The organism is Streptomyces sp. GSL17-111 (genome assembly GCF_037911585.1).
GTDB lineage: Bacteria > Actinomycetota > Actinomycetes > Streptomycetales > Streptomycetaceae > Streptomyces.
Genome location: NZ_JBAJNS010000001.1, coordinates 2,884,907 through 2,941,377, shown reverse-complemented (window position 1 = coordinate 2,941,377; position 56,471 = coordinate 2,884,907). Strand labels below are relative to the sequence as shown.

General features: G+C 72.0%; 51 protein-coding genes, 3 tRNA genes and 1 pseudogene. 28 read left to right on the top strand and 27 right to left on the bottom strand.

Annotated features, from left to right (window positions below; all coding sequences use genetic code 11):
* Nucleotides 1–41: 41 nt before the first annotated feature.
* The 4 genes from meaB to V6D49_RS13045 all read right to left on the bottom strand — a co-directional run bounded on the left by meaB (nt 42) and on the right by V6D49_RS13045 (nt 5,479).
* On the bottom strand, nt 42–1,061 hold the full coding sequence (gene meaB, locus V6D49_RS13060; protein ID WP_340559716.1) for a methylmalonyl Co-A mutase-associated GTPase MeaB: 1,020 nt from the start codon (nt 1,059–1,061) through the stop codon (nt 42–44).
* A 30-nt stretch (nt 1,062–1,091) separates the two neighbouring features.
* On the bottom strand, nt 1,092–3,320 hold the full coding sequence (scpA, locus tag V6D49_RS13055; protein ID WP_340559714.1) for a methylmalonyl-CoA mutase: 2,229 nt from the start codon (nt 3,318–3,320) through the stop codon (nt 1,092–1,094).
* Nucleotides 3,320–5,212 carry a methylmalonyl-CoA mutase subunit beta gene (locus V6D49_RS13050; protein WP_340559713.1) on the bottom strand — a complete coding sequence of 631 codons (1,893 nt, stop codon included), beginning with the start codon at nt 5,210–5,212 and terminating at the stop codon, nt 3,320–3,322. The genes scpA and V6D49_RS13050 overlap by 1 nt, the downstream gene beginning before the upstream one ends.
* A gap of 183 nt (nt 5,213–5,395) precedes the next feature.
* Nucleotides 5,396–5,479 (bottom strand) — tRNA-Leu (locus tag V6D49_RS13045).
* Nucleotides 5,480–5,811: 332 nt separating this feature from the next.
* Between V6D49_RS13045 and V6D49_RS13040 the strand changes: the two genes are divergently transcribed.
* From V6D49_RS13040 to pknB, 6 genes are all read left to right on the top strand, one after another.
* Nucleotides 5,812–6,591, top strand: coding sequence for a DUF3662 and FHA domain-containing protein (locus V6D49_RS13040; protein WP_340559712.1), 780 nt, complete (start codon nt 5,812–5,814; stop codon nt 6,589–6,591).
* A 10-nt stretch (nt 6,592–6,601) separates the two neighbouring features.
* A complete protein-coding gene (locus tag V6D49_RS13035; RefSeq protein WP_340559711.1) occupies nt 6,602–7,111 on the top strand; it encodes an FHA domain-containing protein FhaB/FipA in 510 nt (169 codons plus the stop codon).
* A gap of 35 nt (nt 7,112–7,146) precedes the next feature.
* Entirely contained in the window at nt 7,147–8,658 is a 1,512-nt protein-coding gene (locus tag V6D49_RS13030) for a Stp1/IreP family PP2C-type Ser/Thr phosphatase (protein ID WP_445330639.1), read from the top strand.
* Nucleotides 8,659–8,674: 16 nt separating this feature from the next.
* Nucleotides 8,675–10,072 carry an FtsW/RodA/SpoVE family cell cycle protein gene (locus V6D49_RS13025; RefSeq protein WP_340559709.1) on the top strand — a complete coding sequence of 466 codons (1,398 nt, stop codon included), beginning with the start codon at nt 8,675–8,677 and terminating at the stop codon, nt 10,070–10,072.
* Nucleotides 10,069–11,517, top strand: coding sequence for a peptidoglycan D,D-transpeptidase FtsI family protein (locus V6D49_RS13020; protein ID WP_340559708.1), 1,449 nt, complete (start codon nt 10,069–10,071; stop codon nt 11,515–11,517). The genes V6D49_RS13025 and V6D49_RS13020 overlap by 4 nt, the downstream gene beginning before the upstream one ends.
* A 130-nt stretch (nt 11,518–11,647) precedes the next feature.
* Entirely contained in the window at nt 11,648–13,663 is a 2,016-nt protein-coding gene (pknB, locus tag V6D49_RS13015; protein WP_340559707.1) for a Stk1 family PASTA domain-containing Ser/Thr kinase, read from the top strand.
* Nucleotides 13,664–13,745: 82 nt separating this feature from the next.
* On the opposite strand, the gene V6D49_RS13010 is transcribed toward pknB, so the two are convergent.
* On the bottom strand, nt 13,746–14,414 hold the full coding sequence (locus V6D49_RS13010; RefSeq protein ID WP_340559706.1) for a DUF5324 family protein: 669 nt from the start codon (nt 14,412–14,414) through the stop codon (nt 13,746–13,748).
* A 349-nt stretch (nt 14,415–14,763) separates the two neighbouring features.
* On the opposite strand from V6D49_RS13010, the gene V6D49_RS13005 reads away from it, so the two are divergent.
* A complete protein-coding gene (locus V6D49_RS13005) occupies nt 14,764–15,291 on the top strand; it encodes a peptidylprolyl isomerase (protein WP_340559705.1) in 528 nt (175 codons plus the stop codon).
* Between the two features lie 131 nt (nt 15,292–15,422).
* Nucleotides 15,423–16,322 carry a rhomboid family intramembrane serine protease gene (locus V6D49_RS13000; protein ID WP_340559704.1) on the top strand — a complete coding sequence of 300 codons (900 nt, stop codon included), beginning with the start codon at nt 15,423–15,425 and terminating at the stop codon, nt 16,320–16,322.
* A 347-nt stretch (nt 16,323–16,669) separates the two neighbouring features.
* Here V6D49_RS13000 and crgA read toward each other — a convergent pair whose 3' ends face one another.
* Nucleotides 16,670–16,930, bottom strand: a complete 261-nt coding sequence (gene crgA, locus V6D49_RS12995; protein ID WP_191211600.1) for a cell division protein CrgA — start codon at nt 16,928–16,930, stop codon at nt 16,670–16,672.
* 99 nt (nt 16,931–17,029) lie between these two features.
* On the opposite strand from crgA, the gene V6D49_RS12990 reads away from it, so the two are divergent.
* The 5 genes from V6D49_RS12990 (at nt 17,030) to V6D49_RS12970 (ending at nt 20,671) form a co-directional block, all read left to right on the top strand.
* Nucleotides 17,030–17,812, top strand: a complete 783-nt coding sequence (locus V6D49_RS12990; RefSeq protein WP_445330517.1) for a DUF881 domain-containing protein — start codon at nt 17,030–17,032, stop codon at nt 17,810–17,812.
* Nucleotides 17,813–17,919: 107 nt separating this feature from the next.
* Nucleotides 17,920–18,081, top strand: coding sequence for a hypothetical protein (locus tag V6D49_RS12985; protein WP_340559703.1), 162 nt, complete (start codon nt 17,920–17,922; stop codon nt 18,079–18,081).
* A 31-nt stretch (nt 18,082–18,112) separates the two neighbouring features.
* Nucleotides 18,113–18,742, top strand: a complete 630-nt coding sequence (locus V6D49_RS12980) for an aminodeoxychorismate/anthranilate synthase component II (protein WP_340559702.1) — start codon at nt 18,113–18,115, stop codon at nt 18,740–18,742.
* Nucleotides 18,739–19,863 (top strand): class E sortase, encoded by a 1,125-nt coding sequence (locus tag V6D49_RS12975; protein ID WP_340559701.1) that lies wholly within the window; start codon nt 18,739–18,741, stop codon nt 19,861–19,863. Before V6D49_RS12980 ends, V6D49_RS12975 begins: the two co-directional genes overlap by 4 nt.
* Before the next feature lie 40 nt (nt 19,864–19,903).
* A complete protein-coding gene (locus V6D49_RS12970) occupies nt 19,904–20,671 on the top strand; it encodes a class E sortase (RefSeq protein ID WP_445330516.1) in 768 nt (255 codons plus the stop codon).
* A 7-nt stretch (nt 20,672–20,678) separates the two neighbouring features.
* On the opposite strand, the gene V6D49_RS12965 is transcribed toward V6D49_RS12970, so the two are convergent.
* Together V6D49_RS12965 and V6D49_RS12960 are read right to left on the bottom strand one after the other, a co-directional pair.
* The gene (locus tag V6D49_RS12965) at nt 20,679–21,038 is read right to left on the bottom strand and encodes a DUF4873 domain-containing protein (RefSeq protein ID WP_340559700.1); all 360 of its coding nucleotides are present in this window, start codon (nt 21,036–21,038) and stop codon (nt 20,679–20,681) included.
* A 9-nt stretch (nt 21,039–21,047) separates the two neighbouring features.
* Nucleotides 21,048–21,749 (bottom strand): TetR/AcrR family transcriptional regulator, encoded by a 702-nt coding sequence (locus V6D49_RS12960; protein WP_340559698.1) that lies wholly within the window; start codon nt 21,747–21,749, stop codon nt 21,048–21,050.
* A 142-nt stretch (nt 21,750–21,891) separates the two neighbouring features.
* On the opposite strand from V6D49_RS12960, the gene V6D49_RS12955 reads away from it, so the two are divergent.
* A complete protein-coding gene (locus V6D49_RS12955) occupies nt 21,892–22,803 on the top strand; it encodes an AurF N-oxygenase family protein (RefSeq protein WP_340559697.1) in 912 nt (303 codons plus the stop codon).
* 56 nt (nt 22,804–22,859) lie between these two features.
* On the opposite strand, the gene V6D49_RS12950 is transcribed toward V6D49_RS12955, so the two are convergent.
* Nucleotides 22,860–24,002, bottom strand: a complete 1,143-nt coding sequence (locus V6D49_RS12950; RefSeq protein ID WP_340559696.1) for an acyl-CoA dehydrogenase family protein — start codon at nt 24,000–24,002, stop codon at nt 22,860–22,862.
* A gap of 167 nt (nt 24,003–24,169) precedes the next feature.
* Between V6D49_RS12950 and V6D49_RS12945 the strand changes: the two genes are divergently transcribed.
* The 8 genes from V6D49_RS12945 to V6D49_RS12910 all read left to right on the top strand — a co-directional run bounded on the left by V6D49_RS12945 (nt 24,170) and on the right by V6D49_RS12910 (nt 30,006).
* A complete protein-coding gene (locus tag V6D49_RS12945; protein WP_340559694.1) occupies nt 24,170–25,204 on the top strand; it encodes an AraC family transcriptional regulator in 1,035 nt (344 codons plus the stop codon).
* Nucleotides 25,205–25,304: 100 nt separating this feature from the next.
* On the top strand, nt 25,305–25,913 hold the full coding sequence (gene lepB / locus V6D49_RS12940) for a signal peptidase I (protein ID WP_340559693.1): 609 nt from the start codon (nt 25,305–25,307) through the stop codon (nt 25,911–25,913).
* Nucleotides 25,914–26,012: 99 nt separating this feature from the next.
* Nucleotides 26,013–26,699, top strand: coding sequence for a DUF6230 family protein (locus tag V6D49_RS12935; protein WP_340559691.1), 687 nt, complete (start codon nt 26,013–26,015; stop codon nt 26,697–26,699).
* Between the two features lie 110 nt (nt 26,700–26,809).
* Nucleotides 26,810–27,319, top strand: a complete 510-nt coding sequence (locus V6D49_RS12930; protein WP_340559689.1) for a DUF6114 domain-containing protein — start codon at nt 26,810–26,812, stop codon at nt 27,317–27,319.
* 38 nt (nt 27,320–27,357) lie between these two features.
* Nucleotides 27,358–28,182 (top strand): DUF6230 family protein, encoded by an 825-nt coding sequence (locus V6D49_RS12925; RefSeq protein WP_340559688.1) that lies wholly within the window; start codon nt 27,358–27,360, stop codon nt 28,180–28,182.
* Nucleotides 28,176–28,679, top strand: a complete 504-nt coding sequence (locus V6D49_RS12920; protein WP_340559686.1) for a DUF6114 domain-containing protein — start codon at nt 28,176–28,178, stop codon at nt 28,677–28,679. Before V6D49_RS12925 ends, V6D49_RS12920 begins: the two co-directional genes overlap by 7 nt.
* Nucleotides 28,679–29,320: a hypothetical protein gene (locus V6D49_RS12915; RefSeq protein ID WP_340559684.1), complete on the top strand. Its 642-nt coding sequence runs from the start codon at nt 28,679–28,681 to the stop codon at nt 29,318–29,320. Before V6D49_RS12920 ends, V6D49_RS12915 begins: the two co-directional genes overlap by 1 nt.
* Entirely contained in the window at nt 29,317–30,006 is a 690-nt protein-coding gene (locus V6D49_RS12910; RefSeq protein ID WP_340559682.1) for a DUF6230 family protein, read from the top strand. The genes V6D49_RS12915 and V6D49_RS12910 overlap by 4 nt, the downstream gene beginning before the upstream one ends.
* A gap of 64 nt (nt 30,007–30,070) precedes the next feature.
* Here the strand turns inward: V6D49_RS12910 and V6D49_RS12905 are convergent, their stop codons facing one another.
* The 4 genes from V6D49_RS12905 to V6D49_RS12890 all read right to left on the bottom strand — a co-directional run bounded on the left by V6D49_RS12905 (nt 30,071) and on the right by V6D49_RS12890 (nt 34,150).
* Nucleotides 30,071–32,452 (bottom strand): SpoIIE family protein phosphatase, encoded by a 2,382-nt coding sequence (locus tag V6D49_RS12905; RefSeq protein WP_340559681.1) that lies wholly within the window; start codon nt 32,450–32,452, stop codon nt 30,071–30,073.
* A gap of 329 nt (nt 32,453–32,781) precedes the next feature.
* Nucleotides 32,782–33,243, bottom strand: a complete 462-nt coding sequence (locus V6D49_RS12900) for a hypothetical protein (RefSeq protein WP_340559679.1) — start codon at nt 33,241–33,243, stop codon at nt 32,782–32,784.
* Between the two features lie 119 nt (nt 33,244–33,362).
* Nucleotides 33,363–33,947 (bottom strand): TerD family protein, encoded by a 585-nt coding sequence (locus tag V6D49_RS12895; protein ID WP_340559677.1) that lies wholly within the window; start codon nt 33,945–33,947, stop codon nt 33,363–33,365.
* Nucleotides 33,948–34,077: 130 nt separating this feature from the next.
* Nucleotides 34,078–34,150: transfer RNA gene (locus tag V6D49_RS12890), tRNA-Ala, on the bottom strand.
* 128 nt (nt 34,151–34,278) lie between these two features.
* Between V6D49_RS12890 and V6D49_RS12885 the strand changes: the two genes are divergently transcribed.
* Together V6D49_RS12885 and V6D49_RS12880 are read left to right on the top strand one after the other, a co-directional pair.
* Nucleotides 34,279–34,827, top strand: a complete 549-nt coding sequence (locus V6D49_RS12885) for a helix-turn-helix domain-containing protein (protein WP_191211613.1) — start codon at nt 34,279–34,281, stop codon at nt 34,825–34,827.
* Nucleotides 34,828–34,857: 30 nt separating this feature from the next.
* On the top strand, nt 34,858–36,144 hold the full coding sequence (locus V6D49_RS12880) for a serine/threonine-protein kinase (RefSeq protein ID WP_340559676.1): 1,287 nt from the start codon (nt 34,858–34,860) through the stop codon (nt 36,142–36,144).
* A gap of 44 nt (nt 36,145–36,188) precedes the next feature.
* Here the strand turns inward: V6D49_RS12880 and V6D49_RS12875 are convergent, their stop codons facing one another.
* Together V6D49_RS12875 and V6D49_RS12870 are read right to left on the bottom strand one after the other, a co-directional pair.
* Nucleotides 36,189–37,580 (bottom strand): hypothetical protein, encoded by a 1,392-nt coding sequence (locus V6D49_RS12875; protein ID WP_340559675.1) that lies wholly within the window; start codon nt 37,578–37,580, stop codon nt 36,189–36,191.
* A 273-nt stretch (nt 37,581–37,853) separates the two neighbouring features.
* Nucleotides 37,854–37,988, bottom strand: coding sequence for a DLW-39 family protein (locus V6D49_RS12870; protein WP_219092078.1), 135 nt, complete (start codon nt 37,986–37,988; stop codon nt 37,854–37,856).
* 269 nt (nt 37,989–38,257) lie between these two features.
* Between V6D49_RS12870 and V6D49_RS12865 the strand changes: the two genes are divergently transcribed.
* Nucleotides 38,258–38,911: a hypothetical protein gene (locus tag V6D49_RS12865; protein WP_340559674.1), complete on the top strand. Its 654-nt coding sequence runs from the start codon at nt 38,258–38,260 to the stop codon at nt 38,909–38,911.
* Nucleotides 38,912–39,116: 205 nt separating this feature from the next.
* Here the strand turns inward: V6D49_RS12865 and V6D49_RS12860 are convergent, their stop codons facing one another.
* Both V6D49_RS12860 and V6D49_RS12855 read right to left on the bottom strand, forming a co-directional pair.
* On the bottom strand, nt 39,117–39,605 hold the full coding sequence (locus tag V6D49_RS12860; protein WP_340563943.1) for a hypothetical protein: 489 nt from the start codon (nt 39,603–39,605) through the stop codon (nt 39,117–39,119).
* A 14-nt stretch (nt 39,606–39,619) separates the two neighbouring features.
* Nucleotides 39,620–41,071, bottom strand: a complete 1,452-nt coding sequence (locus V6D49_RS12855; RefSeq protein ID WP_340559672.1) for a helix-turn-helix transcriptional regulator — start codon at nt 41,069–41,071, stop codon at nt 39,620–39,622.
* A gap of 236 nt (nt 41,072–41,307) precedes the next feature.
* Here V6D49_RS12855 and V6D49_RS12850 point away from each other — a divergent pair, with 236 nt between their 5' ends.
* Genes V6D49_RS12850 through V6D49_RS12840 form a run of 3 tightly spaced genes read left to right on the top strand, consistent with a single transcriptional unit; the run spans nt 41,308 to nt 42,879 of the window.
* Nucleotides 41,308–41,796, top strand: coding sequence for a hypothetical protein (locus tag V6D49_RS12850; protein ID WP_340559670.1), 489 nt, complete (start codon nt 41,308–41,310; stop codon nt 41,794–41,796).
* Nucleotides 41,793–42,653, top strand: a complete 861-nt coding sequence (locus V6D49_RS12845) for a hypothetical protein (RefSeq protein WP_340559669.1) — start codon at nt 41,793–41,795, stop codon at nt 42,651–42,653. The genes V6D49_RS12850 and V6D49_RS12845 overlap by 4 nt, the downstream gene beginning before the upstream one ends.
* A gap of 10 nt (nt 42,654–42,663) precedes the next feature.
* Nucleotides 42,664–42,879 carry a hypothetical protein gene (locus tag V6D49_RS12840; protein WP_340559668.1) on the top strand — a complete coding sequence of 72 codons (216 nt, stop codon included), beginning with the start codon at nt 42,664–42,666 and terminating at the stop codon, nt 42,877–42,879.
* Nucleotides 42,880–42,945: 66 nt separating this feature from the next.
* Here the strand turns inward: V6D49_RS12840 and V6D49_RS12835 are convergent, their stop codons facing one another.
* The 10 genes and pseudogenes from V6D49_RS12835 to dnaA form a co-directional block, all read right to left on the bottom strand.
* Complete coding sequence (locus tag V6D49_RS12835; RefSeq protein WP_340559666.1) at nt 42,946–43,218, bottom strand: helix-turn-helix transcriptional regulator; 273 nt, start codon at nt 43,216–43,218, stop codon at nt 42,946–42,948.
* A 554-nt stretch (nt 43,219–43,772) separates the two neighbouring features.
* A tRNA-Ile gene (locus V6D49_RS12830) sits at nt 43,773–43,846 on the bottom strand.
* A gap of 93 nt (nt 43,847–43,939) precedes the next feature.
* On the bottom strand, nt 43,940–44,566 hold the full coding sequence (locus V6D49_RS12825; protein WP_340559664.1) for a DUF3566 domain-containing protein: 627 nt from the start codon (nt 44,564–44,566) through the stop codon (nt 43,940–43,942).
* A gap of 3 nt (nt 44,567–44,569) precedes the next feature.
* Nucleotides 44,570–47,242 (bottom strand): DNA gyrase subunit A, encoded by a 2,673-nt coding sequence (gyrA, locus tag V6D49_RS12820; RefSeq protein ID WP_340559662.1) that lies wholly within the window; start codon nt 47,240–47,242, stop codon nt 44,570–44,572.
* Between the two features lie 54 nt (nt 47,243–47,296).
* Nucleotides 47,297–49,372: a DNA topoisomerase (ATP-hydrolyzing) subunit B gene (gyrB, locus tag V6D49_RS12815; protein ID WP_340559661.1), complete on the bottom strand. Its 2,076-nt coding sequence runs from the start codon at nt 49,370–49,372 to the stop codon at nt 47,297–47,299.
* 307 nt (nt 49,373–49,679) lie between these two features.
* Nucleotides 49,680–50,243: a DUF721 domain-containing protein gene (locus tag V6D49_RS12810; RefSeq protein ID WP_340559660.1), complete on the bottom strand. Its 564-nt coding sequence runs from the start codon at nt 50,241–50,243 to the stop codon at nt 49,680–49,682.
* Nucleotides 50,240–51,355, bottom strand: coding sequence for a DNA replication/repair protein RecF (recF, locus tag V6D49_RS12805; RefSeq protein WP_340559659.1), 1,116 nt, complete (start codon nt 51,353–51,355; stop codon nt 50,240–50,242). Before recF ends, V6D49_RS12810 begins: the two co-directional genes overlap by 4 nt.
* 15 nt (nt 51,356–51,370) lie before the next feature.
* Nucleotides 51,371–52,345 carry a phosphogluconate dehydrogenase (NAD(+)-dependent, decarboxylating) gene (gene gnd / locus V6D49_RS12800; RefSeq protein WP_340559658.1) on the bottom strand — a complete coding sequence of 325 codons (975 nt, stop codon included), beginning with the start codon at nt 52,343–52,345 and terminating at the stop codon, nt 51,371–51,373.
* A gap of 106 nt (nt 52,346–52,451) precedes the next feature.
* Entirely contained in the window at nt 52,452–53,582 is a 1,131-nt protein-coding gene (gene dnaN, locus V6D49_RS12795; protein WP_340559657.1) for a DNA polymerase III subunit beta, read from the bottom strand.
* Nucleotides 53,583–54,457: 875 nt separating this feature from the next.
* Nucleotides 54,458–56,014, bottom strand: a pseudogene (gene dnaA / locus V6D49_RS12790) (chromosomal replication initiator protein DnaA); the annotation flags it as partial.
* Nucleotides 56,015–56,471 lie beyond the last annotated feature (457 nt).

Here is a 56,471-nt window from a genome sequence, read left to right as displayed (position 1 = left end):
CGGCGGTCGACCCTCAGGCGTCAAACGTCAGACGTCAGACGTCAGGCGTCGCGTTCCCCGGCGGGCCCGAGGGCGGTGAAGGCGGCCAGCAGTCGGTCGGCCGCCAGCGATGCGGTCAGCTTCCCCGCCCGCACGTCGGCCTCCAGCCCCGGCGCCAGCTCCCGCACCGCCGGGTCGTGGGTCAGCCGGTCCAGCAGCTGGTCCCGGACCATGGACCACACCCACTCCACCTGCTGCTCGCTGCGCTTCGCGGCCAGCGCACCGGTGCCGACGAGGAGCGAGCGGTGCTGCTCGATCCGCTCCCACAGCTCCTCCAGGCCCGTGCCCTCCCGCGCGCTGCAGGTGAGGACCGGAGGGTTCCACTCCGCGTTCGGCGGCTGCAACAGCCGCAGCGCGCCCGCCAGTTCGCGGGCCGCCGCCTTCGCGTCCCGGGCGTGCGGACCGTCCGCCTTGTTGATGGCGACGACGTCCGCCAGCTCCAGGACGCCCTTCTTGATGCCCTGCAACTGGTCCCCGGTCCGGGCCAGCGAGAGCAGCAGGAAGGTGTCCGTCATCGCGGCGACCGTCGTCTCCGACTGCCCCACCCCGACCGTCTCCACCAGCACCACGTCGTACCCGGCGGCCTCCATGACGGCCATCGACTCCCGCGTCGCGCGCGCCACCCCGCCGAGCGTCCCCGACGTCGGCGAGGGCCGCACGAACGCGTTCGGGTCCACGGCGAGCCGGGCCATCCGCGTCTTGTCCCCGAGGATCGAGCCCCCGGTCCGGCCCGACGACGGGTCGACGGCCAGCACCGCCACCTTGTGGCCGAGCCCCGTCAGCAGCGTGCCCAGTGCGTCGATGAACGTCGACTTGCCCACCCCGGGCACCCCGCTGATGCCCACCCGCCGCGCCTTGCCGGCGTGCGGCAGCAGCTCCGTGAGGAGCTGCTGCGCGAGGCGCCGGTGATCGGGGCGGGTGGACTCCACGAGCGTGATCGCCCGCGCGATCCACGCCCGTGAGCCGTCCAGGACGCCCTGCACGTACGTGTCGAGGTCGGGCTTACCCTTCCTGGCAGCCATGCCCACCCGTCTACAGCTCCCCACCGGTCCTCAGAGTTCGTGGCCGAGCCCGGACGCCAGGGCGCGCACCAGGTCGTGCGCGGCCTCCGGGATGACCGTGCCCGGCAGGAACACCGCGGCGGCCCCCATCTCCCGCAGCGGCTCCACGTCGGCGGGCGGAATGACGCCGCCCACGACGATCATGATGTCCTCGCGGTCCTGCGCCGCCAGCTCCTCCCGCAGCGCGGGCACGAGCGTGAGGTGCCCGGCGGCCAGCGAGGAGACGCCGATGATGTGGACGTCGGCCTCCACGGCCTGCCGCGCCACCTCCTCCGGCGTCTGGAACAGCGGGCCGACGTCGACGTCGAAGCCGAGGTCGGCGAAGGCCGTCGCGATGACCTTCTGCCCCCGGTCGTGCCCGTCCTGACCCATCTTGGCGACGAGGATGCGCGGACGGCGGCCCTCGGCCTCCTCGAAGTCGCTCACCAGCGTGCGGGTGCCCTCCAGCGCGGAGGACTGCCCGGCCTCTTCCCGGTACACACCGGAGATGGTACGGATCTGACCCGCGTGCCGTCCGTACACCTTCTCCAACGCGTCCGAGATCTCCCCGACGGTCGCCTTCGCGCGGGCCGCGTTCACGGCCAGGTGCAGCAGGTTGCCGTCCAGGGAGCCGCCGTCCTGGTGGCCCTTCTCGGCGGCGTGCGTCAGCGCCCGCAGCGCGTCCTGCGTGACGGCCTCGTCCCGCTCCGCACGCAGCCGGCGCAGCTTGTCGATCTGCTGCGCCCGCACCGAGGAGTTGTCGACCTTCAGCACCTCGATCTGCTCGTCGCTCGCCACGCGGTACTTGTTGACGCCGATGACCGGCTGGCGGCCGGAGTCGATGCGCGCCTGGGTGCGGGCGGCGGCCTCCTCCACCCGGAGCTTGGGGATGCCCGCGTCGATGGCCTTCGCCATGCCGCCGGCCTCCTCGACCTCCTGGATGTGCTGCCAGGCCCGCCGCGCCAGGTCGTACGTCAGCCGCTCCACGTAGGCGCTGCCGCCCCACGGGTCGATGACCCGGCCGGTCCCCGACTCCTGCTGGAGCATCAGCTGGGTGTTGCGGGCGATGCGGGCGGAGAAGTCCGTCGGCAGCGCCAGCGCCTCGTCGAGCGCGTTGGTGTGCAGCGACTGGGTGTGCCCCTGGGTGGCCGCCATCGCCTCCACGCACGTGCGCGTGACGTTGTTGAAGACGTCCTGCGCCGTCAGCGACCAGCCCGAGGTCTGCGAGTGCGTGCGCAGCGACAGGGACTTGGGGTTCTTCGGGTCGAAGCCCCGGACCAGCTTCGCCCACAGCAGCCGCGCGGCGCGCAGCTTGGCGACCTCCATGAAGAAGTTCATGCCGATCGCCCAGAAGAACGACAGCCGGGGCGCGAAGGCGTCCACGTCCAGGCCCGCGCCGAGCCCCGCGCGCAGGTACTCGACGCCGTCCGCCAGCGTGTAGGCCAGCTCCAGGTCGGCCGTGGCCCCGGCCTCCTGGATGTGGTAGCCGGAGATGGAGATCGAGTTGTAGCGCGGCATCTTCTGCGAGGTGTACGCGAAGATGTCCGAGATGATCCGCATCGAGGGCTGCGGCGGGTAGATGTAGGTGTTGCGGACCATGAACTCCTTCAGAATGTCGTTCTGAATGGTTCCGGCCAGCTTCTCGGGCGGGACGCCCTGCTCCCCGGCGGCGACGATGTACAGCGCCAGGACGGGCAGGACCGCGCCGTTCATCGTCATCGACACGCTCATGCGGTCCAGCGGGATGCCGTCGAACAGCTGTCGCATGTCGTAGATCGAGTCGATCGCCACGCCCGCCATGCCGACGTCACCCGTGACACGCGGGTGGTCCGAGTCGTACCCCCGGTGCGTGGGCAGGTCGAAGGCGACGGACAGGCCCTTCTGCCCGGCCGCCAGGTTGCGCCGGTAGAAGGCGTTCGACTCCTCGGCCGTGGAGAAGCCCGCGTACTGGCGGATCGTCCACGGCTGGTTGACGTACATCGTCGGGTACGGGCCGCGCAGGTACGGCGCCGTGCCCGGATAGGTGGACAGGAAGTCCAGCCCCGCGAGGTCCTCGGCCGTGTACAGCGGCTTGACGCCGATGCCCTCCGGCGTCTCCCACACCGCGTCCTCCGGGCCCGGACCGGCCTCGCCGTCCCGCCCGGCCCGCGCCTCGGTGTACGCGGCGCGCCAGGCGTCGGCGTCCCCCTCGGGGGCCGGGGTGCCCAGCTCGATCCCGGTGAAGTCGGGGATGCTGCTCATCACTTCACTCCCAGCTCGTCCAGGACGCCGGCCAGCAGGCCCACCGCGTCCCCGCCGACGGCGACGTACCCGCCCACACCGGCTGCCTCCAGGCTCTCGCGCAGCTCACCGGGGCGCCCGGCGAGGAACACCGAGCGCGCGCCCGCCGACCGCACCGCCTGCGCGGCCGGAACGGCCTCCTCGGCGTAGACCGCGTCGCTGGAGCACAGACACACGACGGCGGCCCCGGCCTCCCGGACCGCCTCGGCGGCCCCGGCGGGGTCCGCGGCGTCCACGGGGACGAGCACCGGCTCGATGCCGCCCGCCTGGAACAGGTTGGCCGCGAACGTCGCCCGGCCGGTGTACGCGGCGGCCTTGCCCAGCGCCGCCAGCAGCACCCTCGGCCGCTCACCGGTCGCGGCGAGGTGCGCGTCCGAACGGGACCGCAGCGCCTCGTACGCCTCGTCCCTGCGCACCTGCGGCAGCCCTCCGGACAGCGGCTCCGGCGCCGGGTCGCGGCGCACCGGCTCCTCGTCCAGCAGCGGGAACTCGCTCACCCCCGTCACCGGCTCCCGGCGGTGCGCCAGCGCCTCCCGGCGGCGTTCCCAGGTGGCCGCGATCCGCTCGCCCACGACGCCGTCGCGCAGCGCCGCCTCCTGGCCGCCCGCGCCCTCGATCTCCTGGAACCACGCCCAGGCCGCCCGTGCCAGCTCCTCCGTGAGCCGCTCGACGTACCAGGAGCCGCCCGCCGGGTCGATCACCCGGGCGCAGTGCGACTCCTCGATGAGGATGGTGGAGGTGTTCCGGGCGATCCGGCGCGCGAAGGCGTCCGGCAGCCCGGCCGCGTGGTCGAAGGGCAGCACCGTGACGGAGTCGGCGCCGCCCACGCCCGCCGCGAGCGTCGCCACGGTGGTGCGGAGCATGTTCACCCACGGGTCGCGGCGCGTCACCATCACCGAGGACGTCACCGCGTGTTGCCGCTGCGCCGCCGCGCCGGTGGTGACGCCGCACGCCTCGGCCACCCGCGCCCACAGCCGGCGCGCGGCCCGCAGCTTGGCGATCGTCGTGAACTGGTCGGCCGTCGCCGCGTAGCGGAACTCCAGCTGACGGCAGGCGTCCTCGGCGCTCAGCCCGGACTCCGTCAGCGTGCGCAGGTAGGCCACCGCCGTCGCCAGCGAACAGCCCAGCTCCTGCGCCGGGGAGGCGCCGGCCTCGTGGTACGGCAGCGCGTCGACGGTCAGCGTGCGCACGCCCGGGTGGTCGCCGCCGAGACGGCCCGCCCACGCGGCGGCGGCGCCGAGCAGGGCGGCCGTCGGACCGGCGTCCCCGGTGCGGGCCAGCAGTCCCAGCGGGTCGGCGCCCAACTGGGCCCGCACCTGCGCGGCGGGCACGTCGCGCTGCGCGTACACGTCGAGGAGGACGCGGGCGGCCTCGTCGAACTCCTCTCCGGCCTCCAGCACCACGGGCGCGAGGTCGAGGTAGACGCCCTCCAACGCGGCGGGCAGAGCGCTCACCGGCAGTCCGGCCCGGCCCAGCACCAGCCACAGGGAGCTGACGCCGTTCTCCAGGTCGGCCAGCACCGCCTCGTTGGTGCGGGCGACGTCGGCGCTCCGGTGCTGCTGGCGCACGTCCCACCCGGCGGGCGAACCGCCACGGGGCGTGCCGCCGCGCACGAAGGGCGCGAAGCCCGGATACCCGGCGCCGCCCCCGGGGGCGTCGTCGGCGGTGTACAGCGGGCGGGTGCTGAGCCCGTCCTCAAGTGGGGTGGAGAGCGCCTCTTCGGCTCCTGCCCCGGTGGCCTCACTCGCGCCGGACTTCCGCAGCACACCCTCGACGAGGTGCTGCCACTGCGCGCGTGTGACTTCCGGGAACTCGGCGGCCAGAGAGAGCCCGTCATCAGGCAGGACCGTCATAGCGGCAGGCTAGGGCTTAGCACTGACGAGCGCACCGGCGATCACCTGTGACCTTGGACTCTCACCGGACGTGGGGCGCGGCACGCGGGGCGTGACGGAGCGATGCCTCCGGCACTCCGACGGGCCGGGCCGGGAAACGCGCAACGGTCGGCACCGTGAACGATGCCGACCGTTGCGTCGATGTGCGCGAGGGGGGAGTTGAACCCCCACGCCCTTTCGGGCACTGGAACCTGAATCCAGCGCGTCTGCCTATTCCGCCACCCGCGCATGGGTGTGTCGTGAGGAACCTTCCTCCGCCGTCCGGATGACTCCGTTCCGCTTCGGGCCGCTCCCTGGCGACGTCCAAAACACTAGCACGGTGCCGGGAGTGCTCTCACATCCATAACGGCCGCCCCGCGTCCACCGCCGGGTGGGGGACACTGGGAGCCGGACGCCTCTACGATCCCGTGTGAGAGGTGACACCCGCGACGTCGGGGAACGAAGCGGAACCAGCCGTTTTCCCGGCGCGTGGATACGATCAGTAAGCAGTATCGGCAGCTGCGCCCTGCCCGCCCGGCGCAGGCGTACTAGGACACCGGAAGTTGGGAAGGAGGTGCACCGTGGGAGTTCTCAAGCGCTTCGAGCAGCGTCTCGAAGGCCTCGTCAACGGCACCTTCGCCAAGGTGTTCAAGTCCGAAGTCCAGCCGGTGGAGATCGCCGGCGCGCTCCAGCGCGAGTGCGACAACAACGCCACGATCTGGAACCGGGACCGCACGGTCGTCCCGAACGACTTCATCGTGGAACTGAGCGCGCCCGACTACGAGCGGCTCGCCCCCTACGCGGGCCAGCTCAGTGACGAGCTGGCCGGCATGGTGCGCGACTACGCCAAGCAGCAGCGCTACACCTTCATGGGCTCGGTCAAGGTCCACCTGGAGAAGGCCGACGATCTCGACACCGGCCTCTACCGCGTGCGCAGCCGCACGATGGCCGCCAGCACCTCCCAGCCCGGAGCCCCGGGCGACCACGGCGGCGGCCTGCCCCCGATGCCCCAGGGCGCGCCGCGCATGCCGTCCGCCCCACCGCCCGGCGGTCCGGCGGCGGGGCCCGGAGCGCCCGGCCCGGTCCGGCGCTGGGTGGAGATCAACGGCAGCCGGCACCAGATCTCCCGCACCACCCTCGTCCTCGGGCGTTCCACCGAGGCCGACGTCCGGATCGACGATCCCGGCGTCTCCCGCAAGCACTGCGAGATCCGCACCGGCCCCACCGTCGTCGTGCAGGACCTCGGTTCGACCAACGGCATCGTGGTGGACGGACAGCGGACGACACACGCTACGCTCCGCGACGGCTCACGGATCGTCGTGGGCAGCACCACGATCATTTACCGGCAAGCCGAAGGGTGAAGCGGGGGCAATGTCAGAGCTGACCCTGACGGTCATGCGGCTGGGTTTTCTCGCCGTACTGTGGCTGTTCGTCATCGTGGCCGTACAGGTCATCCGCAGCGACCTGTTCGGCACCCGGGTCACTCAGCGGTCCGGAGCGCAGGCCCGCCGCGCCCCGGACCGTCCGCAGGCCCGTCCGCAGCAGTCCACCGGCGGCGGACGCGGCGGCGGCCGGGGCCGCCGGGGCGCGCCCACGAAGCTGGTCGTGACCGAGGGCTCCCTCACCGGCACGACCGTCGCCCTCCAGGGCCAGACGATCACCCTCGGCCGCGCCCACGACTCGACGATCGTGCTGGACGACGACTACGCGTCGAGCCGGCATGCCAGGATCTACCCGGACCGCGACGGCCAGTGGATCGTTGAGGACCTCGGCTCCACCAACGGCACGTACCTGGACCGGAGCCGACTCACCACTCCGACGCCGATCCCGCCCGGTGCGCCGTTGCGCATCGGCAAGACGGTCATCGAGCTGCGGAAGTAGACGAACATGACGACCGGAGGGTGGGCAGCGTGCGGATGTACCCGGAGCCGACGGGCGAGGTGCGCATGAGTCTGTCACTGCGTTTCGCCGCCGGATCACACGACGGCATGATCCGCGATCACAACGAGGACTCGGGTTACGCCGGGCCCCGGCTGCTGGCGGTCGCCGACGGCATGGGCGGCCAGGCCGCCGGTGAGGTCGCCAGCTCCGAGGTGATCTCCACCATCGTCGAGCTGGACGAGGACGTCCCCGGCTCGGACGTCCTCACCTCACTCGGCGACGCCGTGCAGCGGGCCAACGAACAGCTGCGCGTGATGGTCGAGGACGACCCGCAGCTGGAGGGCATGGGCACCACCCTCACCGCCCTGCTGTGGACGGGTCAGCGCCTCGGCCTCGTCCACGTCGGCGACTCCCGCGCCTACCTGCTGCGCGACGGCGTGCTCACCCAGATCACACAGGACCACACCTGGGTGCAGCGGCTCGTCGACGAGGGCCGCATCACCGAGGAGGAGGCCACCACCCACCCGCAGCGCTCCCTGCTCATGCGCGCGCTGGGCAGCGGCGACCGGGTGGAACCGGACCTCTCGATCCGCGAGGTCCGCGCCGGCGACCGCTACCTCATCTGCTCCGACGGCCTCTCCGGCGTGGTCAGCCACCAGACGATGGAGGAGACCCTCGGCAGCTACCAGGGGCCGCACGAGACGGTCGAGGAGCTGATCCAGCTCGCCCTGCGCGGTGGCGGCCCCGACAACATCACGGTGATCATCGCCGATGTCCTCGACGTCGACGGCAACGACACCCCCGCCGCCCAGCTCAACGACACACCGGTCGTCGTCGGCGCCGTCGCGGAGACGCAGAACCCGCTCGGCGGCCCCGGCGCGCAGGCCACCCCGGCCTCCCGCGCCGCCGAGCTGAGCCGTTCCGTGCCCCAGCAGCAGCCCGGCTCCGCGGACGGGCAGGAGGGCTTCGGCCCGCCCGGCAGCGGCGCGGCCCCCGGCACGTTCGGGGAGTGGGCGGACGGGGACGGCCCGGTCGAGGAGTCCGGCCGACGGCGCAAGGCCCGCAAGGGCGGCTGGGTGAAGCGGAGCCTGCTCATCGTGCTGGCCCTCGCCCTGCTCGGCGGCGGCCTGTACGCGGCCTGGAAGTGGTCGAGAGGGCAGTACTACATCGGTGCGGAGGGCGACCGGGTCGCCCTCTACCAGGGTCTGAACCAGAAGCTCGGCCCCCTGGACCTCGGCGAGGTCAGGGAGGACACCGGCATCGAACTCAAGTACCTGCCCGTCTACCAGCGCAACCAGGTCAAGGACACCATCTCCATGGGCACGCTGGCCCAGGCCGAGGACAAGATCCAGAAGCTGGGGGCCCAGGCCGAGGTCTGCGAGATCGTGGCCGACCAGAAGGCGTCCGCCGAGGAGGCCAAGGAGGACGCCGACAGCTCCCAGCCCGGCGGTGAGGACGGTCGCGAACCGGTGGCGGACGACCCCGCGCCCGGTCCCCGGCTGACCGACGAGCAGCAGCGGCTCGCGAAGCAGTGCCGGACGCCGTGAGGGGCAGCGAGTTCATATGAGCAGCAACAGCACCACCGGGAGTACCAGCACGGTCTCGGCGGGCGGACTCCCCAGCCGCCGCAACACCGAGCTCGGCCTCCTCGTCTTCGCCGTCGTCATCCCCGTCTTCGCCTACGCCAACGTGGGCCTGGCCAAGAACGGCACCCTCCCGGCGGGGATGATCGGCTACGGCCTGGGCCTCGGCCTGCTCGCCGGCGTCGCCCACCTGCTGGTGCGGAAGTTCGCCCCGTACGCCGACCCGCTGATCCTGCCGATCTGCACCCTGCTCAACGGGCTCGGCCTCGTGCTGATCTGGCGGCTCGACCAGGAGCCGGGCGTGCGACCGGAGAACGCCGCACCCGGCCAGCTGATGTGGTCGGCGCTGGGCGTCGCGCTGTTCCTCGCGGTGCTGGTCTTCCTCAAGGACCACCGCATCCTCCAGCGCTACACCTACATCTCCATGGCCGTCGCGCTCGTGCTGCTGGCGCTGCCGATGTTCTTCCCGCCCGTCAACGGCGCGAAGATCTGGGTGACGATCCCCGGCGTCGGCTCCCTCCAGCCCGGCGAGTTCGCGAAGATCGTCATCACGGTCTTCTTCGCCGGGTACCTCATGGTCAAGCGCGACGCCCTCGCCCTGGCCAGCCGCCGCTTCATGGGGCTCTACCTGCCGCGCGGCCGCGACCTCGGACCGATCCTGGCGATCTGGGCCCTGAGCCTGATGATCCTCGTCTTCGAGACCGACCTCGGCACCTCGCTGCTGTTCTTCGGCATGTTCGTCGTGATGCTCTACGTCGCCACCGAGCGCACGAGCTGGGTCCTCTTCGGCCTGCTGCTCTCCGCCGCCGGCGCGGTGGTCGTGGCGTCGACGACCACACACGTGCAGGACCGCGTCGACAACTGGCTCAACCCGCTGCAGCTGGGCGCCAACGGCGGCGTCACGGAGACCGCCCAGGTGATGTACTCCTTCGGCTCCGGCGGCCTCTTCGGCTCCGGGCTCGGTGAGGGCTTCACCCGGCTCATCGGCGGCATCGCCGTCAAGAGCGACTACATCCTCGCCACCGTCGGCGAGGAGCTGGGCCTGACCGGCATGATGGCCATCCTCGTCCTGTACGGCCTGCTCATCGAACGCGGCATCCGGACGGCGCTGGCCGCGCGCGACCCGTTCGGCAAACTGCTCGCCGTGGGTCTGTCCGGCGCCTTCGCGATCCAGGTGTTCGTCGTCGCGGGCGGCGTCACCGCGCTCATCCCGCTCACCGGTATGACGATGCCCTTCCTCGCGCAGGGCGGCTCGTCCGTCATCGCCAACTGGGCCCTGTTCGCCATCCTGCTGCGGATCAGCGACACCGCGCGCCGCCCGGCGCCGGCGCCCGCCCCGAATCCCGACGTCGAGATGACCCAGGTGGTGCGGTCGTGAACAAGCCCATCCGCAAGATCGCCGTTTTCTGCGGCATCCTGGTGATCGCCCTGCTGGTCAGGGTCAACTGGGTGCAGTTCGTCCAGGCCGAGGAGCTCAGCTCCTCCGACAAGAACCGCCGGGTGCTGATCGAGCGCTACGCCCACCCGCGCGGCGACATCATCGTCGAGGGCAAGGCCGTCACCGGCTCCACCGAGACCGACAGCCGCGACTTCCAGTACCAGCGCACCTACAAGGACGGCGCCATGTGGGCGCCGGTGACCGGCCACGCGTCGGTGTTCAACGCCACGATGCTGGAAGGCGTCCACGACAAGATCCTCACCGGCAACGACGACCGGCTGTTCTTCAACCGCACCATCGACATGATCACCGGTAAGCCGATGGAGGGCGGGAACGTCGTCACCACCCTGAACGCCGCCGCCCAGCGGGCGGCGTTCGAGGGCCTCGGGAACAAGAAGGGCGCCGTCGCCGCCATCGACCCGCGCACCGGCGCGATCCTCGCCCTGGCCAGCACCCCGTCCTACGACCCGGGCTCCATCGTCGGCAACGACGCGGAGGCCAGCGACAACTGGGTCGCCCTCAACGAGGACCCGGACAAGCCCATGCTCAACCGGGCACTGCGCGAGACGTACCCGCCCGGCTCCACCTTCAAGGTGCTCACCGCGGCCGCGGCGCTGGAGAGCGGCAAGTACGACATCGACGAGAAGTCGGGCATCGAGGACCCGTACGAGCTCCCGCAGACCGACAAGGAGCTCAGCAACTTCGGCAACCCTCCGTGCGACGACGCCACCCTGCGCGTCGCCCTCCAGTTCTCCTGCAACGCCACCTTCGCCGGCATCAGCGCCGACCTCGGCAACGAGGAGATGAAGGAGATGGCGGAGAAGTTCGGCTACAACGAGGAACTCTTCGTCCCCGTCCGCACGGCCGAGAGCGTCTACCCCGAGGACAACGCCCCGCAGAACGCGATGGCCGGCATCGGGCAGGCGTCCAACCGGGCCACGCCGCTCCAGATCGCCATGATCACCGCGGCGATCGCCAACGACGGCAAGCTGATGCAGCCCTACATGGTCGACCGGCTGGAGGGCCCGCGCAGCGTCGTCGAGCAGAACGAGCCGCAGGAGATGGGGCAGCCGATCTCCGCGTCCAACGCCAAGAAGATCCAGCAGATGATGGAGACCGTGGTCGAGGACGGCACGGGAACCAACGGCCAGATCGAGGGCGTCACAGTGGGCGGCAAGACGGGCACCGCCCAGCGTGGTGTGGACAACAGTGAGACGCCCTACGCGTGGTTCATCTCCTACGCCATGACGGACAACGGCTCACCGGTCGCCGTCGCGGTGGTGGTCGAGGACAGCGACGCCGAACGGAACGAAGTGTCCGGTGGCGGCCTGGCCGCGCCCATCGCGAAGGACGTCATGCGGGCCGTGCTGGAGGGCCGTCAGTGACCTTGCGCACAGACGTCGAGGCGTCGGTCGGCGTTCCGGTCGCCCACCCGCGTCCGGGTACCGTATGCCGAGCAGCACGCCGCCGGACCCCACGCCGGTGCGGTCCGGACGAACGGAGAGGGCTGGAGATATGGACGAGCCGCGTCGCCTAGGCGGGCGGTACGAGCTGGGCCAGGTGCTCGGCCGCGGCGGCATGGCCGAGGTCTACCTGGCCCACGACACCCGTCTGGGCCGCACCGTCGCCGTCAAGACGCTCCGCGTCGACCTCGCCCGCGACCCCACGTTCCAGGCCCGGTTCCGCCGCGAGGCCCAGTCGGCCGCCTCGCTGAACCACCCCGCGATCGTCGCCGTGTACGACACCGGCGAGGACTACGTGGACGGCATCTCGATCCCGTACATCGTCATGGAGTACGTCGACGGCTCCACGCTCCGCGAGCTGCTGCACTCCGGGCGCAAACTGCTGCCCGAGCGGGCCATGGAGATGACCGCCGGCATCCTCCAAGCGCTGGAGTACAGCCACCGCAACGGCATCGTCCACCGCGACATCAAGCCGGCCAACGTCATGCTCACGCGCGGCGGCCAGGTCAAGGTGATGGACTTCGGCATCGCCCGCGCCATGGGCGACTCCGGTATGACGATGACGCAGACCGCCGCCGTCATCGGCACCGCCCAGTACCTCTCCCCGGAGCAGGCCAAGGGCGAGACCGTCGACGCGCGCAGCGACCTCTACTCGACCGGCTGTCTGCTCTACGAGCTGCTGACGGTCCGGCCCCCCTTCGTCGGGGACTCCCCGGTCGCCGTCGCCTACCAGCACGTGCGCGAGGAGCCGCAGCCGCCGAGCGTCTTCGACCCGGAGATCACCCCGGAGCAGGACGCCATCGTCCTCAAGGCGCTCGCCAAGGACCCCGACTACCGCTACCAGAGCGCGGACGAGATGCGCGCCGACCTGGAGGCGTCCCTCGACGGGCAGCCGGTCGGTGCCGCCGCCGCGCTCGGCGCCGCCGGGTACGGTGCGGGCTACGGCGCCGCCCACGCGCACGCCGAGGACCGGCCCACCCAGGCCCTGCGCACGGCGGGCGCCGGGCAGACGTCGATGCTGCCCCCGATGCGCGACGACGACGGCGGATACGGCTACGACGAGCCGCGCGGGCGCCGTCGCGAGCGGAAGAACAGCCAGCTCTCCACGATCCTCCTCGTCGCCGCGGGCATCCTCGTGCTGATCGGCGCCATCTTCATCGGCAAGGCCCTGTCCGGCGGCGGCGGCTCGGACACGGTCGCCGTGCCCAAGCTCACCGGGCTCACGCTGAAGGAGGCGACCCAGCGGGCGCAGAACACCGGCCTGGAGGTCTCCGAGGGGCCGCGGGAGCACTGCGAGGAGGAGAAGGACACCGTCTGCCGCACGGACCCGGAGCCCGACACCGAGGTCGAGCGGAACGACACGATCACCCTGGTCATGTCCGACGGCCCGGCCCCGATCGAGGTGCCGGACGTGGTGGGCGACTCCTACGACGACGCCCGCAGCGAGCTCCAGGAGGCCGGCTTCGAGGTGACGGAGGAGGCCGCGTCCTCCTCCAGCGAGCCCGAGGGAACGGTCATCGAGCAGGACCCGGCCCGGGGGGAGAAGGTCCAGGCGGGCACCCAGATCACGCTCTCCGTCGTGCGCACCGAGACCCGTACGGTCCCGCCGGTGACGAACAAGGACGTCGAGCAGGCCCGCCAGCAGCTGGAGGGCGCCGGCTTCGTGGTCGAGGTCACGGAGAAGGAGGACGGCTCCAAGCCCCCGAACACCGTCATCAGCCAGAGCCCGTCCGGCAACGAGCAGGCGGCCAAGGGCAGCACGGTGACGCTGGAGGTCGCCAAGGCGCCCGAGCAGGAGAACGTGAAGGTGCCGAAGGTCGTGGGCGAGCGCGTGCAGCCCGCGGTCAAGAAGCTCCAGGACGCGGGCTTCCAGGTCCAGATCCAGGGACCGGACAAGAACGCCTTCGTCCAGGCGGTCGCCCCGCAGGAGGAGCAGGAGGCGCCCAAGGGCTCCGTCGTCACGATCCAGACCGTCCCGGACGGGAACGGTGACGGCGGGAACGGCGACGACAACCCGATCGGTGGCTTCTTCGAGGGCCAGTGGGGCCGCGACGGCGACGGGGACTGACCCCGGCCCGGTGGAGTAACGCACGTGGGAGGAGCCGGACCCGTTGCGGGTCCGGCTCCTCCCACGTGGTGCTCCGGGCGCGTCAGCCCTTCTTCTCGCCGCCCTCGGACCGCGCCGCCTCCCCGGACTCCTCGGCCTGCTTGGCCTCCACCTCCGGGTCGAGGGACGACGCGTCCGCCGGCACCCCGCCCTCCGAGACGTCGGTCGCGGCGGGCGGCTCGACCAGCCAGTCCGGGTTGGCCTGCTGGTCCCACCAGCGCCAGGCGGCGTAGACGGCGCCGCCGACGAGGCCCAGCACCGTCAGCCGCTTCAGACCCCGTCCGTAGGCCGCGCGGCGGGCGCGCTTGCGGGTGATCTTCCGCACCTCCTTCGCCGTGACCTCGCCGCGCAGGGCCGCCATGGCGGCGGCGGAACGGGCCATGGCCTCCTCACGGGCGGGTGCCGCGGCGGCCCGTGCGGCCTCGACGCGCGGCGCGGCGTAGGCTGCGGCCTCCTTCGCGTAACACCGGGCCTCCTTGGCGGCCTTGCGGCTGTGCTTGGCCGCGCGCTTGGCGGCGTCGTCGACGGCCGGGGGCAGTGCGGTGCGGGCGTGCGCGAGGCGTGGCGCCACCATGCCTTCGTACTGTTCGCGTGCGGTGTGCTGGGCCTGGCGCGCGGCCAGGCCCACCCTGGGCCCCACCACCTCGGCGGCATGCCGCACGTTCTCCTTCGCGGTGCCGGTCGCGGCGCGCACGCTGTCCTTGCGGGTCACGGTGTCCTCCTCCTCGGTGGCACGTGGTCCGGGGACTCGTACCCCGGCGATCCTCGTCCTTCTTCGCCTTTACACCCGAATCGAGATCATGCCCCCCGTCGGCGGATTCGGCATGCGTCGACGGGCGTTCGGGTCACGCGTTCGGCTGCGGGTACCCCCGTTCGGGCACTTCGTGCAGCCGGGCGGCCCGTGATCCGACGATGCCACGCCCCGGTGCCGACTCCGTCGTTCCGGACACCGGCGACGCCCGACGTCGCCCGATCGTCACTCCGATGCGAGCCTCGGGCCCGGCGGCGGGCGGTCCATGGGAGGATCGGGGACCGTCAGTAAGGACTATGGAAGGTAGATCGTGGCCGAGCAGCTCTACGCCACCCTGAAGACGAACCGCGGCGACATCGAGGTCCAGCTCTTCCCGAACCACGCGCCCGAGACCGTCAAGAACTTCGTCGAGCTCGCCGAGGGCTCCCGGGAGTGGACGCACCCGAAGACGGGCGCGAAGACGACCGACAAGCTCTACGACGGGACCGTCTTCCACCGCGTCATCAGCGGCTTCATGATCCAGGGCGGTGACCCGCTGGGCAACGGCACCGGCGGCCCCGGGTACGAGTTCCGCGACGAGATCCACCCGGACCTGGGCTTCACCAAGCCCTACCTGCTCGCCATGGCGAACGCGGGCCCGGGGACGAACGGCTCGCAGTTCTTCATCACCGTCTCGCCCACGACGTGGCTGACCGGCAAGCACACCATCTTCGGTGAGGTGACGAGCGAGGCCGGGAAGAAGATCGTCGACGAGATCGCCACCACCGACACCAACCCGCGCACGGACCGCCCCGTCAACGACGTGGTGATCGAGTCGGTGGTCATCGAGCGCCGCTGAGCGCGCGCTCCCCGTCCGCGACGGCGCTGCGGCGCGGCGGCCGGGGAACGGTCCGCCCCACCTGTCCGTCGATACAGGTGGGGCCGCGACCGTGTGGGGGCGGCCACGCCGAGAGGGCGAAGGGGAAGACGATGGAGCACCAGCAGGGCGGGCTGGGGCCCGGCCACACCCTGCCGGGGTGTTACCGGCACCCGGGCCGGGAGACGGGCATCAGCTGTACCCGGTGCGACCGGCCGATCTGCCCCGACTGCATGATCGACGCCGCTGTGGGCTACCAGTGCCCCGAGTGCGTGCGCGGAGCGTCGGGAGCGGCCGGCCGGGCCGTGCGGCCGCGCACGCTGGCGGGCGGCGCGGTGGTGCAGGACACCCGGCTGGTGACGAAGATCCTGCTCGGGCTGAACGTCGCGGTGTTCGTCGCCGGGCTGGCGCTCGGGCGGCAGTTCATCGACGACCTCCAGCTCATCGGCCTCGCTCTGTCGGGGCAGGTCGAGGCCGGTGGGCTGCAGATCGTCGGGGTGGCCGACGGCGAGTGGTACCGGCTGCTGAGCTCGGCCTTCCTGCACTCGGAGTTCTGGCACATCGGCGTCAACATGATGGCGCTGTGGTTCCTCGGCCCGCCCCTGGAGGCGGCGCTGGGCCGACTGCGCTTCGTCGCCCTGTACCTGCTGTCCGCACTGGGCGGCAGCGTCGTGTCCTACGTGCTCGTCGCGCAGAACCAGCCGTCGCTGGGCGCGTCCGGCGCCATCTTCGGCCTGTTCGGGGCGACGGCCGTCCTGATGCGGCGGCTCAACTACGATCTGCGGCCGATCTTCGTCCTGCTCGCGATCAACCTCGTCATCGGCTTCATTCCGGGCCTGCGGGTGGCCTGGCAGGCCCACCTCGGCGGTCTGATCATCGGCGCGGTGTTCGCCTTCGCCCTCATCCACGCACCGCGCAAGGGCCGGGCGCTGGTGCAGTGGGGGACGTGCGGGGTGCTCCTCGGAGCCCTCGTCCTCGCCGCCGTCATCCGGACATCGGCCCTGCTCGGCTGAGGCCGACGGGCAGCGGACGAGCAGTTATCCACAGGTGGTAGCGGATCTTGTGCATGACGCGCAGGCGTTCGCACACAGGTCCGTTTCCCTTGGGGAACAAGGGAGAACGCTTGTCCGGACGCGTCGGCCGGCGTCAACCCGATGTGCGTTATCCACAGATCGTCTGAACTTTTCCCAGCCCTGTGGACAACCTGTGGACAACCGGTTCGACCGGGCTCGGAGCCCGACCCCGGCCACCCCGCTGACCAGCCCGAGGAAGCAGGCGCACAGCAGACGTCCGCGTCAGCGCCGGGTGCGGGTGAGCCGTCCGGCGCTGACGCGGTCACGGGGGAAACGGGAGGGACGCGCTACTTCCACTGCGTGGAGACGACGAAGCCCACCGCGATGAAGCCGAAGCCGACCACGATGTTCCAGTTGCCCAGCGCGTCGACGGGCAGGGAACCCTCGGTCAGGTAGAAGACGACGATCCAGGCCAACCCGATCGCGAACATGGCCAGCATCAGCGGCGCGACCCAACTGCGACCGGAGGAGAGGTCGATCTTGTTGGACCGCTTCGCCTCGGGCTGGGTGTAACCGTCCTTCTTCTTGCGAATCCGGGACTTCGGCACGAGAGGGTCTCCTGTCGATGCGCTTGACCGCGCGCTGAACGGATGTGCTGTGGTCCGTTAGCGTAGTGGTTCCAGGCGGTGGAAGGAGACAAGGGTACGGTGACCTCTTCGTCGACGTCTCCCCCGGGCGCGGACCGGTCCCGGCGCGGGCTGCGCTCCGGCCTCGCGCGCACCGCCAGCGCCGGTGTCTTCGCCCTGGCCGGCCTCATCTTCTGGGTGAGCTTCAACACGGCGCAGGGCACCGACCTGCGCAGTGATGACCCGATGCTCCGTCTGCCCGACCTGATCGCCGAGCGCAGCCGCGAGAACGGCACGCTGGAGTCCTCCACCGCGGAGCTGCGCGAGGAGGTCGAGGCGCTGGCCGAGGAGCGGGACGAGGGCCGCAGCGCCGCCGAGCGCCGCCGGGCCGAGCAGCTGGCGGACACCGCCCAGACGGAGGAGGTCAGCGGCGCCGGCCTGACGGTGACGCTCACCGACGCCCCCTCCGACGCGACCGCCCGCCTCCCCGGCTGGCCCGAGCCGGAGCCGGACTACCTGGTCATCCACCAGCAGGACCTGCAGGCCGTCGTCAACGCGCTGTGGGCCGGCGGCGCCGAGGGCATCCGGGTCATGGACCAGCGGCTGATCTCCACCAGCGCCGTGCGGTGCGTCGGCAACACCCTGATCCTCCAGGGCCGGCTCTACTCGCCGCCCTACGAGGTCACGGCCGTCGGCGACCCGGAGCGGCTGCGCGAGGCGCTGGACCGCTCACCCGCCATCAGCACGTACAAGCAGTACGTGGAGGCGTACGGCCTCGGCTGGGAGGTCGAGGGGCACGACGACACGACGCTCCCCGGCTACTCCGGCCCCGTCGACCTCCAGTACGCCGAGCCGCTGGACTGACGCCGCGGGCGCGCCCCGGCGACGTACTCTGGTGACCGCACGGAGCGCCGCACCCGGCGCGCCGCGCCGCGCGACACGGGCGGGGACCGAAGGGACGGCACCACGGCATGTACGGCTGGATCTGGCGGCATCTGCCGGGCAACGCACTCGTGCGGGCGCTGATCTCGCTCGTCCTCGTCCTCGCGGTGGTGTTCGTGCTGTTCCAGTACGTGTTCCCGTGGGCCGAACCGCTGCTGCCGTTCGGCGACGTGACGGTGGACGACAACTGACCCGGGCGACGAGTAAGGGCTGAGCGGACCGATGAGCGCACGCATCCTCGTGGTGGACAACTACGACAGCTTCGTCTTCAACCTCGTCCAGTACCTCTACCAGCTCGGTGCCGAGTGCGAGGTCCTGCGCAACGACGAGGTGCGCACGGGGCACGCCCAGGACGGCTTCGACGGCGTCCTGCTCTCCCCGGGGCCCGGCACGCCCGAGGAGGCCGGGGTGTGCGTGGACATGGTGCGGCACTGCGCGGACACCGGGGTGCCGGTGTTCGGCGTGTGCCTGGGCATGCAGTCCATGGTCGTCGCCTACGGCGGCGTCGTGGGCCGCGCCCCGGAGCTGCTGCACGGCAAGACGTCGGCCGTGGTGCACGAGGGCGCGGGCGTCTTCGCCGGGCTCCCCTCGCCGTTCACGGCCACCCGCTACCACTCGCTGGCCGCCGAGCCCGCCACCGTCCCGGAGACCCTGCGGGTCACGGCCCGCACCGACTCCGGCGTCATCATGGGCCTGCGGCACCGGGAGCTGCCGGTGGAGGGCGTGCAGTTCCACCCCGAGTCCGTGCTCACCGAGTGGGGCCACCTGATGCTGGCGAACTGGCTCACCGAGTGCGGTGACACCGGAGCCGTCGAGCGCTCCCGGGGCCTGGCCCCGGTCGTCGGCAGGTGACGACGCCCGAGGACCCGTACGCCGATCCGCAGGATCTGCTGGCGGCGATCGGGCGCCTCGACGACCCGTTGAACGACCCCCTGCCCGGTCGGCGGCCTCCCTCGGCGCAGCCGGACGGCACGGCGCAGCCGGACGGGCGGGCGGAGGGCCGGGCGGGGCCCGGGCGCCGCCGGCGCCCCGCGCAGGCCGCCGGGGGTTCCCCCTGGTTCCGCCCGCACACCCCGGGCGGCCCCCCGCCGCCGCCCGCGCCCCGGCCCGCTCCCGTCCCGGCCCCGGCACCCGCCGCCCCGGCCGTCCCGCCGCCCGGCGAGGAGCCGGACCCGGAGACCGTCGCGCTGCGGCGGGCCCGCCCCCCGGCGCGCCGGGACGACGAGGAGCCCTTCGAGGGACGCGCCGCGCGGCGTCGGGCCGCCGCCCGGGCCGCCCGCGCCCGCAAGGAGAACGCCGCCGTCATGGCCAGCCGTGGCGTGGGCGAGCTGTTCATCACCTGCGGCGTGCTGCTGCTCCTCTTCGTGGCCTACCAGCTGTGGTGGACGAACGTGCAGGCCGGGTTCGAGACCCAGCAGGCCACCAGTCGGCTGGAGGAGAGGTGGGACGCGCAGGAGGCGGCCGAGCGGCGGCCCGACGCCTTCGAGCCCGGTGAGGGCTTCGCCCTCATGTACCTGCCGACGCTGGACGTCGCCGTCCCGGTGGCCGAGGGCATCGACAAGGACAGCGTCCTCGACAAGGGGCTCGTCGGCCACTACGACGAGGCGTCCGGCCTGGAGACGGCGATGCCCTGGGACGAGGAGGGCAACTTCGCGGTGGCGGGGCACCGCAACACCCATGGCGAGCCGTTCCGTTACATCAACCGGCTCCGGGCGGGCGACCCCATCGTCGTCGAGACGGCGGACGCCTACTACGTCTACGAGATGACGAGCGTCCTGCCGCAGACCTCGCCGTCGGACGTGGAGGTCATCGCCCCCGTCCCGCCCAAGTCGGGCTTCACCGAGCCGGGTCGCTACGTGACCCTGACCACCTGTACCCCCGAGTTCACCTCGAAGTACCGTCTCATCGTCTGGGGCAAAATGGTCGAGGAGCGCCCGCGCAGCGAGGGGAAGCCGGACGCGCTCGTCGGATAGCCGGCCGGGCCGGCGGAGCGATCGAAACGGTGGAACCCACGTGGCAGTGACCGAGCGGGACGACGACGCGGAGACCGAAGAGCGTCCGCGGCCGCCCCGGCCCACCCGCGGACGCGTCGCCGCGACGGTCAGCGTCCTGGGTGAACTCCTCATCACGGCGGGCCTCGTGCTGGCCCTCTTCGTCGCCTACTCCCTGTGGTGGACGAACGTCCTCGCCGACCGCCAGGCCGGCAAGGAGAGCAGCGAGCTGCGCGACCAGTGGGCCGAGCAGGAGGAGGGCGACGGCGGAGGCGAGGACCGGGCTCCGGCCGACTTCGACCCCAAGGACGGCATCGGTTTCCTGCACGTGCCCGCGATGAGCGACGACGACGTGCTCGTCCTCCCCGGCACGGACCCGGAGAAGCTCAACGGCGGCATCGCCGGGTACTACGAGAAGCCGAAGAAGTCCGCGATGCCGTGGGACGAATCGGGGAACTTCACCCTCGCCGCGCACCGGGACGGGCACGGCGCCAAGTTCCACAACATCCACAAGATCGACGAGGGCGATCCGGTCGTCTTCGAGACCAAGGACACCTGGTACGTGTACACGGTCTACGCGAAGCTGCCGGAGACCTCGAAGTACAACGTCGGCGTGCTCGCCGACGTCCCCGAGGGGTCCGGGAAGACGGAGGAGGGCCGCTACCTCACCCTGACGACGTGCACGCCGATGTTCAGCTCCGCCTACCGCTACATCGTGTGGGCGGAGCTGGAGCGCACGGAACCGGTGGACGAGGAGCGGACGCCGCCGGAGGAACTGCGCGCGGGCTGAGCGGCCCTCACATCCCCGGCGGCCGGGTGCCGGCGGTGCGGAACGGCGGCGTGCCCGTGCCCGTCACGCGGTAGCGGCCCCACGGATCGGGGTCGGCGGCCTCGGCGGGCGCCTGGCCGTGCGGGGTGCGCAGCGTCACGGAGGCGCGGCGTCCGCCGCACAGGCGCGTCACCTCCGGATCGGCGGCCAGCCGCCCGTACCACCGGTAGCGGCCGTCGATCGGCTGGAAGTGACCGCGCAGCTCGACGGTGACGGCGAGCTCGGCGCCGTCGGTGACGAGCGTGGCCGCCCCGCTGTACCCGTCGTCGTGCGGGGCGTGCTGCTCGTGCTGCTCGTCCGGGGCGTGCTGCTGGCGGGGATCGGACACGGCGGCTCCTCAGTCGGGGGTGCGGGTGTGCTCGGCGCGGGCGACGAGCACGTCGTCGGGGCTGGTGGGGGTGTCGGGGTCCAACCGGGCGCCACGGCGCCGGAGGTAGCCGTCGAGGCAGTCCCAGACGGTCTCGCTCAGGTGGTCCACGACCTCCTGACGGCTCATCGCCCGCTTCTCCAGCCACCACTCGGCCGTGCTGTGGACCATGCCGACGACGGAGTGCGCCATCGGCGCGGCACCGCGCGTGTCGAGCCCGTAGGCGTGCAGGTAGTCGTCGAAGAGGTGCGTGAGCGCCTGGGCGGCCAGCTCCTTGCCGGCCCGCACGCCCTCGCCCTCGTTCGTCGCGCCGGCGGGCACGGTGCGGCTCACCAGCAGGTAGAGGTTGGGGTGCTCCTCCAGGAGCGAGAGGAACGCGTCCACGCCGGTCCTGATCCGGACGTGCGGCGGGTCGTCCGGATCGAGGGCGGGCTCCAGCCGTTCCATCAGCAGGGCGGCCACCCGGTCGTGGAGCGCGGCGAGCAGGTGGGCCTTGTCGGTGAAGTGGCGGTAGAGCACGGGCTTGCTGACCCCGGCCTCCGCCGCGACCTGCTCGACGCGCAGCTCGGGACCGTGCCGGGCGAGGGCGCGCAGCGCCGCCTCGACGAACTCCTCGCGGCGCGCGGCGCGGTGCGAGCTCCACCGCTCCCTGCGTCCGTCCACGGGCCTCACGCCCACTTCCGCTCTTGACTCCCACGCGTGCGCCGCTCATGCTACCCCAAGTAACCGCTACCTGAGGTAACAGATACTGCGGCGGACGCCGCGCCCTGTTCCCGGGCAGCGGACCGGTCCCGTCCCGAGGGAGTTGAGTGGCATGGCACGCGTACGGACCGATGCGAAGGTGGGCGACCGCGAGAAGACCGCCGCGCGCCTGCTCGCCTCGTCGGCGAAGAAGTCCTACGACCCGGACATCGACATCGACTGGGACGCGCCCCTGGACCCGGACAAGCACTACATCCTGCCGCACCGCGTCTCCCTCTACGGGACGCCGCTGTGGGAGCGCATGGCCGAGGAGCAGCGGCGCGAGCTGGGCAAGCACGAGATGGCCACCATCGCGAGCGTCGGCCTCTGGTTCGAGCTGCTGCTCATGAAGATGCTCGTCAAGGCCGCCTACAACGGGGACGCCACCACCGCGCACGTCCAGTACGCCCTCACCGAGGTCGCCGACGAGTGCCGGCACGTCACCATGTTCGCCCGCCTCGTGGAGCGCATCGGCTGCCCCAACTACGGCCCGCCCCGCTTCCTCCACCAGGTCGCCAAGATCCTGCCCGCCATCTCCTACGGGCCCGCGCTGTACGGCTCCATCCTCGTCGCCGAGGAGATCACCGACCGGCTGCAGCGCGAGATGGTCGGCGACGACTCGATCCAGCCCCTGCTGCGGATGGTCAACCACATCCACATCGTCGAGGAGGCCCGGCACGTCACCTTCGCCCGCGAGGAGGTCGTCCGCGGCACCGGGCGCGGCATCGGTCGGGCGGAGATGACCTACCAGCAGACGCTGATCGCCACCGTGTCGTTCGCCATCTCCCGCAGCCTGCTCAACCCCCGCGCCTACGCCGCCGTCGGGCTCGACCCGAAGGCCGCGACACGGGCCGCCCACGCCAACCCGCACTACCGGGCGTCCGTCCGGTACGCCGGGGAGAAGATCATGCCCTTCCTCCAGGACGCCGGACTCGTCGGAGGACCGGCCAGGAGCCTGTGGCGCAAGGCGTACCTCCTGCCCTGACCCGCGACGCCGTGCTGCGCGCCGTGGACGCGACGCCCCGGGCGGGCGGGCGTCCCTCACAGACCGAGGAAGCGCCCGATGATCTCCTTCATGACCTCCGTCGTGCCCCCGTAGATGGTCTGCACCCGGCTGTCCAGGAACGCCTTCGCGACGGGGTACTCGGACATGAAGCCGTAGCCGCCGTGCAACTGGAGGCAGGTGTCGACGGTCCGCTTCTGCAGCTCCGTCGTCCACCACTTGGCCATCGCGGCGTCCGGGACGCTCAGCCCGCCCGCGTTGTGCAGCGTGACGCAGCGGTCCAGGAAGGTGCGCGCGATCGTGATCTCGGTGGCCAGTTCGGCCAGCGTGAAGCGGTTCGCCTGGAAGGAGCCGATGGGCCGGTTGAAGGCCGTCCGCTCCTTGCAGTAGGCGAGCGTCGCCTCCAGGACCTGCTCGCACACCGCCACGGCGACGACGGCGATCGACAGCCGCTCCTGCGGCAGGGCGTCCATGAGGTGGACGAAGCCCTTGTTCTCCTCGCCGATCAGGTTCGCCACCGGCACCCGGACGTCGTCGAAGAACAGCTCGGCGGTGTCCTGCGCCTTCAGGCCGATCTTGTCCAGGTTGCGGCCCCGCTCGAAGCCGGGCATGCCCCGCTCGACGGCGAGGAGGCTGGTGCCGTGCGCGCCCTGCTCCGGGTCCGTCTTCACCACGACGAGCACGAGGTCGGCGTTGATCCCGTTGGTGATGAACGTCTTCGACCCGCTCACGACGTAGTGGTCGCCGTCGCGCACGGCCGTGGTGCGGATGTTCTGCAGGTCGCTGCCCGCGCCGGGCTCCGTCATGGCGATGGCCGTGATCAGCTCCCCCGAGCAGAAGCCCGGCAGCCAGCGGCGCTTCTGCTCCTCCGTCGTCAGCCGCAGCAGGTACGGCGCGACGACGTCGTTGTGCAACGTGAAGCCGACGCCCGAGGCGCCCGCCCGCACGATCTCCTCGCTGACGACCGCGTTGTACCGGAAGTCCGCGACCCCGCCGCCACCGTGGGCCTCCGGCACGTCGGTACCCAGCAGCCCGAGCTTCCCGGCCGCCACCCACACCTCGCGCGGGACGATGCCCTCCGTCTCCCACGTGTCGTGGAACGGGACGACGTGCCGCTCCATGAAGGCGCGGACGGTCTCGCGGAAGCTGTCGTGGTCGGCGGTGTACAGCTCGCTGTCCATGGTGGGGCTCTTCCTGTCGGAGGGGGGCACGGGCGTGGGCGCGGGCGCGGACGGCCGGCGGGCGCGCCCACCGGTGCTCCCCAGCATCACCGCGGCACCCCGGCCCCGGCCATGACCCCACCGCTCGCCCCGCGTGACCCGGGCGCCACCGTGCCGGGGAGGCCGCGGTGGTGACGCGCTCGGTGAGCGTCCACCACGTCCGCGCCGTCCTGCACGGCGCCGAGCGGCGGAACCTCTCCACGGAACCCGTCCTGCGCCGGGCCGGCATCGCGCCGGAGCTGCTCGACGACGACCGCGCGCGGGTGTCGCCCGCCCAGTTCGCCCTGCTCGTCAAGGCACTGTGGACCGCCCTCGACGACGAACTGCTGGGCTTCGGGCCGATCCCCTTCAAGGTGGGGACGTTCGCCATGATGTGCCGGGTCGTCGTGTACGACGGCGTGCACGGCAGCCGCGACCTGCGGGCCGCCCTGCGCCGCTGCCAGGAGTTCTACGACCTCTTCCCGGCCGGCCCCCGGCTGCGGCTGGTCGAACCCGGAGGCGCGCGGGACGAGGCGGCCGTGGAGTTCGACGTGGCCGACTGCGACGGCCCGGCACACTTCGGCTCGGAGGGCACCACGGTCGTCGGGCACCGCTTCGCCGGCTGGCTGCTCCGGCGCCGGATCGTGCTCCGCCGTGCCGAGTTCTCCTACCCCGCGCCCGCCCACGCGCTGGAGTACGACCTGCTCTTCGGTGCCCCCTGCGTCTTCGGCACGCCGCGCACCGCCATCGTCTTCGACCGCGCTCTCCTGGACGAGCCGGTGCTCCAGGACGCGGAGGGGTTGCGGACGTTCCTGCGCCGCGCGCCCGTGGACGTCCTCGCCCGCCTCGACTACGCCGCGACCGTGTCCGCCCGCGTCCGCCGCCTCCTCGGGCACGCCCTGCCCGGGCCGCTGCCCACCCCCGAGCAGATCGCCGCCCGGCTGTCCGTCAGCCCGCAGACGCTGCGCCGTCAACTGGCCGCCGAGGGGACGTCGTTCCAGCAGGTCCGGGACCGGCTCCGGCGGGACCACGCGATCGCCGTCCTCGCCTCCGGTCGCGTCTCCATCGAGGCGCTCTCCCAGCAGCTCGGCTTCTCCGAACCCAGCGCCTTCCACCGGGCCTTCCGCCGCTGGACGGGCGCCACGCCCCGCAGCTACCGACTCGGGCACGGTCAACGAAACTGAGCGGTACGGTCACAGAAGCCGCGTGGATCGCTCCCTACGGTCCCGTCATGACCACAGCACCGATGTCCGACCCCCGGTCCGCACCGGACGGAACGGCCGGATGAGACCGCGCCGGTTCCTCGTCGCGCTGCTCGCCGTGCTCACGGTCCTGAGCGGCGGCACGGCCGTCGGCGTCACCGCGCTGAGCGTGCGCGTCGAGGGCGCCAGCATGGCACCGACCCTGCACGACGGCGAGCGGCTGCTCGCCGCCCCCGGCTCGGCCGACGACGTCCGCCGGTTCGACCTCGTCCTGATGCACCGGCCCCGCACGGACGTGCTCATCGTCAAGCGCGTCATCGCGCTGCCGGGCGATCGCGTCGGCATCGTCTCCACCCCGCAGGACCCCTTCGAGGTGCTGCTCAGGACGGCGGGCGACGACCGCCTCCACCGGGTGGCGTCGGACGCCTGGAGCGACCGCGCCGGGCGCACCGGCAACTGCTGCCGGGCGGACGGCACCCGCTCGGCCGCGCCCCGCATGCGGACCGTCCCGCCGGGCCGGTTCTTCTTCCTGGGCGACAACCCCGACGTCTCCGACGACTCCCGCGTCTACGGGTGGGGACGCCTGGAGGACGTCGCCGGACGGGTCGGCGCGCGCGTCTGGCCGCCGTCCGCCCCGCACGGCATCGGCAACCGCCCGCACCTGACGGAGGTGCCGGGCGACGGCCCCTGAACATCCGCCCCGCACCGGGGCGGTCCCCACCCGGAGCCCCACGGCCGGACCCACTCCCCCCCTGCGCACCGAGCGCGGGGACGACGGTTGGAGAACCCCATGAAGGAATCGGTCAGAGGAGTCACCCGCTGGCGCAGATCGGCCGCGCTCGCCCTGCCGGCCGGCATCGCCGTCGGCGCCATGACGGCCGCCATGGTGCAGGGCGCCCTCGCGGCGAACCTGTCGCTCACGAGCGTCCCGTTCACCCTCAGCTCCAAGACCGTGGCCGCCCCCGACGGCATCGGCGCGATCATGAACTCCGTCGACGCGGGCGGCGAGAAGGCCGTGGCCCAGGTCGGCATCCCCCGGGCCGGGCTGGACGGCATCTGCGTCCACGCGACCCAGTCGGTGAACCTGCCGGTCATCGGCGACCTCGGCACCTGGTCGCTGAACATCCACTCCCCGGCGGCACAGACCCCCCTGACGCCCGAACAGCTGGCCGGCGGTGACGGCCTCCAGGCCAACAAGCTCGTCCTGGACGCCCAGGCCGTGGGCGCCGCCACCGCCACGCTGAACGCCAGCGATGTCACGCCCAACACCATCGGCGCCGCCGCTGACAGCGAGAACATCAAGGACACCGGTCTCACCGGCGGCACCCCCGGCCAGTTCGGCCTGGACGCCACCGGCGGCCGGACCGACCTGGCCGACCTGGCCGCCGACGCGAACGGCGCCACCATCTCCGGCGCGATCACGCTGCCGGACCTCTCCATCGGCATCAAGCACGGCGACCAGGGCTGCGAAGGCTGACGCGGGTGGCGTGCGGGGTGGGGCCAGGCCGACCGGGCCCCACCCCGCACGTCGCACGTCGCACGTCGCACGTCGCACCGACGACCCTCCCGCTCTCCTGCGAGGCCGCCATGACGACCGACCCGGCTCCCACCCCCTCCCCCGACGCGCCCGGCCCGGGCGCCCGCGGGGCCGCACGCCCCCGGACGTCCCGCTCGCCGCTGCGCCGGGCCCGCACGGCCTTCCGCCGGTGGCGCCGCGTCCGCCCCTTCTGGGGCGCGCTGTGGACGGGGCTCGGCGGCTTCGTCATCTTCTTCCTGCCCATGGCGCCGCTCGGGAAGATCCTCCAGGTCGGTGTCGGCGGCATCGCCGGCATGGCCGGTGGCGTGCTCCTCATGGCCATGGCCCTGCTCATCCTCCTGATGCCCGGCCAGCGGCACACCGCGGGAGTCATCGCGGTGATCGCCGGGGTCGCGTCCTTCCCGCTGTCCAACCTCGGCGGCTTCGTCGTCGGCATGGTCCTCGCGGTCCTCGGGGGGTCGATGGCCTTCGGCTGGCTGCCCGAGCGGCCCGCCCGCCGGTGGCGCCGCCTCCGGCGCCTCCCGGCGGCGGAGCCCGCCGAAGCGCCGGGCACGCCGTGACCGCCCCCGCCCACCGCCCACCCACGGAGCAGACGGCCATGACCCTTCCCCCGCCCTCCCTCACCGCTCCGCGCCGACGCGGAGCCCACCGGCGTGTCGCCCTCGGAACCCTCGGCGCCCTCCGCAGGCTGCCCGCCACCGGCGCCGAGGGCGTGGCGTCCTGGAACCGGCGCATGCTGGCCGAGGCCGAGGACGGCACCCGGCGCGGCACCCGGTGGGGACGCGGCGCGCTCGCCTTCGTCCCGGCGGCCCTCGCCGTCGGCGCGCTGGCCACCGCCCTGACCCAGGGCGCCCTCGCCGCCACGTTCAACGTCACCGATCAGCCCTTCTCCCTGACCTCCAACGGCGTCTCCGGGCTGGGCTTCGGCGCGATCGTCAACACCCCGCCGGTCGGCCACCCCGACGGCACCACCTCCACGGACACCGGCATGACCCGCGTCGGCTTCGCGAGCGCCGGTCTCGCCGGGCTGTGCGCGATCGTCCACCAGGAGATCGCGGGCGTCCCGTACTCGCTGCTGCTGACGGCCGGCCAGGACGTCCAGGACGGCGCGCCGGCCGAGTTCACCCCCGACATCGACGCGTCGAACCTCTACCTCCAGGCCGTCGAGCTCAACTCCTCGGGCGTCACCACCCTGGAGAACGCGGTCATCGGGCAGTCGGCGGACCAGGTGCTCGTGGACGGCAAGCCGCTGACCGGGGCCCGGCCCGGCGCGTTCGGCCTCGGCTCCACGGGCGAGGACGGCGGCAGCTCCGTCGAACTCCACGGCCTCGACGCCACCGCCTACGACGCCGAGATCGCGGGCTCCCTCGCCCTGCCGCAGCTGACGCTGAAGGTCGTCGGCGGGAAGGCGACGACATGCTGACCGGTGCCACGGCCGCGACCGACCCCACCACCGACCCCGGTACCGACCCCGCCGCGCGCCCCGGCGCTCGGCGTCGGGCCCGCGCGGCCGGTCACGCCCTGCGCGCCCTGTGGGTCTGGTTCGGCGCCTTCCGCCGCACCCGCCCGTTCTGGGGCTGTGTGTGGCTCGTCGCCGGGGGCTGGACGGTCCTGAAGTTCTCCCTCAGCTCCCTCCAGCTCATCGTCACCACCGGCTTCGGCGGCGTGGCGGGGTACCTCGTCGGGGGCGGCATGATCCTCTCCGGGCTCATCCCGCTCGCCCTGCCCGCGCAGCGCTGGACCTTCGGCCTCATCGGGGCCGTGCTCGCCGTCGTCTCGCTGGTGACGTCCAACCTCGGCGGCTTCGTCGTCGGCATGGCCCTCGGCGTGCTGGGCGGCTCGATGATGGTCGGCTGGGGCCCCAAGCGGCCGCCTCGGCACCGCCGTCGGCCCGCCCCGGACCCGGCGGACGGTGCGTGATGGGCGCGCGCACGTACGGGCCCGGCCCCGGGCGCCGCGCCCGACGCGCCCTGGCCGTCGCGCTCGCCCTGCTCGTCGCCGTGGCCACGGCGGTCCTGCCCGGACGGGAGGGTGCGGCGGCCGGTCCCGTCGCGGCCGAACACCCTCCGCTGGGCGTCCCGTTCCTCCCCTCGCCCGACCCACTCGACGTCCGCATCGACCGGCTGCTCGCCCAGTCCCTGAGCGTGCGGACCGGCGTCCGCATCCGGCTCTCGGACGGAACGGAGGTGACCACGACGCAGTACACGTTCAAGAAGCTGACGATCCGCCACCACATGAACGTCACGCAGCGCGCCGACGGCCACACCGTCGTCATCGACGTGCCCGAGGAGGGCTCGCTCGGCGGTGCCGACGACCAGGGCAACCCGCAGACCACCGTCATGTGGGGCGACATCACCGACATCTGCGTCCGCGTGCTGGTCAGGATCTGCGGCGTCCAGGGGCTGCTGAACCTCTTCGGCTCCCTCATCCCGCTGACCGCCGGCGCCGAGGACTTCGAGGGCCGGATCTACGCCATCCGGACCATCGACGAACAGGCCGGGATCAGCAACACCGACAACCCGATCCACCTCCCCGGAACGATCACGGTGACGGCCCCATGACCCTCCGCGCACTGCCCGAAGGGCGCACCCACTGGCGGCGCGGCGCGCTCGTCGCCCTCCCCGCCCTGCTGACGGCCGGCGGCCTCGGCGGCGCCATGACGTCCGGCGCGCTGGCGCTCGACCTGAAGATCCAGGACCGGCCCCTGCGCCTGGCGACCAGCAGCGTCTACGGCACGCAGTACGGCGCCGCCGTCGTCGACGTGCCCCACACCCGGCCGGACGGCACGACCGGCACCGTCCGCGTCCTGCGCATGGGCTTCGCCGACGGCGTCATCAACGGCCTGTGTCTGAGCCAGCAGCAGGAGATCATGGGGGCGACCTACACGCTCCTGTTCACCCTCGGCGACGACGACCCCGCCTCGTGGGAGATCACCACGCAGAACACCGTGCTGGACGTCCGCGAGGCCACGGGCGTCCTGGACATGGACGGCGTCGTCGACCTCAACGTCGACGGCGCCGATGTCACCACCGTCGACGACGAGGCGGGGAACCCCGTGGACAACCCGCTGGGCGCCCCCGAGCACCGCTTCGGCATCCAGGCCGGCTACGCGAAGTTCGACGGCATCACCGGAACCGTCCAGGACATCCAGATCCCCGGCCTCCTCACCACACCGCACCTCAACCTCAGCGTGCGCCCCGGCGACGTCGCCTGCCCCGCACCGGCGCCGCCCGTCGGCACCCCCTGACGCCGGGCCGGGCCTGACGCCGGGCCTGACGCCGGAGGGGGCCCGGCGTCAGGCGGGGGCCGCGTCAGAGGGCCTCCTCCGCCCAGATGACCTTCCCGCGCGGCCCGTAGCGCGTCCCCCACAACTCGGCGAGCTGGGCGACCATGAACAGCCCGCGCCCGCCCTCGTCCGTGTCGAGGGCCCGCCGCACGTGGGGGGCGGTGCTGCTGCCGTCCCACACCTCGCAGACCAGCGTCCGCCCCCAGATCAGCTGCAGGCGCAGCGGCGGGGCGCCGTACCGGACGGCGTTGGTCACCAGCTCGCTGACCAGCAGCTCCGTGGTCGGGACGAGCTCCTCCATCGACCACCGGGTCAGCTGCTGTGCCGTCAGTTCGCGGGCACGCCCCACCGAACGCGGGTCGACGGGCAGCTCCCAGGCGGCGTGGCGGTCCTCGGGCAGCGGGTGCGCGCGCACGGACAGCAGGGCCAGGTCCGTCCCGAGCTCCGTCGGCCCGAGGCGGGCCAGCACGGCGTCGCACAGGGCGTCGAGGGTGGGCTCCGGGCCGTCGTCCCCGGGCCCCGCCGACGTCCGGAGCCCGTCGAGAAACGCGCCGACCGCGTCGGCCCACGCGTCCGGAGCCGCCCGCTCCGGGGCCGGGCCGGTGTGCAGCAGCAGGACGTCGCCCTCGTCCAGCGGCAGCGTCCGGCTCTCGAACAGCGGGGCACCGGTTCCGAGGGCCGGGGCCGACGGCACGTCGACCCGTCCGGGCGCCCCGCCTCGCGGCACCAGGACGGGGGCCGGGTGCCCCGCGGTGGCCAGCGTGCAACTCCTGGCCACCGGGTCGATCACCGCGTACACGCAGGTCGTCCCCGCCGCACTGCTGGCGCCCTCGGCCAGCTCCTCCTGCTGCCGCCGCACCTGGTCGTCCAGCTGCGAGAGCAGTTCGTCCGGCGGCAGGTCGAGGTCCGCGAGGGTGCGGACGGCCGTACGGACCCGGCCCATGGTGACGGCCGAGGCCAGGCCCGTGCCGGGCGCGCTGCCCACGACCAGGCCGATGCGGGCGCTGGAGAGCCGCAGCACGTCGAACCACGCACCCCCCGGCATCGGCTGCCCCGAGGACGGCAGGTAGCGCGAGGCCGACTCCAGCGTCAGCACGTCCGGGAAGCGCTGGGGGAGCAGGCTGCGCTGCAACGCCAGCGCCGTGGCCCGCTCCTGCGAGTACCGCACGGCGTTGTCCACACTGGCCCCCGCCCGGGCCGCCAGCTCCTCCGCGAGCAGGACGTCGTCGGGCTCGAAGAGCGGCGACCAGCGCGACCGGGCGAAGCCCACGACGCCCAGCGACTCGCCCCGCGCCCGCATCGGCACCAGCAGCCACGAGTGCGGCCCGTCCTCCCCCGCGGCGCGGCCCGTCGGGGCGAGCTCGGCGGCGAGGCGCTCCCCGGTCAGGAGCAGCGGCCCACCGTCGTGCAGGGCCCGCAGGGCCAGCGGGAGCGGGGGGAGCGGCAGCGACGCACCGGGCTCCCCGGCGTTTCCGGCGGCCCCGGCGGTCGCCCGCCGGGTCAGTGCGGCCTCCCCGGTCCCGTCCCCGGGCTCCAGCAGGTCGACGCAGGCGAGATCGGCGAAGCCCGGCACGACGGCCTCGGCGATCTCCCGCGCGGTCCGCGTCACGTCGAGGGTCGTGCCCATCTTCCCGCTGGCCTCGTTCACCAGCGCGAGGCGCTCGCGGGCATGGACCCGGTCCGTGGTGTCCAGCACCAGGTGGAGCAGCGCGATCACCGCACCCGACGCGTCACGCAGCGGGGCGATCGTCTCCGAGTAGACGACCTCACGATCGTGCTCGCCCGGCAGCCGCCCCCGGATCTCCCCCGCGATCTGCGGCTCCCCGGTCTCCAGCACGCGCCGCTGACGCTCCTCGAACGCGTCGTAGTCCAGGTGGCCCCCCGGAGCGGCCTCCCGCATGGTGAGGCCCACCACCCGGGACGCCGAGCCGTGCGGGCGGATCTGCGAGTGGTTCTGGGCGAGGAAGCGGAGCCGGTCGTCGAAGACGTCGATGATGAACGGCGACCTGGCGAACAGGCCGCGGAGCACGGCGTCGCGGAAGTAGCGCCGGCGCACCAGCTCCGGATCCTCCAGCTCCACCAGCGACTGCCAGGCGTCCGCCCCGACCCGGACGCGGTGCGGTCGCAGCACCAGCTCGACGCGGCCCCCGTCCGCACACCGGACGGGGACGGGCACGGCTGCCGGGTCGGGCTCACCGTCCCCGTGCGTGAGCAGCCGCGCCGCCACGGCGTCGTCGACGAGATCCCGGACCCGCAGCGTCCGCAGCCGCGCCGTGGGGTACCCGAGCAGCGGGCCGACCGGCGGGCTCCACCCGGTGACGACCCCCTCCTCGTCGAACACCAGGTACGCGTTCTCGCGCGGCTCCGCCGACTCCGGTGAGGAGAGGAACGAGCTGTCACCATCCATACCACTGCGCTCCGGCGAGGCGGGTCCAGGCGCCTCCGCCCCGAGGGGGACGGGAACGGGAGGCGGCCATCGCTTCCGTTCGAGGCTCCCACGGGCCCCGGGGCCCCGCCTCCCGGACGGCCCGCGCGAGTGACCGGCGATACCGCACGCCCCCTCCCGACGACGTCGCTTCGGGCGCACCGTCGCGCTGCCCGATCTCGTCGGCGTGCCGAGCCGGTTCTTCGCCCACCACGGGAACGCGGCGGCGTGCCTGCCGTCCGGGCGTGCGCCGGTGGCGGCCCGGCCGCCGGGAGGCGCGTTCTCCCGTCCCGGGCGCAGGGCCCCGGCGGTCAGACGTGGGCGGTGCCGTCCCGCTCACCGTCCCGGCCGGGGGCCAGGATCGCCTCCAGCGCCGCCAGGTCGGCCGCCTCGTCGCGGCGCAGGCGCCCCCGGCCGTCCGCCACCAGGTCCGCCGGACGGACGATGACCAGCCGCAGCCCGTGCGCGGGGATCAGCTCCTCGCGCCGGGCGTCGTACAGGGCCCGCTGCTCGCCCCGGTGCACGCCGCTCACGGTGAGCCGGTCCGGCTTGTCGAAGTGCGGCATCGGCCGGTCATGCTGCAGCTCGCGGTACTCGACCACGAGCCGTCGGCCCGGCCAGTAGGCGTCGACCGGCAGCCTGACCCGTCGGCCCCCGGCGCCCGGGTCGCCCAGCAGCCAGTCGAAGCGGTGCTGCGTCAGTGCGCTCTCGCCGAGGATCCGGTCGCACAGCCCGACGACGTAGGACTCGTCGCTGTCCTCTCTGCTCGCCATGCTCCGGCATCCTGCCATCCCGACACACCCGGTGGACGGCTGCGGGGAGTTGTGGGAACCCCACCTCGCGCTCCTCCCCGCAGCACCCGCCACTGCTCACCGACGTGACGGCACCGCTGTCACTTGCTGGTCGCGAAGCGCATCAGGTCGTGCTCGTCGCCCTGCTTGATCTTGCCCGTCTCGTTGATGACCTGAAGCTTCCAACCGTCGCCGATGCGCACCGCCTTGGCCACCGCGCAGCCGTTGTCCTTGCTGAGCAGGCTCGGCCAGATGTCGGCGACCTGCTGCGAGCTGCCCCCGGTCCCGTCGTAGACCTTGAAGCTGACGTTGCGCGCCTTCTGGAAGGCGCTGCCCTTCTTGTACGCGGCGGCGACGAACACGATCGACGTGATGTGGTGCGGGATCCGGGCGAACTCGACGGTCACCGTCTCGTCGTCCCCGTCCCCGTGCCCGCTCTGGTTGTCACCGCTGTGCACGAGGGAGCCGTTGCCCATCGGGTCGAGCGAGTCGAGGCCCGCAAGACGCACCGGGTCCCCGCCGTGCATCGCGATGGCGATCAGGTCCAGGTCGGTCCCGGTCTTGCGGCGGAGCTTGCCCAGCACGCCACCGCTGCTTCCCGCGGTGAAGTCCCAGGACACTCCAAGGGACAGGTGGGTCACCCCGGTCATGTCTGCCGGGCCGTCTTCCTTCGTGAGCGTCATCATCCCTGGATCATCCTCTTGGCGACGGAACCGAGACGCACCGAGGGTGCCTAAGCCGCGCAGCGGCGTTACCCGCGCCCACGACAAAGCCCTCCGCAACCGCGTTCCCGCAGCTCGGAGGGCATCGACCGAGTGGAGCCTAGGGGAGTCGAACCCCTGACATCTGCCATGCAAAGACAGCGCTCTACCAACTGAGCTAAGGCCCCGTCGGCCACCAGAGTACCCGCTCCGGCCGTCCGATTCCGACCGGGTATCGCCCCGGAGGGCACGGCTCCGTAGGATGCACCGCAAGTTCGCTGGCGCGAAGCGGACAGGGGAGACACAGGGGAGACTCATGGAAGCAGCACAGCAGGACCCCACGGCCAAGGCCCGGGAGCTGCAGAGCGCTTGGTACGGCGAACCGCTGGGCACGCTGTTCCGACGGCTGATCGACGACCTGGGCCTCAACCAGGCGCGGCTGGCCACCGTGCTGGGCCTGTCGGCCCCGATGCTCTCGCAGCTCATGAGTGGACAGCGGGCCAAGATCGGCAATCCGGCCGTCGTCCAGCGCGTCCAGGCGCTGCAGGAGCTGGCCGGGGAGGTGGCGAGCGGGCAGGTCAGCGCCGCCGACGCCACCCGCCGCATGGAGGAGGTCCGCCGCTCCGCCGGGCAGAGCGTGCTGGGCGGAGCGGCCGGCACCACCACGTCGGGTCAGCAGAACACCGTCAAGCGCGCCGTCCGCGAGATCCAGTCCCTGCTGCGGGCCATCTCGGACGCCCAGGAGATCCTGGAGGCCTCCCAGACCCTCGCCGGAACCCACCCCGAGCTGGCAGAGTTCCTCAAGGTGTACGGGGCGGGCAAGACCTCGGACGCGGTCAGGCACTACGAGGCCCACCAGGGCTGAGCGCGGGAGCTGAGAGGGCGGCACGGCACGATGGGCGAGGTCTTCGCTGGCCGGTACGAACTGGTGGACCCGATCGGCCGGGGCGGCGCCGGTGCCGTCTGGCGGGCGTGGGACCACCGCAGGAAGCGGTATGTGGCGGCGAAGGTCCTTCAGCAGAGCGACGCCCACGCCCTGTTGCGCTTCGTGCGGGAACAGGCCCTGCGCATCGACCACCCGCACGTGCTCGCCCCCACGAGCTGGGCCGCCGACGACGACCAGGTCATGTTCGCCATGGACCTCGTGCGCGGCGGCTCCCTCGCCCATCTCATCGGCGACTACGGCGCGTTGCCGCCCCGCCTGGTGTGCGGCCTGCTGGACCAGCTGCTCGCCGGCCTCACCGCCGTCCACGCCGAGGACGTCGTCCACCGCGACATCAAGCCCGCCAACATCCTCCTCGACGCCACCGGCACCGGCCGCCCGCACCTGCGGCTGTCCGACTTCGGCATCGCCATGCGCAAGGGCGAGCCCCGGCTCACCGACACCGCCTACGTCGTCGGCACCCCCGGCTACTTCGCCCCCGAGCAGATGCTGGGCGCCGAGCCGGACTTCCCCGCCGACCTCTACGCCGTCGGGCTCGTCGGCCTCTACCTGCTGACCGGCCGCAAACCGGACGCCCAGGCCCTGCTCACGGCCTACGAGCACGGGATGCCCGACGCCCCCGACGGGGTGCCCGAGCCGCTGTGGCAGGTCCTCGGCGGGCTCCTCCAGCCCGACCCGCACGCCCGCTTCCGCACCGCCACCGGAGCCCGCAAGGCCCTCGCCGGGGCACTGGAGCTGCTGGACGCGGGGGTCACCCTGCCGCTCGGCAGGACCACCGACACCGTGGAGATCTTCGACCAGATCGGCCCCCTGCCGCAGGGGTACGGTGCCGACGGCCCCCACGCCGCCCACGCCTCGGCCGCCCACGCCTCGCCGGGGGCCGCGCACGAGCCACCGGCACCGCCCCTTCCGCAGGCCGACGCGTCGACGACCGGCAGCTTCCACCTGGCCCCGCCGACGCCCGTCCGGCCCCCGACCGCGCACCCGGCCGCGCACCCGGAGCCGAGGCAGTCCGCCCCCGTCCCCGTCCCCGTCCCCGTCACCCCCAGCCCGACGCCGCTGCTCCCCGCCTCCGCCTTCCCGGCGCCCGGCGCCCACCCGGCGGAGGCCTTCGGCCCAGCGGTGCCGAGCGCGCCCCTCGCGCGCCGCCCGGGACCGCCCGCCACGGTGGCGGTCCCCGTCCTGGCCCTCGCGCTGCTGTGCTTCGCCGTGGGCGTCTGGGCACTCACCCAGTCCTGAGCCGGTCCTGAGCCAGCCACGAGCCGGTTCCGGGGTCGCGCCGCTCAGCGCGTACCGGGCGGACCGTAACCCTGCGGCGGGAAAGTGTGGCCCGGCCCGGCGCCCACCGGCGGCGCGCCGGACGCGACCGGGCGCTGTCGGCCGACCAGCCACCACGCGCCGAGGCCGAGCAGCAGCGCCGTGCCCGTGCCGAAGGCCCCGTAGGCCAGCAGCCGCAGCCCGCCGTCCCGCCGGGCGAGGGCCTCGGCCGCCGTCAGGCCCTGCTCGGCCGCCTCCCGGTCCGCGTCCGTGACCCCGAAACCGGCCGGCAACACGTCGCTCACGTACGCGGGCGCCTCCTGCGCCTCCCCGTCGACGGTCACCCGCAGCGTCACGTCGGCACCGTCGGGAAAGTGGGCGTCCATGTCCCGGTGGAAGGTCACCTGGAGGTAGTGCCAGCCCGCGATGCTGCGGCCCCGGCCCTCGTCGGCGAAACGGTTGCCGTAGTCGACCGCGCCGCCGGCCACGCTTCTCGCGGCCTGCTCGCCCGAGTACGTCTCGAAGTCGCTGTCGTACAGGGCCGCGCGCGCCGGGTTGTACAGCTGGAGCGAGAAGGCGTCCGACACGAACCCGGCCGAACCGTCCTCGTCCGCCGCCGCGTTCGGCACCTCCAGCCGGGCGAAGAGCTGCTGCCCCCAGTCCACCGGCACCCGGTAGAACCGCGACTCGCCCGCCCTGATCCCGTCCCGCCACACGCCGTCGGCCACCGCCCCGGCGTCGTTGAAGCCGGTGCCGCCCTTGGCCTGCCGGGCCGTTCCGGACGGTGGCGTGGGCGCTTTCGGCTCCTCGCTCCCCGAGCCGCCCGGTGGACCGGGCACGGCACCCTCCAGCCCCGGCTCGACGTGGTAGCCGATCTCGATGGGCCACCGCGCCTGGTCGGACTCCTCCGGAGACTCCCGCACCACCTGGAACAGATAGGGGCCCGCCTCCTGGCACTCCTCGATGCCACCGCCGACCCGGCGTGCCGCGTAACCGCTGACGGGGTACGCGGAGGTGGTGCCGAACGTCGCCGAGCCCGCGGTGTCGCACTCGTCGCCGTCGACCGTCAGCAGCCGCATGGACAGCTTCTCGCCGAACGACCGGACCTCCGCCCCGGGCCTGGGCGCCGCAGTGGCCGCCAGGTAGACGGTCGAGGTGTCGTCCAGCGTGACGCTGTAGAACCTCTCCTCGCCCGGCCCGATGCTGTCCGTGGAGAGCCCGGGCTCCAGCTCGGGCCCACCGGAGCTGCTGGCCGTGCCCTCCACCGGCCTGGCGTCCTCCGCCATGGCGTAGGTGGGCAGCGCCTCCCCGGCGTCCTCGGCCTGCTCGGCCGCCACCGCCGGGCCCGACAGCACCGCCGAGGCGCACAGCCCAGCCAGGGCGGCGACCCCCGCGCCCGTCCCGCGCCGCTTCCCCATGCGCCGCCCCTCCCGTTGTTCGTCGCTCCTGCTAATCGGCCACCCACCACGAGCGCCGTCCGGGCCCCCGCCGCACCGCGCGGCCCGGCACCGACCCGAAAAACTGACTACCCATCACATCGATGACCGGCCCCGGAGGCTCCCGCACCCGACGGTAAAGTTTGCCGTTGCACAGTTCAAGGCGCGGGCCGTCACGGTGGGGCAACAGCGACGGCAAAAGCCCCGGCCGGGGCCGGGGCTTTCAACCGAACACTGACCGGACTGCGGAGCGGCTCACACACCCGTGCCCGCGGGCACGGAGTCGGTGGCCTCCGTCCACAGGTCCTGCTCGGCACGGTCCGCCTGAATCTGGCGGTACACGAGGAGTCCGCCGATGGCGGCAAGCGCGAACAGGAGAAGCTTCTTCACGGCGTTACCTCGTCCTTCAACGACGTCAGACCCTACTGGCGCCCGATGATACAACCCCCCGGTAGAACACCGCCGTGCACCGACGCCGCGCTCCTCGCCGCCGGGCGGCGGTCGAGCCGGGCCCGGCCCGCCGTGGTGTCGTGGTCGGAGGGGCTCCACCCGCACACCGTTCCGTGGCGACGCCCTCTCTCTGTGCAACCATCCGGCCTCCTCGGGTGTCTTCCCCTCGCCACCCCACGCGTCCAGCTGCCGCCGAAAGGTCACCTCGCATGCACCACCGCATCCGTGCCACCGCCGTCGCGGTGCTCACCGCAACGCTCATCACCGCCGTCGGCTGCACCGAGGACGCCATGAGCGACGACGCGGCGTCCGGTCCGACCCGGGACACGCGGGAGACCGGGGAGCCCGCTCCGGACGATCCCGCCACCGAGACCCCGGCGACCGCCGCACTGCCCGACCTCACCGGCAAGGGGCTCCAGGCGGCCCAGGACGCCGCGCAGGAAGCGGGCTTCTCCGACCTCACCTCGCACGACTCGGCCGGGCGGGACCGGATGCAGGCGTTCGACCGCAACTGGAAGGTGTGCTTCCAGACCCCGGGCGCCGGCGAGCACCCCGTCGACGTCGAGGTGGACTTCGGCACGGTGAAGCTGGAGGAGGACTGCCCCGCGCGGGACGCCACCGGCACGGGACCCGACGCCGCCGAGGGGACGATGCCGGACGTGGTCGGGGAGTCCGCCAACGTCGCCCGCGACGCCCTCCCTGACAACACGTCCATCACCGTGAACGACGCGTCCGGTGAGGAGCGGATGGTCCTGGTGGGCTCGAACTGGCAGGTCTGCTCCCAGGAGCCGGCCGCCGGCGCGCCCTTCGACGGCGAGCCGGTGACGTTGAACGTGGTCAAGTTCGAGGAGTCCTGCCCCTGACACAGAAACGCCCCGGATGGTCGGGTCGGAGGCGACCGTCACCATGACGCGCATGGACGAGGCCGCCGACTGGTCAGTCGAGGACCCGCAGTGGGTGGACACCATCAGCTGACTACCGGAGTACACCGCAGCCCCCGGAGCGCACCGCCCGGGGGCTGCTGCCGTGGGCAGGCGGGGGCTACGCGCACGTGTTGGGGCCCGGCCGTCAGCTACGTCGCGCGGCGCCCTCCGGCCACACCACATCGACCGGCATCCCAGCCTCACGAGCCGCAACCACGACATCTGCCGTGCCGCCGCCCTTCGCTCCCGGGGGCTGCCCATTCCACACAGCCACCAGTCGCTCCCCGCGCTCCAGGAGTACGGCGTTCGCCGACTCGTACGCCGCCCGGTCAGCCGTCGCATGCGGCATCACCAGCACCTCGCCCGCGGCCGCGGCCAGCCGGTCGAAGACGGGAGCGTGGTCCGGCTTGACCTTCCGCTCCCGGTAGTCCTCCGATGGGATCACGACCACGAGGGAACCGCCGGCCTCCAACACGGCCTCCGCGAAGAGGGTGTCCGAGCCGCGAGCGATGCATGACACCCCCACCAACTGTTCGCCTTGGTGCTGGGCGACGAGTGCACGGAGCGCGTCGCGCACAAGCGGCACGGTTTCGTCGGTCAGGTCCATGTGGCCGGTCACCGAAAGCGTGGTCACCACAGTGCCTCTCCTCAGCTCGACAGCAGGTCGCGGATGATATCGCGGGCCTCTTGCACGTCTCGCGTCACCGATCGGCCCACTGTGTAGGGATAGAGCTGTCCGAGTCGCGTGCGGACGCGACCGGACTGGGTGGTGTGCGCGGCGGCGACGGCGTGCCTCGTGTGTTGCACAGCGGCGTGTACGTCACCAGCGAGGAAGGAGCACTCGGCGAGCCCGATCCAGTCCAGGGCGTGGCTGCGGGCTGCCTCCGGCCCGCGACGAGCAAGGGCCCGCTGAATCTCGGCAGCGGCAGCGTCGGCATGAGTTCGGGGTTCCTGCCGGGCGAGGTCGAGCAGTCGGCCGCCGGTCACGCCCGCCAACTCGACATCGTCAAAGTAGGCGATCCAGTGGGGCTCTTCTCCCGGCTTCGCGTCGGCCAGCGCGGCACGGGCTTGTTCGGTTGCACGCCGGAACGCGGGGATACGACCCATGGCTGCGTACGCCCACGCCTCCCGGGTGTGCAGCATTGCCCGCAGCCGCGGCCCCGCCGCCCCGCGTGTTCCATCTTGGGCGAGGCGCACGAGCTCCAGCGCATCCTGCGGCCGGTCCCGGCAGAGCATTTGCCGGGCCATGCCAGCGAGCACGTTGGCTCCGAAGGGGGTGTCGTTCCCCGCGTGCGCTGCTCTGAGCGCAAGCCGGTAGTAGTCCTGGGCCCGTCGCTGAAAGCCGGAGTCCCACGCCATCGTCGCTGCGGTGCCGGCGAGTTGCGCCATGACGCCGTACAGGCGCTGTTCCACATGGTCGCTTTGATGCTCTTCAAGGTGGGCGGCGACCTCGGATAGCTGCCCGAGGACGGCCTTGCGCCGTAGGCCGCCACCGTACTTGTGGTCCCACCGCCGGAATGCCTGGGCAGTCGCTTCCAACTCGTCTATGTCCCGCGCTCCGAGGCGGCCCCTGCGCGGGGATGGGTCGGCACCGAATCCCGGCTGTAGCCAGCCCTCCAGAGGGTCAAGCAGAGCAGTGCCGGTGATGGCGGCGCTCGTGAGTGCGCGAGCTGCTGCGCGGCGGTCCATCACGAGATCGCTCCTCGTCAGGTCTGTGGCCAGATGCACTGTGGCGTCCGTACGCCACGGCACATCCTCGGTTGGCCCTTCACCGGACGACGCTGGCGGGGTCTGCTGATTGTGCGGCGGCTGCTGCTCCCATAGGCGGGGTGCGAGGCCGAGGAGGTGCCCGGGGATACGGAGTCCGTCGGCGATGCGGCGGACCACTTCGAAGCTGGTGATCTGTTGCTGTCCGGCGATGATGGTGGACACCTTGCCGGGGGTGAGCTGGCAGGCGGCGGCGATCCGGTTCTGGGAGAGTCCGCCCCACTTCTTGATGAGTGTGAAGGCTGCCGCGAAGTCGTGCTCTGCGAGGGCTCGCCGTAGGTCTTCTCGGTCGAGGACTTCCGGGGTGAGCGGGCCGGGGGTGGTGGCGTCCATGGGGCCAACTTCCTGGCGATCTTAGGCACGGGGCATCCCCGTTCCGCAACGTTCAACGACTGTATTACCGAGGCGGTAACTCCCGCTGGGCATCCCGGGAATGCCGCTGGCGGACGAGGCTCCTAGTACAGGTAGTCACCCAACGTGAGCCGAGGGATACAGTGCAGACTCCCACCAGTCCTCCTCAGCCTTGGTCCCCACCGCCCGGCCGCGACTCCACGGAGCAGCGGGCGGGGGTGTACTGGGATGCGGTACGCGTCTCAGCCGACATTGCGTGGCTGGCGCTGGAGCAGCTTGGCCATGCCACCGGCTGTGTGTACACGGACGATGCGAGCCGTATCTGGTGCTGGCTCGTCCCTCCGGCGACCGTATCCGCGTGGCCGCGCATCCCAGAGGGGCATCTGTGCTCGGTCGGCACGAGCGTCGAGGTTCCGTCGCTCAACGCGGTGGACGGTGTGGTGCACTGGCTCATTCCACCCAACTCCAGCCGTTACCTGACGGACGGAGCCCTGTTGCAGCAGGCCGTCGCCGTCGCGGCCGAGCGGCTCGTCGGGGTTCCCGCGGCGGCGGCGCTGTGCACCCGTTGTCAGCGCACGACTCGGGCGCCGGTGCCAGTGCGCTGGGAGTCCATGAGCTCGGGGCCCGATCGGGCGGTGTACGCCTGCCCGGACTGCGCCCCTCGGCTCACGCCCGGCCCGGGCCGGGCCGAGGTCTTGATCCGATGACGCTGACGGCCGACCAGCTCTTGGCAGACGCGGCGTGGGGCGACTGGATCAGGCACGCCCGCGACTGCCCGAAGTGCAGCCACATCGGCGGCCTGTGCGACGAGAGAGTGGCGCTGAACCAGACCTGGTTCGCAGTGCGCACCGCGGCCGGCGGTCCGCCGCCGCAGGGCCCGCCGTACGAGCGGCACAGTCGCAAGGGCTTGGCCGACGAGCAGTTGCGTGGCGACGCCTGCATCCACTGCGGCGCCGACCTGGACGACAGCGCGGTGGACGTGCCTCCGCAACGGGTCCGCTGGTACGGCGCAGTGTCCTTCTGGTTCCCGATGGCCTGCCCCGGGTGCCGCCCGACTCCCCGCCTGGTCGGCGGGTTCCATCATCACAACGGAGGTAGAAGCATGAGCACAGCCCTGCGTGACCTGCTGACGCAGCAGGAGTTCGCCTCAATCCGTTCCACCGTCCTCAACGACAACCCCGACGTGACGGAGACCATGGCCGGCCGGATCGTGGACGAGGCGCTGAAGTTCGTCGTCGCCTGTGCGAAGAACCCCAGCGTCGGCCTGGCGCCGTCCCGGGTGGTGGATGAGGGCTGGCACGCCCTGCTCCTGCACTCGGCCGTCTACGCCCGCATCTGCACCCAGCTCGGCAGCTTTGTGCACCACTACCCCGGCTACGACCCCACGCACTACGACCCGGTCATCATCGACCGCACCCGGGAGAAGATCGCCGAGGCCGGGTACGAGGTGGACGCGGAGCTGTGGGGGCACCCCACGGAGAACGTGCTCGTCTCGGTCGCGGCGAACTGCCAGCACGCCCCGTCCTGCACGATCCGGCCCATGCCCAAGCCCGAGTGGCCATAGGCTAGGCCGCATGGACGCCTTCCGAGCCCGTCAGCTCGCACGCCTTCTGAACCTGTGCGGCCGCCCCGGCACGGCCGTAGCGGTTGACGACGGCGACCCGGCCGGGGAGTGGCTGGTCCACGACGACGAGGGCAGGGACATCACCGGGGAGGCCCTGGCGGCCGTACGGCCGAGCGACCGGCGGTATCCGGTGCAGGGGCGCGGGTTCCTCGTTCCCGGCTCGTGAACCTTCCGGGCCGCGCTCGTCGTCGAGCGGGCTTCGAGCGGGCCACGGTATATACCTGAGCGCCCGTCAATCACTCGAGGTGTGGTCGGGCCAGCCCGGCATGAGCGCCGCCGGTACCGCGTCGAGCGCGGCCGCGACGGCGAGGATGCGGTCGAGGGGCGGTGACGTGGTGCCGAGCTCGATGCGGACGATGGTGCGCCGCTCGACGCCGAGGCGCCCGGCCAGGCCCTCCTGGGTGAGGTTGCGCAGCATCCGGTAGTCGCGCACCCGCGCGCCGACTTCGCGGCGCCACTGGAGCAGCCGGTCGGGGTGGGGTCGGTAGGCGCGGACACCTGACAAAGCTCTGGGTGGTCATGGCGCGAAGTCAGTGCCTTGGGATGTGACAGTTTTCGATCTCTGCGCGGGGGTATCGAGTCGAGACTCGCCCCTTGGACCACCGCTGACGGTCGAGTCAGCGGTGAGCGGTGCAGTGTGATGCGCCTCCACTGCGCCGCCGCGCCCTGGCAAGTTCGCGCCAGGGCGAGCCGCCCCGGCCCGACTTCGGGTCGGGGCGGTCTACTCTGTGCAACGCAGACGCCCCCCGCCGACTATCGCGGCAGGGGGCGTCCGTTCCGGGAAGGGGTCTCTCCCGATACCCCGACCCGGGCTCGGGTCTGGGTTGCGCCTCAAGACGGCGGCGGCTCGTAGGGTCCAGGCGCCGTCTCCCCACCAGGCACTCTACCGAACGTGCCGTGGAATCCACAGCGAGTAGACCGATCCGTCTGCGTACCGGCGCTCCAGGCGATCCGAGGTCACGTTCTTGGACTCACGTTGGCTTCTGAGCTGTAGATCAATGTAGAACGCCCGGCCCCTCCGAGGAGGTTCCGGGCGTCTGACCTTGCGGTCTACCACTGTGGGGCTAACAGGACTTGAACCTGTGGCCTCTTCCTTATCAGGGAAGCGCTCTAACCGTCTGAGCTATAGCCCCGCGCTGCACGGAAAGATTAGCGCATTCCCGCGCCGGCCCAAAATCGGTTACGCGGCCGGGCCCGCTGAGCCGGACGGGCCCGGCCACCTGCGCTTACTCGTCCTCCGCGAGGGTCAGCTCCACACCGCCCACGAATCCGGCCGACAGGTTGTAGACGAAGGCCCCCAGCGTCGCCAGAGCCGTCGCCAGCACCACGTCGATGGCCGCGATGACGCCCGTGAACAGCAGCACGCGCGGCAGCGACAGCATCTCCTCCAGGTCGAACCCGGAGCCGTCCGGCGAGGCCGTCGCGTCGGCGATCGTCTTCCCCAGGGTGGAGAAGACGCCCATCGCGTCCATGACCATCCACAGGACGGCCACCGCCACGATCGTGCAGATCCCCAGCGCGATGGACAGCAGGAAGCTGACCTTCATCACCGACCACGGGTCCGCCTTGGCCACCCGCAGCCGCGCCTTGCGCGTCCGGGGCACGGTGCGCGCCCCGGTCCGGGGGACCCGCACGGCCGACGGCGCTTCGGCGGACGCGCGCGGGGCACCGGGCCCGTGCCCGGGCGCCGGGTAGGCGTGCGGCGGGTGGTGCGGCTGGGCCGCGCTCGTCAGCGTCCCGCCGCCGCTCGTGCCCTCGCCCGCGCCACCGGGGTGACGTCCGTGACCACCGGCGGGCCCGCGGCCGCCACCAGGGGACGCGCCCTGCTCCGCCCCGCCCGAGGTACCGCTCACGCCCTACTCCTCGCTGTCCGTGGTGTGCTCGACGGCGCCCGGCTGCACGACGTCCTGGCCGGCCGCGTCGGTGGCGTCCGGATCGGCCGCCGCCTCCGTGCCGTCCCCGGCCACCGCGTCGACGACCGCCTCGACCTCTTCGGCCTCGCGGCCCGCCTCGGCGTTGCGCGCGATACCGACCACGGCGTCACGCTTGCCCAGGTTGATCAGTTGGACGCCCATGGTGTCACGGCCGGTCTCCCGCACCCCGCTGACCCGCGTGCGGATCACACCGCCGCTGAGCGTGATGGCCAGGATCTCGTCCGTCTCCTCGACCACGAGCGCCCCGACGAGCGACCCGCGGTCCTCGACGATCTTGGCCGCCTTGATGCCGAGGCCGCCACGGCCCTGGACGCGGTACTCGTCGACGTTGGTGCGCTTGGCGTACCCGCCGTCGGTCGCGGTGAACACGAACGTGCCCGGCCGGACGACGTTCATCGACAGCAGCTCGTCGCCCTCACGGAAGCTCATGCCCTTCACACCCGACGTCGCGCGCCCCATGGGCCGCAGCGCGTCGTCCGTCGCCGTGAAGCGGATGGACTGCGCCTTCTTGCTGATCAGCAGCAGGTCGTCCGCCGAGGACACCAGCTCCGCACCGATCAGCTCGTCGTCACGGCCGTCGTCCATCTGCCGGAGGTTGATGGCGATGACGCCGCCGGAGCGGGGCGAGTCGTAGTCCTTCAGCGGCGTCTTCTTCACGAGCCCCGACTTCGTCGCCAGCACCAGGTACGGCACCGCCTCGTAGTCGCGGATCGCGAGGATCTCGGCGATCTGCTCGTCCGGCTGGAAGGCCAGCAGGTTCGCGACGTGCTGGCCCCGGGCCTCCCTGCCCGCGTCCGGCAGCTCGTACGCCTTCGCCCGGTACACGCGGCCCTTGTTCGTGAAGAACAGCAGCCAGTGGTGCGTCGTGGAGACGAAGAAGTGGTCGACGATGTCGTCCTCGCGCAGCTTCGTCCCCCGCACGCCCTTGCCGCCGCGCTTCTGCGCCCGGTAGTCGACGGTCTTCGTGCGCTTGATGTAGCCGCCACGGGTGATCGTGACGACGATGTCCTCCTCGGCGATCAGGTCCTCGATGGACATGTCGCCCTCGAAGGGCACCAGCTGACTGCGCCGGTCGTCGCCGAACTTCTCGACGAGCGCCGTCAGCTCCTCGCTGATGATGCCGCGCTGACGCACGGGCGAGGCGAGGATCGCCTTGTACTCGTTGATCTTGTTCTGGAGGTCGTCGTGCTCCGCGGTGATCTTCTGCCGCTCCAGGGCGGCCAGCCGGCGCAGCTGCATCTCCAGGATGGCGTTGGCCTGGATCTCGTCGATCTCCAGCAGCCCCATCAGGCCGGTCCGCGCGACGTCCACCGTGTCGCTGCGCCGGATGAGCGCGATGACCTCGTCGATCGCGTCCAGCGCCTTGAGCAGGCCGCGCAGGATGTGCGCCCGCTCCTCGGCCTTGCGCAGCCGGTACCGGGTGCGGCGGACGACGACGTCGACCTGGTGGGAGACCCAGTTGCGGATGAAGGCGTCCAGCGACAGCGTGCGCGGCACCCCGTCGACCAGCGCGAGCATGTTCGCGCCGAAGTTGGTCTGGAGGTCGGTGTGCTTGTACAGGTTGTTCAGCACGACCTTGGCCACCGCGTCCCGCTTCAGGACGACGACCAGCCGCTGCCCCGTCCGGGAGCTCGTCTCGTCGCGGACGTCGGCGATGCCGCCGACCCGGCCGTCCTTCACCAGCTCCGCGATCTTCAGCGCGAGGTTGTCGGGGTTCACCTGGTACGGCAGCTCGGTGACGACCAGGCACTGCCGGCCCTGGATCTCCTCGACCTCGACCACGGCGCGCATCGTGATGGAGCCGCGGCCGGTGCGGTAGGCGTCCTCGATACCGCTGCGCCCCACCACCAGCGCGCCCGTCGGGAAGTCCGGCCCCTTGATGCGCTCCAGCAGTGCGTCCAGCAGCTCCTCGTTGGACGCCTCCGGGTGCTCCAGGTACCACTGCGCACCGGCCGCAACCTCGCGCAGGTTGTGCGGCGGGATGTTGGTGGCCATCCCGACGGCGATGCCCGCCGAACCGTTGACCAGCAGGTTCGGGAAGCGGGACGGCAGGACCGTCGGCTCCTTGTTCCGGCCGTCGTAGTTGTCCTGGAAGTCGACGGTCTCCTCGTCGATGTCCCGGAGCATCTCCATGGCCAGCGGGGCCATCTTGCACTCGGTGTACCGCATCGCGGCGGCCGGGTCGTTGCCGGGCGAACCGAAGTTGCCGTTGGAGTCGACGAGCGGCATCCGCATCGACCAGGACTGCGCGAGGCGCACGAGGGCGTCGTAGATGGAGGAGTCACCGTGCGGGTGGTACGTCCCCATCACGTCGCCGACGACGCGGGCGCACTTGTAGAAGCCGCGCTCGGGCCGGTACCCCCCGTCGTACATGGCGTACAGCACGCGCCGGTGCACCGGCTTGAGCCCGTCCCGCACGTCGGGCAGGGCACGGGAGACGATGACGCTCATCGCGTAGTCGAGATACGAGCGCTGCATCTCGGTTTCCAGCGTCACCGGCTCGATGCGCAGGGCGATCTCCGGGTCGACGGGCGGCACGGTGGCCGGCCCCTCCTCCGGGCTTCCGGGGTTCCCCGCGGTGATGTCGTCGGCCATTGGTGTTCAAAGTCCCTTTCTGGCGGCCATGGGTGCCTGCGGTGGCGGACCGACTCAGATGTCGAGGAAACGGACGTCCTTGGCGTTGCGCTGGATGAACGAGCGCCGCGACTCCACGTCCTCGCCCATGAGGATCGAGAAGAGGTCGTCGGCGGCGGCGGCGTCGTCGATGGTCACCTGGCGCAGCACGCGCAGCTCGGAGTCCATCGTCGTCACGCGCAGCTCCTCGGCGTTCATCTCGCCGAGGCCCTTGAAGCGCTGCACCGAGTCGTCCCTGATCCGCTTGCCCTGCTCGCGGCCGAGGGTGATGAGCTGGTCGCGCTCACGGTCGGAGTAGGCGTACTCGTGATCGTCCCGGGACCACTTGATCTTGTAGAGCGGCGGCGCGGACAGGTACACGTGCCCGGCCTCGACCAGCGGACGCATGAAGCGGAAGAGGAGCGTCAGCAGCAGGGTGTTGATGTGCTGGCCGTCGACGTCGGCGTCCGCCATCAAGATGATCTTGTGATAGCGGAGCTTCTCGATGTCGAAGTCCTCGTGGATGCCGGTACCGAAGGCCGAGATCAGCGCCTGCACCTCGGTGTTCTGCAGCACCTTGTCGATGCGGGCCTTCTCCACGTTCAGGATCTTGCCGCGGATGGGCAGGATGGCCTGGTACTGCGGGTCGCGTCCGGACTTCGCGGAACCACCGGCCGAGTCACCCTCGACGATGAAGATCTCGCACTTGCTCGCGTCGTTGGACTGGCAGTCCGAGAGCTTGCCCGGCAGGGACGCCGTCTCCAGCAGCCCCTTGCGACGGGTGAGGTCCCGGGCCTTCCGGGCGGCGACGCGGGCGGTGGCGGCCTGGATGCTCTTGCGGATGATGTCCGCCGCCTCGTTGGGGTTGCGGTCGAACCAGTCCGTGACGTGCTCGTGGACGATCTTCTGGACGAACGTCTTCGCCTCGGTGTTGCCCAGCTTCGTCTTCGTCTGACCCTCGAACTGCGGCTCGCCGAGCTTCACGGAGATGATCGCCGTCAGGCCCTCGCGGATGTCCTCACCGGTGAGGTTGTCGTCCTTCTCGCGCAGCAGCTTCCGCTCCCGCGCGTAGCGGTTGACCAGACCGGTGAGCGCCGCGCGGAACCCCTCTTCGTGGGTGCCGCCCTCGTGGGTGTGGATCGTGTTGGCGAAGCTGTAGACGCCCTCGCTGTACTGCGTGTTCCACTGCATGGCGATCTCCGCCGACAGCATCCGCTCCTTGTCCTCCGTCTCGAAGTACACGACGGTCGGATGCACCGGCTCGCCCTTGCGGGAGTTCAGGTGCCGGACGAAGTCGGAGATGCCGCCCTCGTAGTGGAACGTGACGGAGCGCGGCTGGTCGTCGTCGGCGGAGTCCGTGGTGTCGGCACCGGCCGTCTGCTTGGCGGCGGCACGCTCGTCCGTCAGCGAGATCGTCAGCCCGCGGTTGAGGAACGCCATCTCCTGGAAACGGCGCGACAGGGTCTCGAACGAGTAGTCCGTCGTCTCGAAGATGTCGCCGTCGGCCCAGAAGGTGACGCTCGTCCCGGTCTCCTCGGTGGCCTCGTGCTGCTGCAGCGGAGCCGTGGGCACGCCCAGCTTGTAGTCCTGCGTCCACCGGTGCCCGTCCGTCTTGACCTCGACGGACACCCGTTGCGAGAGGGCGTTCACCACGGAGACGCCGACGCCGTGCAGACCACCGGAGACCGCGTAGCCACCGCCGCCGAACTTGCCGCCGGCGTGCAGCACGGTGAGGACGACCTCGAGGGCCGGCTTGTTCTCCGAGGGAACGATGCCCACCGGGATACCGCGTCCGTTGTCCACGACGCGGACGCCGCCGTCGGCGAGCAGCGTCACCGTGATGGTGTCCGCCCAGCCGGCCAATGCCTCGTCGACGGAGTTGTCGACCACCTCGTACACCAGATGGTGAAGACCGCGCTCGCCGGTCGAACCGATGTACATGCCCGGACGTTTGCGGACCGCGTCCAGGCCTTCCAGGACGGTGATCGCGCTCGCGTCGTACGACGGCTCGCCCAGGGATACGGGGTCGGCGGCGGTGTCCTCGGCGGGGGACGGGGGATTCTCGTTGGGGTTGCCGGAATCGGCCACGAAGCGCCCTTTCTGGCACAGCACACGTCGTCTCCCGTTACGACAGGAGCGACTGCGTCGTTCGGCTTGGTCCGCAGTACGGCGGGTGCTGCCAGTCTACCGGTAGCGCTGACATGAATGGGTGTTTGCTGCCGCCTGAGTCCCCATGTGCCGCCCTGAGGGAACGATGGCCGACTCCCCATATGCGACCGGGGGCTTCAGGAGGCTCACAGGGGCCCTCAGCGCTTCGGACTGTCAACCTCCGATTACCGTGACCGGGGTCACTCGCGAAGGGTGCTCGGCAGGGGTCACGGCGCGGTGTTTCACGTGAAACATGGCGGCGGAACGCTGCTCAACGGACCCGCAGCGGCCCGTGACGCGGACCGGGACCGCCGGGACCGAGGACCTTGATGAGGGTGACCGTGCCCTGCCCCAGGTCCTCGTTGAGCCGACGCACGAGCTGCGGGGCGAGGCGGCGCAGCTCCGTGGCCCACGCGGTGGAGTCACAGCGCACGTGCAGCACCCGGCTCTCCTCGTCGTACCGCTCCGGCCGACAGTGCTCGGCGTTCTTCTCCCCGACGATGTGATCCCACCGCCCCATCACGCCGCCCACCGCGATGGGCATCTCCCACCCTCGCTCGGTCTTCAGCCGCTCGATCGCCGCCCCCAGGGGCAGCGGGTCCCGACCGTCCCGACGCGCACCCGACCGCAGACCGCCACGCCGGACCGGGCGGCCCTGCCCCTGGGCCTCCCCGCGTGCGCGCGCCTGCTCCTTGGCCGCCCGCAGCGCAACCCGGGCCAGATCGACACCGGAGACCGGGGGCGTCGGCGCCTCAGGTGCGCCGCCGGCGCCATCCTCGGGCGACGCGGAGTCGGCGTCGGGAAGCCGACCCTCGTGCGGACCGGAGTCGCTCATGCCGGGGTCACCTCACCGTCGGCCACGGTGAACCGGGCCCCCGCGAGGGCGGCCGGCACGTCGTCATCCACGGCCGCCGTCACCAGGACCTGTTCCGCCGGGGCCACCAGCGCCGCCAGCCGCTCCCGCCGTCGGGCGTCCAGCTCGGCGAAGACGTCGTCCAGCACGAGCACCGGCTCGTTCCCCTCCGCCCGCAGCAGGTCGTAGGACGCCAGCCGCAGTGCGAGCGCGTAGGACCACGACTCCCCGTGGCTGGCGTACCCCTTGGCGGGCATCCGGCCCAGCTGAAGCAGCAGGTCGTCCCGGTGCGGGCCCACCAGAGTCACGCCGCGCTCGATCTCCTGCCGCCGGGCCTCCCCCAGCGCCACCAGCAGCCGCTCGTACAGCTCCTCCCGCGAGCCCTCGGCCACCGGGCAGCGGTACTCCAGCGCCAACGGCCCGCCGCCGGGAGCCAGTTCCTCGTAGGCCTTGTCCGCCAGCGGCTCCAGGTCCGCCACGAGCGCGAACCGCTGCGCCAGCAGCTCCGCACCGACGCGGGCCAGGTGCTGGTCCCACACGTCCAGGGTCGACAGGTCCAGCGACCGACCCCCGTGCCGACGGGCCATGGCCGCGGACTTCAGCAGTGTGTTGCGCTGCTTGAGGACGCGGTCGTAGTCCGACCGCACCCCAGCCATGCGGGGGGACCGGGCCGTGACCAGCTCGTCCAGGAAGCGGCGGCGCTCCCCCGGGTCGCCCTTGACGAGGCTCAGATCCTCCGGGGCGAACAGCACCGTCCGCACGATGCCCAGCACGTCGCGCGGGCGTACCTGCGAGGACCGGTTCAGACGAGCCCGGTTCGCGCGCCCCGGGTTGATCTCCAGCTCGACGAGCTGCTGTCGCTCCCCCTGCACCACCGAGGCCCGGACGACCGCCCGGTCCGCCCCCATGCGCACCAGCGGTGCGTCCGAGGCGACCCGGTGACTGCCGAGGGTGGCGAGATAACCGATCGCCTCGACGAGGTTGGTCTTGCCCTGCCCGTTCGGCCCGACGAACGCCGTCGTCCCCGGGCCGAGAGCGACCTCGGCCCGGGGGTAGGAACGGAAGTCTGCGAGGGAGAGGTGTGCGACGTGCATCAGCCGGGTGCCGGATCAGCCACCGACGGGCGGAGTGACGTCGGCACCCGGTGCGTCGGCCCCCAGGTGATCGCTCTTCGAGGTGACCGCGTGACCACCGAACTGGTTGCGCAGCGCGGCGATCATCTTCATCTGCGGCGAGTCGTCCTGACGCGAGGCGAAGCGGGCGAACAGCGAGGCCGTGATGGCCGGCAGCGGCACGGCGTGGTCGATGGCGGCCTCGACCGTCCACCGGCCCTCACCGGAGTCCTGCGCGAAGCCGCGCAGCCGCCCCAGGTGCTGGTCGTCGTCGAGCGCGTTCACGGCCAGGTCCAGCAGCCAGGAGCGGATCACGGTGCCCTGCTGCCAGGAGCGGAAGACCTCCCGGACGTCCGTCACCGAGTCGACGGCCTCCAGCAGCTCCCAGCCCTCGGCGAAGGCCTGCATCATGGCGTACTCGATGCCGTTGTGGACCATCTTGGCGAAGTGCCCGGCGCCGACCTTGCCCGCGTGCACCGAACCGAACTCGCCCTCGGGCTTGAGCGCGTCGAAGGCGGGCTGGACCTTCGCCACGTCCTCGGCGGAGCCGCCGTACATGAGGGCGTAGCCGTTCTCCAGGCCCCACACGCCCCCGGAGACGCCGCAGTCCACGAACCCGATGCCGCGCTCGGCCAGCTCGGCGGCGTGCTTCTCGTCGTCGGTCCACCGGGAGTTGCCGCCGTCCACGACGACGTCACCGGGGGAGAGGAGCTGCCCGAGTTCGTCGATCGTCGCCTGGGTGGGCTCCCCGGCGGGGACCATCACCCACACCACGCGCGGGCCCGGCAGGGCGTCCACCAGCTCTCGCAGGCTGTGGACGTCGGCCAGCTCGGGGTTCCGGTCGTATCCGATGACGGTGTGGCCGGCACGGCGCATGCGCTCGCGCATGTTGCCGCCCATCTTGCCGAGGCCGATGAGACCGAGCTCCATCTGTGGGCTCTCCTTGACGTTTCTCGCTGCGGGTACAGGCACGGTGCGGTGTGCCGGACACGAGCGTGCCGGGACACGCCCGTCCGGCTCCGAGCCTACGCCCGGAGCCCTGCCCGGCCGCCGGGTGCGGGGGTGGTCCGCGACGGGCTCAGCCGCTGAGCCGCACCGGCATGATCAGGTACTTGTACGCGTCGTCCGCCTCCGCGTCCACGGCCGGCCGGCCACCGAGCAGCGCCGGCTTCGTGGACGTCGTGAAGGACAGCTGGGCGACGGGGGAGTCGATCGCGCTCAGGCCCTCCAGCAGGAAGCCGGGGTTGAACGCGATGGAGATGTCGTCGCCCTCCAGCGTGCAGTCCACCCGCTCCACAGCCTGTGCGTCGTCGCTGGAACCGGCCTCGAGAGTGAGCACTCCCTGCTCGAAGCTCAGCCGGACCGGCGTGTTCCGCTCGGCGACCAGCGCCACGCGCTTGACGGCCTCGACGAACGGCGCCGTCACGATCGTCGCCACCGAGTTGAACTCCGTGGGGAACAGCGTGCGGTACTTCGGGAGGTCCCCCTCCAGCAGCCGGGTCGTCGTCCGACGGCCCGCGCCCTCGAAACCGATCAGACCCTCGCCCGCACCGGAGCCGGACAGGGCCAGCGTCACCTGGTCCCCGCTGCTGAGCGACTTCGCGGTGTCCAGCAGCGTCTTCGCGGGCACCAGCGCGACGGCCGACGCGTCCGGCGTCTCCGGCTTCCACAGGAACTCGCGGACGGCGAAGCGGTAGCGGTCGGTCGAGGCCAGGGTGACGGTGTCGCCCTCGATCTCGATGCGCACCCCGGTGAGGACCGGGAGGGTGTCGTCACGGCCGGCGGCGATGGCCACCTGGGAGACGGCGGCGGCGAAGACCTCGCCGGGGACGGTGCCCGTCGCCGACGGCATCTGCGGCAGCGACGGGTACTCCTCCACCGGCAGGGTGTGGAGGGTGAAGCGGGAGGAGCCGCAGAGCACCGTGACCCGTACACCGTCTGTGGAGATCTCCACCGGGCGGTTGGGCAGGGAGCGGCAGATGTCGGCCAGCAGCTTGCCGGAGACGAGGACGGTGCCTTCCTCCTCCACGTCGGCCTCGACCGAGACGCGTGCGGAGACCTCGTAGTCGAACCCCGACAGGCTGAGGAGCCCCTCCTCGGTCTTCAGCAGCAGGCCGGCGAGGACCGGCACCGGCGGACGGGCCGGAAGGCTCTTCGCCGCCCACGCCACCGCCTCCGCCAGGACATCGCGCTCTACCCGGATCTTCACCTTCAGCCGCCTCCTGCTGTTGCTGGTTGCCGGGGACCAGTCTGACGCACGTCGCTGACAGCTGAGGGCCGTCGGGGTCAACTCGTCGCAGGAGCGAGGGAGCGGCCGGGAGGCGAGTTGTGCACAGGACCCGCTTCGACACGAGTTCCCCGGCTTATCTCTGTGGTCGTAGTAGTAGGTGCTGTGGATTCCGGGGATAACTCCATCCCCGCAGGTCAGCACCCGGATTTTGTCCACGTGCCCTGTGGGCGCAGCGGTGGACGAAGAGGGGTGCGCTGTGGACGGGCGGAGGTTCTGCACACCCGGTGCACAGGCGGGGGGTACTTCCCCACAGCGGCGTCCCCAGGTTTACCCAGGTTCTCAACAACCTATTCCGACGGGTGCCTGTGACCGCTTTCACTCCGACCGGTGAGGAGGCGCGTCGTGTTGTCGAACAGTGGACAGGGGTGTGGAGAACCTGGGGACAACGTCCCTCTTCCTGTGGGCAGCCCGTGGACAACTCCGGACACCGGTTGACGTGCCCCTTTCCGTCCACAGCCTGTGGAGCCCGCGCGTGCACATTTCCCCACCCCCGCGACCTGCCACGACAGGCTCTCCGCCGCCCGCCCTGTGGACGTGATCGGGACAACCGGGCGGTCCCCAGGCTGTGGAAGCGACGTCACGCCCCGCGCTGTGGACGCGGCCACCGCATTCGAACACCGCCGACACACCTCAGCGGTGTCGGCGGTGCGGGGAGACGTCGGCGCAGGGCGCGGGACGAGGCCGGGAAGGCCGCAAGCGTGGCCGATACGGCCCTCGGGGGGCGATGACGGGAGGGGCGGGAAACGCCGGAGGACCGCCGCCCGCGCCGGGCAGCGGTCCTCAGCAGGAGCGGCTCAGCCGTTCTTGATCCGGTTCGTCAGCTCGGTGACCTGGTTGTAGATCGAGCGCCGCTCGGCCATGAGCGCGCGGATCTTGCGGTCGGCGTGCATGACGGTCGTGTGGTCCCGGCCGCCGAACTGCGCGCCGATCTTCGGCAGCGACAGGTCCGTCAGCTCCCGGCACAGGTACATGGCGATCTGCCGTGCCGTGACCAGGACACGGCTGCGCGAGGAGCCGCACAGGTCGTCCACGGTCAGACCGAAGTAGTCCGCGGTCGCCGCCATGATGTTGGCGGCCGTGATCTCCGGAGAGGCGTCCTCGCCCCCCGGAATGAGGTCCTTCAGGACGATCTCCGTCAGGCCGAGGTCGACGGGCTGACGGTTCAGGCTCGCGAAGGCCGTGACCCGGATCAGCGCCCCCTCCAGCTCACGGATGTTCCGTGAGATCCGCGAGGCGATGAACTCCAGCACCTCCGGCGGGGCGTTCAGCTGCTCCTGGACCGCCTTCTTCCGCAGGATCGCGATGCGCGTCTCCAGCTCCGGCGGCTGGACGTCGGTGATCAGCCCCCACTCGAAGCGGTTCCGCAGCCGGTCCTCCAGGGTGACGAGCTGTTTGGGCGGCCGGTCGCTGGAGAGGACGATCTGCTTGTTCGCGTTGTGCAGCGTGTTGAAGGTGTGGAAGAACTCCTCCTGCGTCGACTCCTTGCTCGCCAGGAACTGGATGTCGTCCACGAGGAGGATGTCCATGTCGCGGTACCGCTTGCGGAACGCGTCCGCCTTGCCGTCGCGGATGGAGTTGATGAACTCGTTGGTGAACTCCTCCGAGCTCACGTACCGCACCCGGGTCCCGGGGTAGAGGCTCCGGGCGTAGTGCCCGATGGCGTGCAGCAGGTGGGTCTTGCCCAGGCCGGACTCGCCGTAGATGAAGAGCGGGTTGTACGCCTTGGCCGGGGCCTCGGCCACCGCGACGGCCGCCGCGTGGGCGAAGCGGTTGGACGCGCCGATGACGAAGGTGTCGAAGAGGTACTTCGGGTTCAGCCGTGCCGTCGGTTCGCCGGGGCCCGTGGCCGGCGCGGGCTGGGCGGCCAGCGGCCCGGGGGCGCCGCTCGGTGCCGGAAGCTGCGGCGGCTCGTCGAACCGCTGCGGCGGTGGCTGGTGCTGCTCGTAGCCGGGCTGACCGCCGCGCACGCCGTAGCCGCGCTGCTGCGGCGGATACGGATCGCGGGGCGGGGCCCAGCTGTCGGTGTCCGTCTGGCGGGGCCAGGCGCCGGGCTGCGGCCGGCCGGGCTGCGGCGCGTGCGGATAGTTGGGGTACGCGGGGCGGACGGCGGGCAGCTCCCGCGTCTCCTCGTAGCGGGCCGGCTCCTCGTAGCGCTGGTCGTCGTACCGCGTCTCCTCGTAGCGGGCCGGCTCCTCGTAACGCCGCTCGTCGTACCGCGAGTCGTCGTAGCGGGCCGGCTCCTCGTACCGGGGCCCCTCGTCGTAGCGGGGCCTCTCCTCGTACCGGGGCGCGTCGTCATACCGCGAGTGGGGCGTGCGCTGCTCGGGGAGGGGCGCGCTGCCGGGGCCGGGCCCCGCGGCGCCCTGCGGCGGGGCGGGCCCCGGATCGGGAGCGGGCCCGGTGACGGTGATCGCGAGCCGGATCGGCTGCTGGCACTCCCGGCTGAGGGCGTCGCCGATCAGCGGGGCGAGGCGGCCTTCGAGAACCCCCTTGGCGTACTCGTTCGGCACGCCGAGCAGGGCGGTGCCGGAGACCAGTACCAGCGGCTGGCAGTCCCGCAGCCACCGCTGGTCCTTGGGCTCGATGCCCTGACTCTCACTGAGGAGATGCTCGAGAACGTGTGGCCACACTGCGGCAAGATCAGCAGGTACGTCAGCCACAGGGCACGCTCTCTCACTCGCTGGGGACACTTTCCGCGAAAGTGTGGCTCTTGGGACGGCCGGGAGGAATCGGAGTCCGGCCACGGTAGTCGGCCCTGCTGGCGCGGCTCAAGTTGTTGTCCACAGGGTGTGCACAACTGTGCCATGC

Coding starts and splice junctions, on each gene's coding strand:
- meaB (WP_340559716.1), bottom strand. CDS start 1,061: ATGGCTGCCAGGAAGGGTAAGCCCGACCTCGACACGTACGTGCAGGGC.
- scpA (WP_340559714.1), bottom strand. CDS start 3,320: ATGAGCAGCATCCCCGACTTCACCGGGATCGAGCTGGGCACCCCGGCC.
- V6D49_RS13050 (WP_340559713.1), bottom strand. CDS start 5,212: ATGACGGTCCTGCCTGATGACGGGCTCTCTCTGGCCGCCGAGTTCCCG.
- V6D49_RS13035 (WP_340559711.1), top strand. CDS start 6,602: ATGTCAGAGCTGACCCTGACGGTCATGCGGCTGGGTTTTCTCGCCGTA.
- V6D49_RS13030 (WP_445330639.1), top strand. CDS start 7,147: ATGTACCCGGAGCCGACGGGCGAGGTGCGCATGAGTCTGTCACTGCGT.
- V6D49_RS13025 (WP_340559709.1), top strand. CDS start 8,675: ATGAGCAGCAACAGCACCACCGGGAGTACCAGCACGGTCTCGGCGGGC.
- pknB (WP_340559707.1), top strand. CDS start 11,648: ATGGACGAGCCGCGTCGCCTAGGCGGGCGGTACGAGCTGGGCCAGGTG.
- V6D49_RS13000 (WP_340559704.1), top strand. CDS start 15,423: ATGGAGCACCAGCAGGGCGGGCTGGGGCCCGGCCACACCCTGCCGGGG.
- V6D49_RS12985 (WP_340559703.1), top strand. CDS start 17,920: ATGTACGGCTGGATCTGGCGGCATCTGCCGGGCAACGCACTCGTGCGG.
- V6D49_RS12980 (WP_340559702.1), top strand. CDS start 18,113: ATGAGCGCACGCATCCTCGTGGTGGACAACTACGACAGCTTCGTCTTC.
- V6D49_RS12955 (WP_340559697.1), top strand. CDS start 21,892: ATGGCACGCGTACGGACCGATGCGAAGGTGGGCGACCGCGAGAAGACC.
- V6D49_RS12950 (WP_340559696.1), bottom strand. CDS start 24,002: ATGGACAGCGAGCTGTACACCGCCGACCACGACAGCTTCCGCGAGACC.
- lepB (WP_340559693.1), top strand. CDS start 25,305: ATGAGACCGCGCCGGTTCCTCGTCGCGCTGCTCGCCGTGCTCACGGTC.
- V6D49_RS12935 (WP_340559691.1), top strand. CDS start 26,013: ATGAAGGAATCGGTCAGAGGAGTCACCCGCTGGCGCAGATCGGCCGCG.
- V6D49_RS12930 (WP_340559689.1), top strand. CDS start 26,810: ATGACGACCGACCCGGCTCCCACCCCCTCCCCCGACGCGCCCGGCCCG.
- V6D49_RS12925 (WP_340559688.1), top strand. CDS start 27,358: ATGACCCTTCCCCCGCCCTCCCTCACCGCTCCGCGCCGACGCGGAGCC.
- V6D49_RS12920 (WP_340559686.1), top strand. CDS start 28,176: ATGCTGACCGGTGCCACGGCCGCGACCGACCCCACCACCGACCCCGGT.
- V6D49_RS12915 (WP_340559684.1), top strand. CDS start 28,679: ATGGGCGCGCGCACGTACGGGCCCGGCCCCGGGCGCCGCGCCCGACGC.
- V6D49_RS12910 (WP_340559682.1), top strand. CDS start 29,317: ATGACCCTCCGCGCACTGCCCGAAGGGCGCACCCACTGGCGGCGCGGC.
- V6D49_RS12905 (WP_340559681.1), bottom strand. CDS start 32,452: ATGGATGGTGACAGCTCGTTCCTCTCCTCACCGGAGTCGGCGGAGCCG.
- V6D49_RS12900 (WP_340559679.1), bottom strand. CDS start 33,243: ATGGCGAGCAGAGAGGACAGCGACGAGTCCTACGTCGTCGGGCTGTGC.
- V6D49_RS12895 (WP_340559677.1), bottom strand. CDS start 33,947: ATGATGACGCTCACGAAGGAAGACGGCCCGGCAGACATGACCGGGGTG.
- V6D49_RS12885 (WP_191211613.1), top strand. CDS start 34,279: ATGGAAGCAGCACAGCAGGACCCCACGGCCAAGGCCCGGGAGCTGCAG.
- V6D49_RS12880 (WP_340559676.1), top strand. CDS start 34,858: ATGGGCGAGGTCTTCGCTGGCCGGTACGAACTGGTGGACCCGATCGGC.
- V6D49_RS12875 (WP_340559675.1), bottom strand. CDS start 37,580: ATGGGGAAGCGGCGCGGGACGGGCGCGGGGGTCGCCGCCCTGGCTGGG.
- V6D49_RS12865 (WP_340559674.1), top strand. CDS start 38,258: ATGCACCACCGCATCCGTGCCACCGCCGTCGCGGTGCTCACCGCAACG.
- V6D49_RS12855 (WP_340559672.1), bottom strand. CDS start 41,071: ATGGACGCCACCACCCCCGGCCCGCTCACCCCGGAAGTCCTCGACCGA.
- V6D49_RS12845 (WP_340559669.1), top strand. CDS start 41,793: ATGACGCTGACGGCCGACCAGCTCTTGGCAGACGCGGCGTGGGGCGAC.
- V6D49_RS12840 (WP_340559668.1), top strand. CDS start 42,664: ATGGACGCCTTCCGAGCCCGTCAGCTCGCACGCCTTCTGAACCTGTGC.
- gyrA (WP_340559662.1), bottom strand. CDS start 47,242: ATGGCCGACGACATCACCGCGGGGAACCCCGGAAGCCCGGAGGAGGGG.
- V6D49_RS12810 (WP_340559660.1), bottom strand. CDS start 50,243: ATGAGCGACTCCGGTCCGCACGAGGGTCGGCTTCCCGACGCCGACTCC.
- recF (WP_340559659.1), bottom strand. CDS start 51,355: ATGCACGTCGCACACCTCTCCCTCGCAGACTTCCGTTCCTACCCCCGG.